Consider the following 57,671-nt stretch of genomic DNA (forward strand, 5'->3'; position numbering starts at 1 on the left):
AGGTTTGAATGCAATGATGAACCAAGGCAAGGTAAGACTTGTATGGGAGCCGGTACTAGAAGGAGTCTCAACCTACGCTATTTATCGCAGCGATGCCTCCGGTGTGGGATATGCCAAAATGGGAGAATCTACAACAACGGAATACCTAGATACGGCAATCATGCACGGCTCGACATACTACTATGTGGTGAAGGCGATCGACGGCAAGGGGGCGGAGTCGGAACCGTCGAATGAGGCAATGGTAACTGTTGAGGTAGCGGAAGTTGGGTGGTACGAGGAAAATCACTCGGAATTCGTTTACGAGGGGCGATGGCTGAACCACAGCAATGCAGGACATTCGGGAGGGAATGTGCGCTATACCGAATCTGAAAATGCTAGCATGACGTTCACCTTCCGAGGGACTGCCGTGAAAATAGGTTCTGTACTGCATCCGAATCACGGGATAATGGATGTGTACATTGACGGAACGAAAGCAGGGAGCGTCGATCTTTACAGTAGTGTAAGCAGAAATAATCAGGTAGTTTTTGAAAAAACGGATCTTTCCGACGGCGTGCATACAATTAAAATAGTGAGGACAGGTATAAAGAACCCTGCGGCTATGAAGGCGACTATTGCGATTGATTATGTTGAAGTAGGAGGAGTTGTTAACTCATTATCATCTGACTTGACAGCTGAGGTTAAAAAGGAAGGCATTCTTTTGAACTGGTCGCCCCTGGACCCGTCGTTAACGTACACGCTGTACCGTAGTACTGTATCGGACAGTGTTTACGGAGGTTCGTACGCGATTACTGTGACGGAAGCAACCTACATGGACAACTTCGTCGTTGAGGGAGAAACATATTCTTATGTGATTGTTGGAACTGATTCTGAAGGCCGGACAGTATACCAATCGAACGAGGTAACTGTTGTCGCAGGGGGTAACAATGGCCCAAGGTCGGCAATGGTAAATCGACCAGTTATAAAAAAGCTTTACTAATATTCACGAATTTCGTTAATGATAGACCGTTGTATTCTGAATCTTGGAGGGCTCCCTACTTTTTTCACCAAACTTACGCACGTTATTTAGTCAGGCCTCCTGAAGTAATTTTATGGGTTGGGCGGAAAAAGAGGCGCTTCGTTGTTTTTTTAAAGGGTTGGACTAACTGGTGAGTTCTCCTCGGAAGATCTTCGTAGCTATTTTCCAAGGTCGTTGAAGGTTAATCTTATTAGCATAGAGCGTCGTCGACGAGCATGACATGGTCTCCAGAGCGAATGATATATTCATTCCATCTTCTTAGTAATGTCATTCGTCGATGACGTTTTTATGCTTTTTTGAAAATTGGTGGTTGTTGGTACGTGCAACGTGTTGGGGGGCGCAACAAATTTGCAGTTTTTCCAAGGTCTTTTGTGAAACTCATAAAATTGTTATCAAGACATGATTGAAGAAGGAATGGACGGAGGTTTCACAATTTCGAATGCCAGGCAAGTAATAATAGGTTGCTCCTTTGCGGGTGGCTTTCGGTACCTTCGGCAGCGACGGAGTTGGTGTTTCTTAACGCCAAATTAGATTTGGTGCGTTATCCACAGAATGCTCGGAAACTGCCAAAGTCGGAAGAATGTAAATCACCTTCGCACCTCATGTCCCGTGGTCGTGCTTTATCTTGATCAAAATTATGTTGTTATCGAATTCTCAGTTCCGTTTTCAGTGTAAAGTCTTGCAGTACTCCTTTCGAAGATGAGGACTAGTTAAAAGACAATCGAATCCGATGTTTTGTTACAATTCGTATCAATAACTTTTGAAATATGGTATGCTTGTTTCAAAATTGTTAGGAGGGGAACTGTGATTGAACTCATTGTTCTATTCTTTGGGAGTTAGAGTAAAAGAGGCCACAACTAATAAATTATTATTTGTGGCATCAATAGCTATTCTGTTATCAACCGCTATAGGGGCATTGGCACCAATCAATATCCTTTACATTGCCGCTCTGGTTGCGCTGCCATTTATTCCTTATATATTAAATCCGAATGCGTACTTTTTAGTATCGTTCTTTTTATCTTCAATATATGTTAAGTATTTATTGTTTTTTGTGGACGGAATAGCTTACGGTTGGTTAGATAACGTTGTCAAATGTCTATTTTTATTCGTGATGGGGTTATTTATGATTTGGATAGGGCTGAGGGAAAAGAAAGAAATAAAATACCCAATTTATTCAGTGTTTTTTCTCTTTTCGCTCATATTTATGATTATTCCTGTTGTGCAAGCTGCTTCTTTTCAAGATGCTTTTTATTTCACAAAAATTACTACCCCGTTTCTGCTGTTTGTTTCTGTGCTAATGTTTTACGACAAAATTGATTGGAACAAGATGTACGGGTGGTTCAGACTGTTACTGTTTCTAACATTAATTTTTTCAATCTACCAGGTTACCTTAGGGGAAGCAGCGCCAAGTGATGTACCAAGAGCATCGGGGTTGACTCCAAGTAGGAACACGTTTTCAATGTTTATGGTGATGTTGTTTGATTTTATTTTCATAATAAATGCAATACGTAAAAATAATAAGCTGTCTTTTTTTGATGGAATCTTGCTTGTTCTTATTGTGTTATTGGATTTTATCGGATTCTCCCGTGGAGCGTGGGCTGTCATGGGGGGGACGATCCTGTTCCTACTAATCCGCGAGAGGAAATTTCTCCTAATTGCATTTCTGTCATCGGTATGTGTCGGAATTGCTTACGTTTTTAGGGAGCAGATTCAGTTGAGATTAATTTCTGGGTATGGTACTGGGAAAAACAGAAGTCTTGTTACAGATATGCTTATGGAAAAAGGGATGGAAAGTCCTCTTATTGGACATGGTTTCGGGTGGTCACAAATGTTTATGTTCGATGGACATGGTAGTACGGCGCAACCGCATAACGATTTTGTAAGGTTATTTGTAGACATGGGAATGCTAGGGCTATTACTGTTTTTAATACCTTACATATTAATTATGTTTAGGATGTTAAGGATAATGTTCGTAGCTAGAGTAAAATACGTTAAAACAATAGCTTTTGTTACAATCCTCTCGGTTATTCAAATACTATCATTTATGTCTGTATACAATGTTATTGATATGTTTTATGCAACAACATCGTATGTTTGGTTATTCGCAGCGGTAACCGAGATGGAATTTAGTAAAAATAGAGAGGGTGTTAGGAGGCAATTTCCAAATTACTAAGATAAGTTATTGGAACTGATAGACAGCAAAATGTTTTAGCAATGGGCAGTCCATCCACGCACGAAACTACAATTACGAAAAACGGCTACGTTACTTAGGTAAGAGTCTAGGAAACATTTTTCGTTGAAGTGAAAGAATCCCTCGGCAGTGATTTCAACATAACCCTGGAAATGTAAAAAGAACCATTGGCGACATCTGAAGGGTGTCAACGCTGGAGTTAATTTCAACACACTAGCCCCAGGATCAATTTGACACACTGCTAGGGTGTCGAAATTAAATCGGTTTTAGTTTTTTCATGAGTCGGCAGCTGTTTCCGTGGACGTTAACGACATAGGAATGCTAAACGGCCGAGAACAGCTGTTGCTAGAATGGGATCACCTAACTTGTTCCAAACCGAGTTCCTTCTAACTGGCGGGCTTGTTCGAGCTCTATCATGCGCCCACCTCGAAAAGTGTCAACACCGGAATTAATTTGACCCACTAGCGCCGGGCTTTGACCCACCTGTGCGCCTGGTGTTGAATAGATTCCGGTTTTTAGTTTTTCCTTGAGCCGGTAGCTGTTCCCGCAGATGTTTACGACGTGGGATTATTGAAGTAAGCGGTGCAGTTCGTGTAATCTAATCACTGTCCCACTCCTTAGCATATGCCTCCCCTCTGAAGCTACTTTGGTCGGTATTTTCAGAGAGATGTATTCTACAGGGGGGGCATTTTCTTTCGGCGATGGTGGGTCAATTATATCCCGACGGTGACATAAGTCGCTGGATCTGAATGCCTTGAGGCTTTGGATAGGCGTATCCTTGAGCTGTGCTGAGATAAGTATATTGCTTCTCGCACACACCAATGTCTGTGATCGGTATTGCTTCCGTGCCGGGCAATGAGTTTCTTTTCGTAGTAGAACTTTACGAACGTTCACTGCCCGTACCTTTACTTCCGCCCGCAAAACCGCCACAGAACACTGAAACGTACACCGTCATGGCTTACAAACTCAAGCGATCAATGGGTCGTTCGCCGGTCATGCCGTGGATGCGGCAAATTTGCTCGTCGCACCACCGCCGAAAATGGCAGTTTAAGTCCCCGAGATCCGTGAAACGACTTACGGCCATCCGTTCGACATCCCCCTCGTCTGGGGGCGTCGTACACGACAAACCTTGGGAATCATGGCGATGGCCGCCGCAAAGTCCCCCACACAGTAGGCGACTCTGCTAAAGAAATTCAAATTCTTGCTGTTCAATCAGATCAGCCGAGGGCTAGGGAATTGTTAAGGATGGTATTAGTCGGACAAGATATGATACTCGAAATCGCTACTCTCACAGATACGGCACGTTCCACTGTTCTCTGAGTTTATCCAATATTTCTTCGCCTGGAATTAACAGAACGGAAATCTCATCTCTGTGCGCGATGTAACCGCGCGACGTACTTAATGCGATGTATTTGCCGATCGGTGCACCCGCGGAAAGATTGGACAGTACCGATCCGCTCCACTGCTTCACGTTGTCCGTGCAGTTCGTCAGGATCAGCTTCCCATCGAAATGCGTCCAATTCGAATCCGTATTCGCGTAAGTGCTGGTAGTCGCGGTCCTTCTCGTTCCTCCTTTGTAGCGACGTTCCACCACGTGAACGAGAAGTGCGTTCCTGAAGGGATCGAGCAACCGCGTTACAGCGCCACCGCCGGCTCCGTGCGTCGGAACGACCCTTCCTTACCTTGGCTGCAGGGTATTCATCAAAATAAAACCCCAGTTTCTCCGACGAATCGCCACCGGCAACGCAAAAAGGAAGACGCCATTGTTGACGCTCCCCTCTAAGGTCTGCTCGCCACGCAGCTTCTGTTTTTTACTTTCCCAATAATATGCTCCCATGGTATCCAATACGGCTAAGTTGAACAGGGTGCAATATTCCTGATCTTTTGGTAAAACGCTTGATCCGCAAGCGATTCTTACTTTCAATGACACGGTCCTTACAATTAGATTGGTCAGTCGAACTCTTCGAACTCTTCGAGCTCGTGAGTATAAGGAACTTTAAAAATCGTTGTCTCCAGAAAAATATAAATAAATCCGCTGAGTTTTGTAGAAATCAGGATCTCTGTTTTTTATAAGGAAACGATCAACTCTATATTTATGCTTTTGCTACACTATCCCCCGGTAATACTTTTGTCTTCCTTTGATATTTGTGCCCGATTTTCCTACTCCAGTCAATGCTGGGCTGTTCAACGTAACGATATGTAACCATTGATATGGCTACAGTAATCGCAATGGTTAATGTATATAAAAGGATGAATCTCAAATGCACTTCCATTTGATTTCCGACCCCTAAAGCGACGATTTGTTCGATGACCAAAAAATGAACTAAATACATACTGTAGCTAATCTTCCCGATACTTGACCAAAATTTGTTCACGAAAAGGATGAGTTTTCGTTTTGATAAAACATATGAAAAAACTAAGAACGTTACAGCAACAATTGTCGTCTTATTCCCAAGATATGCCAGGACGAGACTGACGAAAGCAACCAACGAAAAAATAAGTATCCGTTGAGTCTTCGTTGGTGTCTTATTCTCGTTATCCCTTTTCCATAAGAAGAATAATAAGATTCCCAAAGCGAAAACAGGGAGTTGGTTCGGTAGCCATAAATACAAGTAGTTTTTCCAAAGTTGTTCACTTCCAATCGGGCTGAACTTAGAAAGTATCGTCCCTAGTCCATAGCAAACAATCATTGAGAGGATTACAAAAATTATCGACTGCCTTACATTTTTTATTTTTGCATACAACAACGGTACGAAAGCGTAAAAGGTCATTTCAATTGCTATCGACCATTCTACTCCTATTATGCTGTTGATCCAGTACGGATTAAACCCATTTATAAATGTAATATGGGAAAGAATATTGAGTAGGGTAACATTTTCCTGGTCACCTAACCAGTAACGCGGTCCAAGACCATTTACTAACAGATAAACAATTAGCGCGAGGTAGTATAACGGCGCAATCCTAAAAAATCGCCTTAAATAAAAACTACTTAATGATTCACCTTTACCCTCCCTCCTGTAAAGGGAAAGAAACAATGTAAAGGCGCTAACCAAATAAAAAAGCGTTACACCTCTAAGTGGGAAATAGGGAAAATCCGGAACATTTTGGGCTACATGGATCATTATTACTATTAGTATTGCAAAACCTCGTAAAGAATCAATAAACTCAAGCTTATTCTGCATTCTCCCACTCCTTAGTTTACGCCTCTTCCAATTAATACGAAATGTATCATTTTATTAGACCCTAGTAAACCCCAAATTACATCCTTTTCAAGTGGTCGTCACTAAATGATGATACATCGAAACACGACTTGCAATTTGTTGAGTGATCTCGACTTGCTAGTAGTCCCGGGTGCCTTTGCATGTGGCGAATATACAGTCTCTTCGACAACGAAAATCGCCTGCATTCCGGCATTTTCGACAAAAACCGCTTGACAGTATACGATTCGTATCATATTATTATCGCTATAACTGATAAAGCGCTTTAATCTTGTGAGTTGGGAGGGATATGATCGTGATCTACTGTATGTGCTGCAAAAAGTTGGTTCCTGTGACGGATGCATTCCGGGTCATGAAAACGGGATTTTACCAAAAAGACATTCCGCTTGGATTGTGCACGGTCTGTAATACTTACGGGGATCGGGCAGTCTATATAGAAGTATCGGCATCCTGTCCCCTTGTGTATAAAACCGCAGAAGCTTCGTAAGGCCCTTTAGTAACGCAGATGAGGTATAATAATATAACTAAAGGCAAGGACCTATCGATAGGAAACGATGGTATTATCCCCTCATGGTAGACAGTGAAAAAAGAGTCCGTGGTATCATGGATAATACACTGTTGACCGGAGGGGATTTTTTCTATGCCGCCAAAGAAGGGGCAAAAGTTTACCCAATATGTTTACCCAATATAGCGAGGAAATTAAGAAAGAAGCAGTACGTCTTCGATTACGGCCCTATTTCGGCTACTACCGCATGCGTACCGCCTTGCGCAAAGAGGGTCTCATCGTTAATCACAAAAAGATCCGCAGGTTAATGCGTGAACTGGGGATACGTTCTGTCATACGGAAGAAGCGTCCTTTCGCCGGTCGCAAACCGTCCGTCGTATTCGATAACGACTTAAATCGAAATTTTGAAGCCAGCGCGGCCATGGAGAAATACATGACGAACATCACTTATGTACGTACCGGATACGACTTTACGTATCTGTCCGTTGTCATGGACCTGCATAACAACGAGATTGTTCGAAATGACCTCCAACTCGTCCTGGATACTATCAAGGAATTAAAGGCTCCTGGAGCTATTCTGCATTCCGATCAGGGGTTTCAATACACAACTAAGAGCTACGCCAATCTATCGGGTGAACTAAAGCTAGTAGGCAGCCACTCGAGGCGCGGAAATTGCTTTGACAACGCATGTATCGAATCGCTTTTCTCACACCTTAAAACGGAAAAGCTGCACTTAGAAAGGCCGAAGACCTTCTCCGAGACCCAGCAGCATATTGCTGAGTATATCGTCTAATATAACTACGAACGTTTTCAGAAAAAACTCGGCGACCGCTCCCCAGTGGAATACCGGGAAACGATCGCCGCTTAATGTACTCTTTTCTTACTGTCTACTTGACGGGGTTACGACCACCGAAGGGTCCTTTTTTCTTGCGTTCGCCCCGAATTCTTCTTACATCGATGTTTTAGTTTGCTTGAACCTACCGATAATGATGATAAATACATTATCGGAGGCTGTGGAATGGAAAAAGGGCGTATTGTGTTATAAAAAAGGTTGCTTGTGGGGAGTGGCGTTAGTGTCCCTTGTGGGCGTTGCTGGTTTGGGTGCTGACTATATATCGCCAGCCATTTGATGATTGGATGAAGGGGTACTGTGTGGAACGACGGGTATTGCACTCTTGGTTAGGAGATTATAAGATTTACGAGCTTCGGGAGCCCCGACACAAATTCATGGCTGAAGGTTGCGCCGGAGCGCGGAGGTACCGTCGTTAGTTTGGGGCTGCAGGGCGAGGAACTTTCTATTAAACGAGGATCATTTTTGGATTTGAAGGCGAATATGCACGGCGCATCCCGATTTTGTTTCGATTTGCGGACAGTTAGCAGGGGGCCGATACGAGTGGGACGGGCAACGTACGAGATGAGAAATCACGGCGTTGCCCGAAGTATGTCTAGGGACAAGAGGGGGGCGTCTCGATTACTTTGGCATTGCGCAGCGATGCAGAATCCGGTCGTTTCCGTTCGATTTCGCGCTTCGTTTCACCTACGTCTTGAATGGTCAAGGTTTGGCGATTTATCAAGAGTACGCTAATTTGTCCGACGGGGTTCCATCCGTATTTCCGTGCCTCGAACAAGGTGCTCACGCTAAAGACAGACGCTTCTGCATGCCTAGATTACAATGATCGGGGGACGAAGCCAACCCAAGGTCCTTTAATCTGTCATGCAAAGAGTCTTTGGTTACCCTTGGAGGCAAGCAGAACTACGTACTGTTCACGATTGAAGGCATCGGAAGGGACGTGACAATCTTAAATAATATTGTGCTCTGGTCAGAAGCGGAGAAGCCATTTATTTGTGTTGAGCCTTGGATGGAGTTGACAAATGCGTTCAATGAATCCAGGAAGAACTGCTGCATGTTGCACCAAGAGAAACGTTAGAAACGTGGGTGCGCATTTCCTCGAAAGTCAGTAATAAAAGCTGATTTTTCTTCGGTTTATTCAGTAAAGGTCAGCGCAAAACCATCACCGGTTTGCGAGCGTAATAATGATCTGAATCCAGCCTACGAAGGAAATCCAAAGAAGGGCACTGAATACGGACCCGAACAGAAATCCGACTGCAAAGTTTCCGGAGTGCTGTTGCATAGTCATCGCCTCCTTAAGCATATATAGCAATTGTATGTAAGCGCTTACCAAATTACAATAAAGAATTATAATATTCTGAAAAAATAGTACTTAAGGGTTGTTTATGCAAAAACCGCGAAGTAATGTTACGAGTAGTATCAAAGAACGATGGGGAGGATAGTTCGTCATCCAATGAGGTGGTCTTAATGGCGGTAATTTTTTCTGAGTATGCTAGGAAACGGTGCAAAGAAGAGAAGATTAATCAGGCCGTTGTCGTGAGGGCGATTCTGGACATACCTCCGATGCGCGGGAAGTGGATGGTGGGATTCGGCGCTGTCGTTCTGGATTTTAGTGAGTCAGGCAATGTTGTCGTTGTTACCGTTATTTCCATCCGTAAATATAGAAAGACACGATACTCTAAAGTGCGTAAGCAAGCGTATCTGGCCGCCTCCAATCAATAATGGGGCGGCTTTTCGTGTTAAGAGGTGGGACGCATACGTGCCAATCGGTGCACAAATAGTCGACAGTAAACTACCATTCGGGATGCGTGCCTGCTCGCAGACTCGATAATTTGCGCTCCACAGCTTACGGTGCGATCAGCCCACCATAGTGCATTATGGATATCGTGTATACGATGTATACTCTGGAGCGCTGCCCAAAGCTTCTGGAGGAGAGTAGCGAGGTCGTATATGGGATCCTGTTTCCGCTTAGATGTTCATGATGGTATAAATATGATCGCAATAAGTTTTATTTTATTTAATTATTACGCATAAAATTTTAAACGTAATAAATAAAAATGGTAAGGTTGGATCATTCATCAGTTGCGGTCTCAGTCTCAATGGTAGGGTGACGTCCAAGTGAACAATGATGCTCGGTTTAAAATTTTTATGAAGGCTGATAACGGGGGGAATTGCTTTTGAACATGCTCTCATGCAGCATGAATGTTTCGCTTGAAGATATGCTTTAAAGGTTTTCGATCAAAGCCCCAAACTTTCACCCAAAGTCGGCCTTCATTGTCTTTGTACAGCTTAATGCCGATCAGGGACAACGGCGTCCAAACGGAAGAAAAATAATAATACGGCATACCGAAACCTCCCCAAACAACAGTTACCTACACTATAGAAGATACGTAATGTATCAGTCAATTCATGTAAGCGCTTGTCGAAAAATTTTATAAGAGGAATCGTACTAAACATGCATGTATGGAGGAAAGTCCGGCATATTTACTGTGATGGAAATAGGAATAGGGTAGGGTAAATGAAAAAGCTGCCTCAACAAAGGCAGCCTGGTGAACCTTATCTGATCGATCGTTCCGCTCTCACGAAGGCGATGAAGCGTTTGGCTTCCTCGGGCGTCAACTCCCTCCCGTCTACCGTCAAAGTAAACCGTTCCAGGATCGTTTCATCCGATAACTCTAAGCTTTCTTCGAAGATTTTAACGTTTTCGTTAACGGTAGGCTCCGAGTCCTCCGTCCGACCGATCAAATAATCGACAGAGACGCGAAAAAAATCCGCGATTTTCTTGATTGTCTCATAATCGGGCACTCTTCTTCCTGTTTCATAATGGGATAGAGAGGCCCTTGTGATTCCTAGACGGCTGGATAATTCACCTTGGGTTAACTTCTGGCTCTCCCGAAGTTCCGAAATTCGTTGTCCACAGGTTTTCATAGGACCCTCCTAAGTAGCAGGAAAAAGGAATGTATGCGTCATCGCGAAAAAACGACAAAAACAAAAAAATAATTTGCTTGACATGATACCATCCGTATCATAAATTAAGGTCATAGAGCAATAGGATACAAAAGGTATCAAATTGTGACACGAAAACTACAACCGCGAGGTGAAGCATGAACAAGTCCGATCCTAGGCGTCGTCTCCGCGTCACCATTGCGGTACATATCAACGGTGTGTCATCCGACAACTCCCATCATTACCCGATGAAGGATCGGATATACCACTTAACCCCATTACGAGCAATCTCCAAACAGAACGATCAAGAGAAGGTAGTACAAACCATCCGCCGGAAAGCCTTGGACAGCTATCGATCTCACACAGAATGGTACGAGAATTATAAACTCCGAAGGGAGGCAGTGCATAAGGTTGACCTCTAACATGTTTATTATAGAGCAACTGGACAAGATTTGCACTTCCTAAATCCCTGTTTCGACAAGGAGAAATGGCTCATGATCGACATCCACTGCCACATTCTCCCGTGTTTGGACGACGGGGCCCAGACCTTAGAGGATGCGACCGCGATGGCAAGGCAGGCAGTCCGTCATGGGATTGCTACCGTTGTTGCGACTCCCCATTACATGGATGGCATTCATTGGAACGAGGGGCCGATTGTGCATCGTTCCGTTAAGCAATTGAAGGATATCCTGGCCGCGGAAGAGATTCCGCTACAGGTACTGCCTGGCCAAGAGATCCGGGTATTCGGCTCGCTAATGGAGGAGCTGCAGGAAGGCAAAGCGATTCCTATAACTCAAAGCCCCTATCTTTTGCTTGAGTTGCCTTCGGAACAAATACCCGACAAACTGGATGATCTGATTTACGAGCTGCAGCTCCGAGGCATGACCGCGGTGATTGCGCATCCCGAACGAAATCGCGCGTTCCTTAGACAGCCCGACCGTTTGTTAGAGCTTGTAGAGCGAGGGGCATTATGCCAACTTACTGCGAGGAGCATCCTAGGATCCGCCGGTAAGGGCATAGAAACTTTCAGTTGGCAGTTATGTGAACGTAATTTAATTCACTTCATAGCATCAGACGCGCATGATTGCGGAAGGAGAGGCTTCCGGCTCCTAGAGGCCTACGACGCGATTCGGAAACGACTTGGGAATGAGTACTGCGAATATTACATAACGAATGCCGAGCATTTGGTCGAGGGAAGGGTAATTGACAGCTTGGAACCGATACGCCCTGCAAGGCGGTTCTTTAGCAGTTTGTTATTTGGAAGAAAATAATAGAAATGGAGTGGATTATGTGACGAGGAAAAGGACGAAATTGCTTGCAGCAACAGTAGCCGCGGGGTTGTTGTCGGGGACAGTCGTACAGATTCCATATAACGCGCTGGCCGTTTTTCCTGTGTTGCCGGTTGAAGTGAAGGGGGGCGTCGCTAGTGCGGCGTTGCCGCCGGAAGCACAAGCTGTGTTGGATGTATTCGATGCAATTAAAAGCAAAATGACGTCTGACGAAAGAACGGCCGTTGGGAATACGCGTGCGGCATTGACGAACTTGAATGACGTAACGCTGCTGAACCCGATCTGGGATGGGATCGAAGCCAAGCTGGCCACAGTCGATGCGAAAGACTATCCCCTGGTCAAAAAGGAAAATCTGTTAGCGCTGATCAAGGACTTTCACTTCTTCTATGTATCCAATGACCTTACTCTAGAACAAATGTGGTTGAAGCATCGCCCCTTAATCGATCAACTCGCTAAGTTGGGTGGCGTGACAGGCGGTCTGCAGGAAATTGACTTTGGGGATTTCACCGAATTTTACGTGGCTGTTGTGAACGAGGCGAAAAACCAATTCTCCTCGCCGGCGAGAATCGCGGAGCTTTTGGTTTCGAGGGGCGGCGTCTCCGGAGTCATCGATGCGTGTTTGGAAGCTGCTCTGAACAACAACAGTTTGATGTTCAGCAAAGTGTTTACAAACCTCGGAATCACAGGGGCGGAGCTCATTCAAGTCAAAAACGCAATGGGCGCGATCGTAGACCCGGACCAGAAGGCGAGAGATGCCTTGGCTATGGGTTATCTCCGCTCGCAAACCGTATTCTCTAAGCAGGTGAGTACGGACGGGCGAGTTGTTACGCCAAAGCTGACGGTGCTGGACAAAGAAATTCCGAACGACGTGCTGACGTGGACGGTGAAGAGCGGGTCGAATGTAACCTACGACGCCAATCGGAAAGCATTCGTGCTTGCAAGTACGGTAACGACCGCGAAAGTCACGATTGAAGCGAAGACGCTCTTTATTGTAAAGATGCTGTACGAAGGCGAATTGGAGCTTACGGCGGTAACCAGCAATCCTCCACCGAGCGGAAGTCCCGGCAGCTTCTTGCCGCTGCCGCCACTGCATTCGAATTTTGATGCGGGAATCACCAACATCAGAACGAGGATTTCCAACATTATCGGAGCGATCCCGGCAGGCGCGACGCCGGAGCAAATCAGAGAGGCTCAAATCGATGCGAAACGTCTTGTCGAGAGAGAGCTTAAGAAATTAGCGGTTGTGGATGTTAAGGCGTTCGTGCGGGAACAGAATGGAACGAAAACCTTAAACCTGACGAATGCAGACATTACGGAAATCAAGAAGCACATGGCCAAGGTAAAAGCGCAGGCGGACGAACTGAACGCTTTGCTGCTTTCCGCCGATCCGAGCGCACAGCCTGCCGAGATCGAATTCTCCTTGGATTTCGGGACAGGTGACAACTTCGAGATGGTCATCCCAATAGGGTTGATTCAGGAAGCAAGAACGGTAGGAATCGACAGAATCGGCGGCATCTTCAACGGGATGAATGTCACCATTCATGCTGACGAGCCGGTAACCGATGACGTCACGGTTCAACTACGCCGTCTCGCGCCTAACGCCGTGACCAGTGCGACGTCGTTCCCAATCGGTTCCGACGTTTACGAGCTTGAATTGTTCGAGAACGGGGAGCAATTGGAGAGCTTTGAACACCCGGTTACGCTGCGTTTGCCGGCGACGAACATTAACGGTCTCGATGTAGAGCGATTGGTCGTAGCTAAAGTCGTGAATAACGGGCTCCAGGTGTTTACGAGTTATTACGATGAAGACGGCAATCTTGTTGAAGTCGAGAGGGATACGCTCTCCACGTATGTCGTGATCGAGAATAAGGTTGAATTCGACGATGTCGCATCCGTGAGCGCCTGGGCAGGTCGGGCGATCGACGTAACGGCGGCGCAAGGGATCTTCGAAGGTCGCCCCGGAAGTAAGTTCGACCCGAACGCGAACATTACGCGGGCCGAATTCGCGAAGGTGCTCGTCGATCTGTTCCAACTGGGCGACGCGGAGGCGACGGAGTCGTTCAGCGATGTGAGCACGTCGGATTGGTTCCATTCCTACGTAGCAGCAGCCGCGAAAGCAGGCGTGATCCAAGGCCGATCGGCCAGCATCTTCGATCCGAATGCTCCGGTCTCGCGCGCCGAAATGGCGGCGATGGCGGCACGCGCCTTGGTTGCGGCGGGCGAAGCACCGTCTGTAAGCGATGCTGCAGCTTACGTATCTAAATTTACGGATGCAGATCAGGTGCTCCCGGGCCTTGAAGAGGGCATCGCAGTCATGGTTCGCGAAGGGTTCATGCAGGGCGTTCCTGGTGGAGCGTTCCAGCCGAATGACTACGCAACGAGAGCACAAGCAGCCGTCATGATGTACCGCATTTGGCAGAGCAGGTAAAGAACATAGTTATATCCTCCTCCTTCGGGAGGAGGACACCCATTAGGGAGGCTTGGAGGGAACTTATGGATTCATCTATGGAGCTAAAAGAGTATGGAAGAATATTAAAAAAGTGGCTATGGCTGATTGCTACGTGCATTATTTTCGCTTGCACGACTACGGCTATCGTGAGCTACTACTTTTTAGAACCGGTGTACCAGGCTTCCACGAAGTTGATCGTCAATCACTCGAGGGAAAATGACGGGATTCTGAAGCAAATCGATCTGAATGAAGTAAATGTAAATATTAAACTCATCGACACTTATAAGGAAATTATTAAGACCGATGCCGTAATGGATAAAGTAGTGGAGCAATACCCGGAGCTGAATCTTACAGCCGGGCAATTAATCAACAAGGTTCAAGTAAGCTCCGTTAACAATACGCAGGTAATGACGTTATCGGTAAAGGATGGCTCATACGAGCAAGCTGTGAAAATTGTCAATGCAATTGCCACAGTGTTCCAACAGGCTGTTCCGCAGATTTACAACGTTGACAATGTACAGATTCTTAGTACGGCCAAAATGGTAGAGGATCCTTCTCCTGTAGAACCAAATCCTGTCTTAAATATTATGGTCAGTTTTATTTTAGCGCTGATGTTGTCGGTGGGTATCGCTTTTCTGCTCGAATATTTGGACGACACGATCAAGACGGAGGCCGATATCTCGAACGTCCTAGGCGTACCAACTTACGCCGTCATTTCGGTCATTCAGGACAAGGATTTCGCTCCGCGGAATGAAAAAAGCGTGAAACAAAAGGTAGGGGAGGTCCCTTATGCGACGACAACGGCGAAATAACGACCGTCCGATCATTATGGATGCGAACCCGAGGTCACCGATTTCGGAGGCATACAGAACATTACGAACCAATATTGAATTTTCTTCCTTAGGGGAGCCGTTGCGAACCATCATGATTACTTCGGCCCAGCCGGAAGAGGGTAAAACCACTACGGCGGTCAACCTAGCAGTGGCGTTCGCGCAAGCAAATAAGAAGGTTGTTCTCGTCGATGCGGATCTTCGGAAGCCGACACTTCACTACATCTTTCAAAAACATAACCGCGGCGGGTTAACCAGCATCATTGCGCAACAGAAGGGCATTGACACGATGGCGCAGGAGACCCATATCGAGAACCTATATGTCATCCCATCAGGGCCGATCCCACCGAACCCATCAGAAATGTTGGCATCAACCCGGTTTACCGAGTTGTTAGGGGAGCTCAAATCACAATATGACATTGTCATTATAGATACTCCACCTTCTTTGGCAGTTACTGATTCTCAAATCGTCGCATCGAAGTGCGATGGAGTGTTATTGGTAATTAACTCCGGTAAGGTAAAGCGACAGTCCGCACTGCGGGTTAAAGAAGGCTTAGAACATGTCAATGCAAGATTGCTCGGTGTAGTGCTTAATAATATGAAGCGATCGAAAGCCGACGCTCAGTACTACTACTATTACGGCAGTCGTGAACAGGAAGCAGGAACGTAACTCGAGCTAAAGCTAGTATAGGTGTTGATATTATATAGGAAAAAACTATGTAAACGGTTTATCCTATAGGTAATGCCTACTGTACCTTTATCACTGTAGGCACTCGGTCATGCTGTGGGTTCTGCGGAACCTTAGACGTTTATCGTCGAGGGTGTGATGTGAGGGCGGGTTAGATGCCCATATTAATAATTTTAATTTATCCAGTTGTTAGCGAGATATCTTTCTCACGGGCAGAAGAGATTGAAGTACAAGATAAAGCAAGTGAAGAGAGTGGGAGGAAGGTTTTATGAAGAGAGTAAGGAAAGCGATCATTCCAGCCGCTGGCTTGGGCACCCGTTTTCTGCCTGCGACGAAAGCAATGCCGAAGGAAATGCTGCCAATCGTTAATAAACCAACCATTCAATATATTGTCGAAGAAGCAATCGCATCTGGCATTGAAGACATCATTATCGTAACGGGGAAAGGGAAGCGGGCGATCGAAGACCACTTTGACCACGCTCTCGAATTGGAAACAAACCTCGTCGAGAAAGGGAAGTTGAAGCTCCTTGAGGAGGTGCGCAGGCCGTCCAGCGTCGACATTCACTACATACGGCAAAAGGAACCGAAAGGTCTCGGCCACGCAGTATGGTGCGCGAGAAGATTCATCGGAGACGAGCCTTTCGCGGTGCTGCTCGGCGACGACATTGTCGTTGGGGATCCGCCTTGTTTGAAACAATTAATGGAGCAATACGAGGAGACGCAGGCATCGGTCATCGGCGTGCAACCTGTATCTGACGAAGAGACGACCCGTTATGGCATCATCGATCCGAAAGAACGGCACGGCAAACTATATCAAGTACATAACTTTGTGGAAAAGCCGACGCTCGGCACCGCACCGTCTAACCTGGCGATCATGGGCCGGTACGTACTTACACCGGAAATTTTCAAATATTTGTCTATGCAGGAGCAAGGCGCGGGCGGGGAAATCCAGCTGACAGACGCGATCCAAAAATTGAATCAGGAGCAATCGGTGTATGCGTATCATTTTGACGGTATTCGGTACGACGTTGGCGAGAAGCTTGGATTTATTTTAACGACGATCGACTTCGCATTGCGGGACACCGAATTGCGTACGCCGCTGTTGAAGGTGATGGAGGAAATCACCGGCAAGGAATCGGTTCGGCAAGTGATTGGGTGATCTTTGAGGAGGGTATATGATGGGGGCACCGAATGAAGCAAAAGCTTTGGAACGGCGGCAATTCGGGGCTGCATTTCCTGCTTTGCAGGAGAATGACCGCAAACTGTATTTAACCGCGAAACGAATGCAGGACATTGTTGCTTCCTTGGTTGGGTTACTTTTCCTCTTACCCTTGTTTATCGTGCTGGCCATCTTAATTAAGTTGGAAGATCCGAAAGGACCCGTGTTGTTTCGGCAAACGCGCGTCGGTAAAGGCGGGCGCGAATTCCAAATGTACAAATTTCGTTCCATGGTTTCGAATGCCGAGCAAATGCTGGAGCAGCTGCTCGACAAAAATGAAGTAAGCGGATTAATGTTCAAAATGAAAGACGATCCGCGCGTGACGAAAATCGGAAAATTGATTCGGAAAACAAGCCTCGACGAACTTCCGCAGTTGATTAACGTCCTCAAAGGCGAGATGAGTTTGGTCGGTCCTCGTCCCCCGTTGCCGCGGGAGGTGGCGGTTTACAATGCATATCATTTGCAGCGGTTAACGGTAACGCCGGGTTGCACCGGTTTGTGGCAAGTGAGCGGGCGCAACAGCGTCGGCTTCGATGAGATGGTGGAGCTTGATCTTCAATATATCCGCGAACGCAACTTATTTTATGACATCAAAATTATCTTGAAAACTGTACTGTTATTAATCCGACCTAACAGTGCTTATTGAGGAGGGGAAGTATGGAGAAATCCGAAAAAATATTCGTAGCGGGCCACCGGGGGTTGGCGGGCTCCGCTATTTACCGGAAACTGCAGTCCGAAGGATACCACAATATCATCGTTCGGACGTCGCAAGAGTTGGATTTGCGCGACGCTCAGAGCGTCCATAACTTCTTTCAGGAAGAGCGGTTCGATTACGTGTTTCTCGCGGCGGCGAAAGTAGGCGGGATCGTGGCAAATAACGATTATCCAGCCGATTTTATTCGGGATAACTTGTTAATTCAGACGAACGTTATTGACTCAGCATACCGAACGGGCGTCAAGAAACTATTATTTTTAGGCAGTACTTGTATTTATCCGAAGTACGCTCAGCAACCGCTGAAAGAGGAGTATTTGCTTACCGGAGAATTAGAGCCTACGAATGAACCGTATGCAATTGCGAAAATTGCCGGCATTAAGATGTGCCAGTCATATAACCGACAATACGGAACGTGTTACATATCGGTCATGCCGACGAATTTATATGGTCCGAATGATAACTTCGATCTGCAAACTTCGCACGTTCTGCCGGCGTTGATCCGCAAATTCCACGAAGCAAAAGAAACGAACGCGCCCGATGTGCAAGTGTGGGGAACCGGGAATCCTCGGAGGGAATTTCTTTATTCCGACGACTTGGCAGATGCATGCGTATTTTTAATGAAGCATTATGACGGTAACGACATCGTCAACGTCGGTGTCGGCGAAGACGTAACGATTCGAGAGTTGGCAGAATTGATCAGAGAGACGATTGGGTATACGGGTAGTATCGTATTCGATACGAGCAAACCGGATGGCACACCGCGAAAATTGGTTGACGTAACAAAAATTAACGAACTCGGTTGGAAGGCGTCCACATCCTTGAAAGATGGTTTGGCAGCGGCATACCAATGGTACTTAGAAAACGAAAATCAACTGCGCAAAGTGGCAGTTCACTAGGAGGAAAACAAATGAAAAAGGCATTAATTACAGGTATTACGGGGCAAGACGGGTCGTATTTAGCAGAATTTTTGCTTGAAAAAGGGTATAAAGTGTACGGTTTGCGCCGTAGAACGAGCACACCCAATTTTGAAAATATCGAACACATTAAAGATGAGATTGAATGGCTTTCGGGCGATTTGACGGATTTGTCATCTTTAATTTTTGCCGTAAGTATTTCGCAGCCGGATGAGGTTTACAACTTGGCGGCGCAGTCGTTCGTAGAGACCTCCTGGCCGCAACCCTTGTTTACAGGACATGCGACAGCACTTGGCGTTACGAATATGTTGGAGGCGGTCAGGATCGTCAAGCCAGATGCAAGATTTTATCAAGCTTCCAGCAGTGAAATGTTCGGAAAGGTTGTTGAAATTCCACAGAAAGAATCGACTCCTTTCTACCCTAGAAGCCCATACGGGGTCGCGAAAGTGTACGGCCACTGGATTACAGTCAACTACCGTGAAAGCTTTAATATGTATGCTTGCTCAGGTATTCTCTTTAACCATGAATCACCGCGACGCGGTTTGGAATTCGTGACCCGGAAAGTGACGAATGCAGTCGCGCGCATCAAGCTTGGTCTCCAGAACGAACTCCGGATGGGCAACCTTGACGCCAAGCGTGACTGGGGCTTCGCCGGCGATTATGTCAAAGCGATGTGGCTCATGCTGCAACAAGACCAACCGGACGATTTCGTCATCTCGACAGGCGAAACACATACGGTCCGCGAGCTGCTGGAAGTTGCCTTCTCCTACGTTGGGTTGAATTACGAAGATTACGTCGTTATTGATCCGAAGTTTTTCCGTCCGGCCGAAGTTGACTTGTTGCTGGGGGATTGCACGAAGGCGAAGGATAAGCTGGGCTGGCAACTGGATGTTGGATTTGAGGATCTGATCCATATGATGGTGGATGCGGATCTGGACCGAATTGGGAAGATGAAAAAGCAGGAGGTTACTACCATTTAATTAGCTTAATTAAGGATGAGGGGCTATCCCAAATAGCCCCAATTAAGCCTTTTTCTAAACCCTACAGAAGGTCGGAGATTTATGATAAAAATAAAGCCATTTATTGAACACGTATCCTATTGTGAGCAATGTCATAAGAAATTAAAAAACAATCAAATATTGTGGCAGGGAATTCATGTTTGTGTAGAAATGAATTGCGAAGATTGTGGAGCGCATTACATTGAGGATTTGCCAGTAGGACATGCAACCTACTTTCCTTATAAAGTTAACTTATCTGAAGACAAAATATTTGGTGAGAAGAAAGGACTTAAATGGCTCGGTCAGCCATTTCTAAATTCACTTAAAAATCCGGAGAAAGACACAAAGATTAATTTGATGGTAAATAAGAAGGTAAGTCAACTTGGCAAGGCGGTTGTAGTAATTAACACCATTGACTACCTTTACGGACATTCTTTATTAAAGCTCTTGAATGTACAACGCGAGGCGGAAGAAAACCAAGATAAATACATAGTGGTAATTGTCCAAAAAGCGTTAGAGTGGATGGTTCCTGAAGATGTCTCAGAGATTTGGACTGTAAATATTTCATTTAAACAAGCAAGGAGCTATTTCCCTTCATTAAATGATGCAATTAATGCCGAGCTACTGAGATTTAATGAAATATTCATAAGTCATGCTTATTCACACCCAAATAAATTTAATATTGAAAAATTTACTCGTACACTTAGATATGAGGAATCAAAATTTATATCACCAAGGATCTCTTTTATATGGAGGGAGGATCGGCTGTGGCTTAAAAATGTGTATGTCTCCAAAGCGATCCAAAAACTTGGACTTACGGGAATTTTCCTGTCCCCTTTTTTGTACATACAAAAAAGGAAGGTGATTAGTTTATTTAAAAAATTGAAAAGGGAATTGCCTTCATTCCAGTATACAGTTGTCGGATTAGGCCAATCATGCAGGTTTCCTAATTGGATTAATGACGAAAGAGTTTCCGCATTTAACAAAGAAACCGAGCTGAGAATTTGTGGTATTTATAGCGAAAGTAAGGTTGTAATTGGTGTCCACGGGTCAAATATGTTGCTTCCTTCAGCACATGCAGAAATGGTAGTAGATATTATGCCAATTGACAGGTGGGGTAATTTTGCGCAAGATATTCTTTTCCAAGAAAGTGAAGATAGCAGATTAACTAGTTATAAATACAGATTTATACCAATCGAGATTAATTTAAAAATATTGTCTAAGATTATTAGCCGGCAAATCAATAATTACCAACATTATAAAATGCAAATGTCTGAGGATACAGTAAATAACATCAACTGGGAATCAAAGAGATTACTTTCCGGAGATGCTATTTCCTTTGCAGAGCAGCTATAACTTTATAGAGAAGTTTGAGATGTGGGTGTGATCCACCCCCTTTTTTTGTGATGTTTTCAGCGTTCTTCCCAACTAATGTTGTTTTGAATACTCACTTGAATTGTGGAGGAAGTATATTTAATGATAAATAACTTTAAAAGGTGCACGGTGTGAATAGATACCTTAAAATAGGAGTAATTCTTCTATTTGTAACAACAGTAACAAGACTTCTTGGCTTTATTCGTGAAACCATAATAGCTGCTAATTTTGGTGCATCAGGTGTTACTGATGCTTTTTTTATAGCTGTTTCTATCCCCAATATTATTTTTACAACGATTAGTACCACCTTAGGTGTAATTATTGTTCCAACTCTTACAAAGATTTCAGTTAGAAATCCAATATTATTTAATCAGTACTCGAGTTTTTTCTTTTTTCTACTCTTAGGCATTGTATTTTTGATCTCAAGCATCGGCATTTTTTTATCGCCGATTATTGTCAATTCACTATTTAATAATTTAAAGTACCCAGAACTTGCAATAATGTTGACAGCTTTATATTTTCCATGCCTAATTCCTATGACACTCAATCATTATTTTTCATCCTTTCTACAAGTAAAGAAGATATTAATAATTCCAACTTTAACACAATTACTTTCAAATCTTGTTGTAGTTGCAACAGCCATTTATTTTTCTAAAACCGTGGGGATTAAGGCTGTTATTGTTGGGACACTAATCGGACTGTTACTCCAAACCCTCATATTATTTGGATTCAGTAGGAACTCAGACTTTAAGCTAAGTGTTAAGGGGAAACTAGGTAACATTAGGGATTTCTTAAATGAGGATATAAAGAAAATAGCTCCGATTTTAATAACTACATTTGTAATCCAGCTAAATTTATTAATGGATAGGTTTCTCGGATCCTTTCTAACCGAGGGTAGCATCTCCTCTTTAAGTTATGCTTTCAAGATCAATGACTTCATTACGGGTGTGATTATAACAGCATTTGGGGCTATCCTTTATCCTGACTTTGCGGAACTTCACCAAAAAAATAAAATAGAAGATCTTAAAAAATTAGTTTTCGGAAGTGTTAGGGTTATATTCTTAGTTACAATCCCTCTTGTTTTGGGTACCATAGTTTATTCGGAAGAAATTGTGAGAATTCTATTTGGGTATGGGAATTTTGATGTTGACGATATAACTTCAACAGCATTGTGTTTGCTTTGCTACACATTAGCAATCCCCTTTCTAATCCTTACTTCTGTTTTAAGTCGGTATTATTACGCAATTGAGGATATTAAAACTGTTTTATTCAATTCATTGTACTACACAGTTCTTAATATTGTATTAAGTATTAGTCTTGTAAATTACCTTGGAGCACGAGGAATTGCCTTGGCATTTTCAATTTCCTCCTTTGTTGGGGCAGTGATGCTTCTTATAAAATCACATAGAAGGTTGGCATTGTTTAATTTACCCGAACTGGCAAAATTTCTGATTAAAGTTATGTCAGCCGCGATAATAATGGTCGGGTTACTTTATTGTTTTAAGACTTTTGTTAATATTAATGAAATTGTTGAAATGGGTATAGGCGTATTTATTGGATTGGGACTTTATATCCTATTTACACTGCTGCTGAAAGTTTCAGACGCCCAATTACTAGTTAAAACACTGGTTAATAGGGGGAAGAAGAAGCAGGAGAATGTTTTGGAAAAAATGACGAGTTAACTTTATTTGACACATGTAATAGGATACGTTCTGTTGAAAGGGTGTTTATACGTGAGTTTAAACAAGAAAATTAAGGGTGTAGTTTCAGTTGGTTCTAAGTTTCATGCACCATACACAGCAGAAGCGTTGTACCGGTTCGATATGTTACAGAAATTTATAGCTGGTAAAAAATTTCAGAACAATACCTTAATACCGCAACAAAAAATAATGAATATCTCATTGCCACACTACATAGCTATCTTTTTAAGAAAATTACCGATATTCGGCCATAAGTTGCCTTATAACATTATTTCGGATGCCTTGTTCGATGTTATGGCTAATAACAAACTTTCAAATGTTGACTTCTTTATCGGATTTAATAATTTTTGCTTAAGTCAGATGAAAACAATGAAAAAAAAGGGAGCAGTGGTTTTTCTCGAGCAGAGAATCGCACACGTCCAGACAGAGATTGATATTTATACTAATGAATTTGGTTCAGTACCCTCGAACTTATCTAAACGAATGGTTAAGAGAAAATTGGAGGAATATGAAATCGCCGACTATATTCTGGTTCCAAGTACATTTGTTTATGATTCAATGGTAAAAAACGGTGTTAATAAGGGAAAGTTAATATTAATCCCTTATGGATATGATCCGAAACTTTTTTATATAAAAGGCAATACTTTTAGCGCACAGGACGAGAGCAATAAACCTCTAAGAGTAATATTTGTAGGGCAAATCGGCTTTAGGAAGGGTATTAGATATTTACTAGAGGCCATAAGCAAATTACATGAGAAAGGGTTAAATATTGAGCTGACTTTGGTAGGTAACATTGATAAAAACTTCATTCCTGTACTGGAAAGGTATGCAGGATCGTTCGTCCATAGAAAATTTGTGCCACAGAGTGAGCTCGTAGAAATTTACAATAACTCGGATCTATTTATTATACCCAGTCTGTGCGAAGGAAGCGCACTCGTTACATACGAAGCGGCAGCTTGTGGCTTGCCATTGGTAGTTACAGAGAATACAGGAAGCGTCGTAACGAATGGACATGATGGTGTGATTGTTAAGGTGGGAGACACAAAGTCAATAGAAGATACTCTGGAGATGCTATATTACGATAAGGATTTTTTAAATAATCTTAAGGCTAATGTATCCCAATCTATAAAAAATTACACTTGGGAAAAATATTCTGAAAGACTTGTTAATGCGATAAATAACGCACTAGATAAATCTCGTAATTAATAAAATTCACTCGAGGTTCAAAATATGGAGAAAAACCTATTAATCATAAGAAATTTCGCGAGTAAAGTTAATGCGGATACGTATAACCTTCAAGAAATAGGCTTGGGGAAAGCCTTAGTAAGGAAGGGTTTTAATTGTGACGTGGTTTATTTCAATGGAGACGCCCCCACGGAAATTGAACAAATTTACCAGGTAGACGGAAATGTACTTAGAGTAATAAAAATGAAGGCCAAAAAAATATTTAGTAATGGTATTTATAGCGAAGTATTTAAACGTGGTTTTTTAAAAAGATACAAATACGTGATGTCTACAGAATATCATCAACTTATGACGTATCTACTCTCAATTGTATGCCCAGAAAAGCTCCTGATTTACCACGGTCCATACAAGTACGATGATAAGAAACTAATACAACAGGTCTATGATTTAATGTGCCTTCCAAGGATACGTAAGGTGACTAACTGTTTCGTAAAATCTGATCTTGCTAAAAAATATTTAATAGAAAAAAAGCTAAATTGTATTACTGTGGGTGTAGGTTTGGACACCGACAATTTAATTAAAAGTAAGGAAATAAACAAAGAGGTTGAAAGCAAATTAAGCAAAGCACATGGAACGAAGAATCTTCTATATATTGGGGTACTAGAGGAACGTCGGAATATATCTTTCTTGCTGAGGATTTTCAAATTAGTAGAGGAGCAACATGACGATGCCCGTTTAATTATCGTAGGAAATGGAACGGAAGAGGATAAGAGAGTATACATGAGGTATATCGAGGAACATGGATTAGAAGATAAGATTATTTATTTTGAAAGAGTGGAACAAAAGAATTTGTGGCAAATTTACAAGGTAAGTGATCTTATGTTGTTCCCCACCACTTACGACATATTTGGGATGGTTTTACTTGAGAGTTTCTATTTCCAAGTGCCCATAATTTCCTCGTTGAACGGTGGTTCATCAACGCTAATAAATAACTACGTGAATGGGATAATTATTGAAACTTTTGATGAGGAACTTTGGCTTAAAGAAATTAATAAAGTTCTCTTAGATGAAGCATTTCGGGAAAGATTAAAAACAAACCAGATTGTTACATCCAAGGAATTTACATGGGATAATGTTGCAGCTAAGTTACTCGATAACTTAGCTTTTTAATTTTCTTAGTTGTTGGGATAGGGGGAATACTTATGAAGGTCCTCTTGGTTCATAATTATTATCAACAACCAGGCGGGGAAGACAAAGTTGTAGCGCAGGAACTTGAGATGCTACGAACAAACGGTGTCGTGGCGAACCTATACTCGGTTCATAATAATAAAATCAAAAATGAAAGTAGTTTCAAAAAAGTCTTAACTGGAATCGAGACGATTTGGTCCCCAAGCGAGTATTCGAATATTAAGAAAGTAATCATGGACTTGAAACCCGATGTGGTTCATGTCCATAATTTTTTTCCGTTGATTTCTCCATCAATTTATTATTTATGCAAGCAGATGGGAATACCAGTCGTACAGACACTACATAATTATAGGTTGTTATGCCCTGGCGCAACATTCTTGAGGGAAGGAAAAGTTTGTGAAGAGTGTCTTCAGGGATCTGTTTTTAACTCAATAAAATATGGTTGTTATCGTAAATCACGGACACAAACAATAAGCGTAGCAAGCATGATACAATTCAATAAAATGTTAGGCACGTGGAGCCAAAAAGTAAACAAATATATTGCCCTGACAGAATTCGCAAAAAACAAATTTGTTGAGGGGGGCTTGCCCGGTCATTTAATAAGTGTGAAGCCAAACTTTATCAAGCCCGTAAATAGTGATCTCTTAAATCCTTATCCAGGAACGACGTACCTACTGTATGTCGGAAGAATTTCGGCGGAAAAAGGGGTCGAAAACCTATTAAAAGCGTGGAAATTATTTGACTTGAGAGGGTCTTTGCAGTTAGTGATTGTAGGGGAAGGACCGGACAAAGAGTATCTCGAAAAGAAGTACGCAAGTGATAATGTCATATTTGCTGGTAGTCAAGGAAGGGATTCTGTGTTACAGCATATGGCACACGCAAAATACCTGATAGTTCCCTCTGTATGGTATGAAGGTTTTCCTATGACGATAGTGGAGTCATATTCCGTGGGAACACCTGTAATTTGCAGTAAGATTGGATCATTAGCTGAAATTGTAAAAGAGGAAAAGACGGGATTTCAATTCATCCATGATGATTTACAATCATTAATTGGCACTCTTAAAAAAGCACTGTCTTACGAAAAATATGAAGAGCTTAGGGTTAATGTTTCAAAGGTCTTCAATACTAGGTACACTGAAAAAGTAAATTTTGAGGCCATTATGAACATCTACCATGAAGCGTTGCAGGAGAATCGCTATGCGAAAGCACGCTAAGGTAGGAAGAATCATTAAGTCGGATGTTACAGCCCTTTCCTTCAGAGAAACGGTTAATGAGATTGTTAGTTGGATTCAAAATAAAGAAAGCAATTACGTTTGTGTTTGCAATACCCATTCACTTGTGACCGCTAGTAACGATGAGTACTTTGAGATGATCTTAAATAACGCAGGAATCTGTACACCAGATGGAATGCCGTTAGTATGGGCACTTAGGCTTTACGGTTACAAAGAACAAGACCGGGTTGACGGACCCAACTTAATGCTTAAACTGTGCGAAGTTGCAGCACAGAAGAAATTCAAAGTCTACCTATATGGTGGTACTACGGAAACGTTAGATAGGTTGACAAGAAAATTAATTCACCAATTTGGTGGTATTCAAATTGTAGGATCTTATTCCCCTCCATTTCGGCAATTAACGGAAGAGGAAGAAGAACAGATAACAGAACAAATTAACTCAGCCAAACCTGATTTGATTTTTGTGAGTTTGGGGTGCCCCAAGCAAGAGAAATGGATGTACAGTAAGAGTCTAAAAGTAAAGGGTATAATGATTGGGGTTGGAGCAGCATTCGATTTTATAATAGGGAACATTAAGCGACCACCGCAAATATTTCAACGTTTGGGGCTCGAATGGTTTTTTCGCTTAGTAAGCGAACCTAAGCGTCTTTGGAAAAGATATTTGTATAATAATCCGGTGTTTATAATTCGATTTCTTTTGACATATAGACAAAACAAACGGGTTACAAAATTGCTTATGGAAAATTCAGGGATCAATTATTGTAAAGACCGAGGAGTAGGTTATTAGTATACGAAGTTAGATTCCCACATCTCCGGACATAGTTACTGACAAATGCTCAAATGGGGAGTTAATGCATCCGAATCAAAAAAATGTCGATTTCCATTATTCCTCTTCGGATTGTATATAGTTGCTGGGAGAACATGAAAGTACCAATTGAAGATTGAGATTCGCAATAATGCAGGCATAAGGACTTCTAATTAAAGAAGGAGTGGGAAGATGAAACTTACAGTCATCGGCACAGGTTATGTCGGACTTGTATCTGGAGTTTGTTTCTCTGATTTGGGCAACGACGTCATTTGTGTCGATAAAGATGCTAAAAAAATCGAGATGCTATTAAACGGGGAAGTTCCGATTTATGAACTCGGCTTGAAAGAATTGATTGAAAAGAACAGAATCGAAGGGCGATTGTCCTTTACTACTGATATCTCCGTTGCTGTGCAAGAAGCGGAGATTGTTATTATCGCGGTCGGCACGCCACAGTCGCCTAGCGGAGAGGCAAACTTGCAGTTTATTGAACAAGCAGCGAGGGAAATCGCAGTCGCTTTGAACGGATACAAAATTATCGCTACGAAGAGCACCGTGCCAGTTGGCACGAACGAGCGAATCAAAACAATCGTTGGTGAATTGACAGATCATCCATTCGATATCGTCTCCGTGCCTGAATTTCTGCGTGAAGGCTCCGCCATTAAAGACACGTTTCATCCGGACCGCATCGTCATCGGCGCGGAAAACAAACGGGCAGCAGAGATGATGATCGAACTCCACCAACCGTTGACGAATAAAATTATCGTTACGGACGTACGGAGTGCAGAAATGATCAAATACGCTTCGAACGCTTTTCTTGCAACGAAGATTTCATTTATTAATGAGATCGCCAATATATGCGAAAAGGTCGGTGCGGACATCACGCTCGTTGCGAGAGGAATGGGGCTTGACCGTCGGATCGGCGAATCGTTCTTGAATGCCGGTATAGGGTACGGCGGATCCTGTTTCCCGAAAGATACGAATGCACTCATTCAGATTGCCGGGAACGTTGAATATGATTTTAAATTACTTCGCTCAGTCGTGGAAGTTAACCAAATGCAACGGTTTAACGTGATTCAAAAGTTGGTCGATTCGCTGGGTTCGTTAGAAGGGAAGACGGTAGGCATCTGGGGATTATCGTTTAAACCGAATACGGACGACGTACGGGAAGCGCCGTCGCTTGAAATTATACCTGCTCTGATCGGAATGGGGGCAAAGGTGAAAGTATACGACCCGGTGGCAATGGATAAATTCCGTGCATTCTTTAACCATGAGTCGATCGTGTGGTGTTCCGGAGCAATAGAAGTGGCGGAAAGTGCCGATGCGCTTTGCTTGCTAACCGAATGGGAAGAATTTCGTAATGTGAATTTGCAACAAATTGAAAAACAAATGAACCAACCCATTCTCGTCGACGGCCGGAATGTATTCTCTCACAAGGAGATCGCGGATACCGGCTTTTATTACTACTCCGTAGGTCGACCGATGATGAACAGTTTACAGCCGTACGATCGAGAATTCTTAAGTGTATAACGATTCAAATATAAAAGGAGAGGATAACATGAAACTAGTCCTGCTATCTGGCGGTTCCGGGAAACGTCTTTGGCCGCTTTCGAACGATTCGCGTTCGAAACAGTTTTTAAAAGTGTTGGCTTCCCCGGACAATGAAGCGGAATCAATGGTCCAGCGTGTATGGCGCCAGCTTGGGGAAACGGGGTTGCAAGAGGACGCATTAATTGCTACGGGGAAAGCCCAGCTTGACGTAATGCAAAGTCAACTCGGCTATGACGTTCCGCTCATCCTAGAGCCCGAACGCAGAGATACGTACCCTGCCATTGCGTTAGCGGCAACTTATCTGTATTCCATCCAAGGCATGAGCCTTCAAGATGTCGTTGCGATTCTGCCGGTAGATCCATATGTAGAGAATCATTTCTTTGGAAAAATTAAGGATTTGGAAGAGGTTCTTCGAACCTCAGGTGCAGATCTAGCACTCGTTGGCGTGAAGCCGACATACCCATCGGAAAAATACGGTTATATTGTCCCTAGGACTGAAGAAGATACCAACCGGAAGTACATTACCGTAAGCCATTTTACAGAAAAACCCCGCGAAGACCAAGCGAAGCAGCTCATTGAGCAGCAGGCGCTATGGAATTGCGGGGTTTTCGCATTCAAGCTGGATTACATCATTAAGCACTTGATCGATAACGGGCTTCCGATCCAATACGAGGAGATGCTGAAACAATACGGTCGTTTGCCCAAGATCAGCTTCGATTATGAGATCGTGGAGAAGGCAAAGAAGCTTGTGGCAGTTCCGTACTCGGGGTACTGGAAGGACCTGGGTACCTGGAATACGTTGACTGAGGAAATGAGCGCACAGCAGATCGGAAAAGCGGTCGTGACTGATGATTGCGTAAATACTCATGTCGTCAACGAATTGGATATTCCGATCACGGTGATCGGCGTCAAGGATGCGGTCGTGGCGGCGAGCCCAGACGGGATCTTGGTATCTGCGAAGGAGGCAAGTCCAAGAATCAAGGATGTTATGAAAAACATTGAGCAGCGCCCGATGTTCGAGGAACGCCGGTGGGGATGGTACAAAGTTCTGGATTACGGCAAGCTGCCGGATGGAAGCGAAGTTTTGACCAAGCGGATTTGCGTGCTGGCGGGAAGACACCTAAGCTACCAGCTCCATTTGAAGCGCAAAGAAGTCTGGACCATTATTTCGGGAACCGGTGAGTTTATTCTAGACGACCATCGGGTGGCGGTAAAGCCGGGAGACGTGCTTCGTATTCCTGTAGGAGCGAGACATAGCATCCGGGCTAATGAGGATCTCGAGTTTATAGAGGTGCAGACCGGGAGCGAACTAATCGAGGAGGATAACATCAGGCTTTCGACATCGTGGGAGGAAATTATCACCTTGTGCTCGTGATGGCTGAGTGGCGTAGAGTGAGGTGGGGGAATGTACTGTACCATCCAGCAAATCACATTTGAACGCCGGGAGGCGGGGGGCGCAGTTGCTGCGACACCCGCCTCACCTATTTTGCGCGGAGCGATAGAGCTCGCGACGTGGAACTGGCGACATGAGCAAAAGAAAAGGCAGGAGAGAGCGGCCGCCTTAGCGCCGCTGGCATCTGAACTATGAAGAATAAGCTGGTATCTATGATCCCTGTGCTTCTATTGGTCGGCATCATTTTGCTTTTCTCTTCTCAACCCTACCAAGAGCAAACGATCATCCCGAGCCTGCGGGGAAGCTTTTCGGAGGATCGACTGAGCGAGAGAATGCCGGATCTGACGATCCATTACCATCAATCGAATGTGAACGCGAAGCAGCAGCCCTTCCAGTTCATTGAATTTGTGTTTAGAAAATCCGCGCACCTGTTCGTGTATGGCGTATTGGGCGCGCTCCTCTTTCTAGGACTTCGGCCCTTTCGTCTGCGCGGGTGGGGGAAGGCGCTCCTTGTACTCGAAATCGGCGCGCTAGTGGCGATCGTCGATGAGATCAATCAAGCGCGATCGTTATCGAGAACGGGGATCCCCCAAGACGTGGCGGTCGATCTGGCCGGAGTAATCCTCGGGATGCTGTTCGCGGCGCTGCTGACGGCAGTGCTCCGCAGGCTGGAGGGAGAAAGCTGAAGCGAGTGATCGCAGCGGGCGGATGGCTTGAAGCTATGCCGGTTGTCGGAGGAAGGATGCGCCCGATCTGCTTCATTGAACATAGGAAAGGAATTGAGAAACAGTACGGGAGCGAGCGAAGCGGCGGGGGACAGCTTGCGTACTGCTCGTGACCGGGGGTGATCTGACGTCTTGAATGAGAAAAAACGATACAGTTCCAAATGGATAATCAGTTACAAAGGGAAAAGCTTCGCCGAAATTTACGGGAAGAAGAAGGCCTACGATTTATTCGTGAATCTAAGCCAGTGCTTGCTGAACTTGGAGGTCAAAAAGGCTGCGAATACGAAGCGAGAGAACGTGACTGCCGACCGGAAAGCGTACAGCCGAAGATGGCGAGAGAAAAATAGGGATAAAATTCGTGTGTACAACCAGCGATCGAGGCAAAAGAGGTTATGGAAAGAAGGTCCGAGGCGCAAGGAGGGACAACGCAGGGTGAAGGAACAATTCGAAACGAATGAGAACAAGTTTAGCCCTTACGAAGTGTACCGGCGCTGGAGCAAGGCGGAGATGCCGGAGTGGATGCGTGCGGAATTGGATGCAATGAGTGAAAAGCAACTGCATGAGCATTTCGGCGCGCATTTGGAGTTCGGGACGGGCGGACTTCGGGCCGAGATCGGCGTTGGCACGAATCGGATGAACGTCTTCACGGTTCGGCGCGTTACGCAGGGATTGGCGAAGTACATGTTGTCTCGGGGAACGGAATTTTCATCGCGAGGCGTCGCGATCGCGTTCGATTCCCGACGCTTCTCGCGGGAATTCGCCGAAGAAGCGGCGCTCGTATTGGCGAACAACGGGATCAAAGCATATTTGTTCGAAGAGCTCCGGCCGACTCCGATGCTGTCTTATGCGGTAAGGCACCTGAGGACGGCCGCAGGCATCGTGATCACCGCAAGCCATAATCCCCCGGAGTACAACGGATATAAGGTATACGGGGAAGAAGGCGCCCAAATTCCTCCGCAGGTTGCGGACGCGATCACGGCGAACATCGAAGCGGTCGAGGACGAGCTGGCGGTTCAGGTGTTAGACAGGCAGGAGGCTATGAATCGCGGGCTCCTGATCCAGATTGAGCAGCAGGTCGAGACCAATTATTATTTGAACCTTCAAACCTTGCTGCTTCAGCCGGGCATTGCGCGGGAGCAAGGCAAGGAGATGAAAATCGTATACACGCCGCTGCACGGATCGGGAAACCGGCCTGTTCGCGAGGCGCTCGCCATGGCGGGCTTCGAGCACGTGTTCGTCGTGGAATCGCAAGAGCATCCGGACTCCGAATTCCGTACGGTCGCTTCTCCGAATCCGGAGGAGAAGGAAGCGCTGCGCCTTGCGATCGAGCTGGCGGAGGACGTTGGCGCGGAGCTCGTTCTAGGCACCGACCCGGACGCGGATCGAGTCGGGATCGCCGTTCGAGGCAGGGGCGGACAATTCGTTTGTTTGACGGGCAATCAGACAGGAGCGTTGATGCTCGAGTATACCCTCTCGCAGCTGGCGGAACGGAAGCAGCTCCCGAAGAACGGCGTCGTCATTAAAACCATTGTAACCTCGGAGCTTGGGAGGGAGATTGCGAAGCATTACGGGGTCGAAACGATCGACACGCTGACGGGCTTCAAGTACATCGGCGAAAAGATCGGCGAATTCGAGCGTACGGGCGAGAAGCGGTTTCTTTTCGGCTACGAAGAAAGTTACGGGTATTTAGCGGGTTCGTTCGTGCGCGATAAGGATGCCGTGCAATCTTGTTTGATCATCGCGGAAATGGCGGCCTATTACCGGACGAAAGGTCTTTCGCTATATGAGGCCTTGCTCATGCTGTATGAAAAATACGGCTACTACCAAGAGGGACTTCATTCGGTGACGCTCAAGGGCTTGGAAGGAATCGTTCGGCTTAATCGAATGACGGAATATATGCGCGAACATCTCGTTACGAAGCTTGGGGAGCAGTGGAAAGTCGTGCTGATCCGGGACTACGATCGCCAGCTGCAGTTCCACCTCCGCAGCAATACGAGACAAACAATCGAGCTTCCGCGATCGAATGTGCTCCACTATACCCTGAACGACGGCTGCTGGTTCGCGGTACGCCCTTCGGGGACGGAGCCGAAGCTGAAAGTCTATTTCGGAGCCGTCGGGAACGGCGAGGCGGATGTGGCACGAAAGCTGGAGGCTTTGCGGGACGAAGTGCTGCATCTTCTCGATAATATCCAAATCTATCTCGGGTTGCAGGTTTCCATCAAGTAACCGAAACAGGATCCAGATCATCAGGAGGGAATCCATGTTCGAGCCCAAGTCGAATGCAAGCCGATTTCCAAGCCAAGTGAAGAAGCGCGTCGTCCCGTTGAAGGGGCATATGTATATCAACCCTGCAGATCCTCAGTATTATGAAAAAGTGCTGCAGTACGTGGACCGCCACGACCCCGAAGCGTTGTTTCACGTCGGGATGAAGCAGCTGCGTCTGGGGAACCCCGTGAAGGGCAAAGAGCTGCTGATGCAATGCTCGGGTACGCGAAGCGGGTTCGCCGCCAAGGCGAGAAGCGAACTGCGGAGGCTGGAGCAGCCGACCGCCGGAAAACTGCCCCCGGTTGCGGAAGCGAATCCCGCGCGCCGGGGGGCGCCGTGGGGATGGATCGCGTTGGCGGTGACGCTCACGTTCATGCTCGCGGCGTTGCTGCTGCTAGGCAGCAGTCCGGCAAGAAGCGTGATCGCCCGCTTGACCATGGCGCCGGCGGGTATGGATGTCATCTACGAAACGGCGGAGCAAACCTTCCTGATCTATGTCGATCCCGACAAAACGCCGCGTGAAGTAGAACAGCAAATGTACGAAGCTGTCACCAAACTGGGGCGCCAATACCCGGACCAGGTTGTAAAGGTCTACGGGGTATATGCCGGAAAGGGCCAAAAAGCGGGGACGGTGGCGCCGCTGCGCGATCCCGGGTTGAAGTCTGGGGCATTCGTTATGGCGAAGTATCATGCGGCGACGGGCGAAAATGTAACCGTTCGCTTTTTCTCTGCAGGGGCTTCGGATGATCGAGCTCCTTATGTTCGAGCCGGAGCGAATCTGGTCAGAACCGCGCTCGAACAATACCGAGAAGACCATGGGAAGCTCCCGGACACGATCCGGGAGCTTCTTGGCGATTATCCCGATAACTACTTAAGCTGGATCCCCATAGAATCTGCGAGCGGAAGTGCGAACATCGCGGACCGTTTTGACGGTAGCGGGGGTTGGGTGTATACGCCAGAAGCCGAAATCCTGGAGCAGGCGTTCCGGCCGAATACGGTTGGAATCGCAACCCCCTATGCTCCCGTCGAGATCATCGTCTCGAAGTCGGATTATCGGCTCTATGTGGCAAGCGGCGAGGATGTGCTGGAAGCCAAACAGGTCGGGCTCGGCAGGGAGGACAGCACCGCGGCCGGAAGCTATGAGATCGATAGCAGGGTGCTCGAGCCGGAGGGCGCGAAGCCTGGCATGTATGGGGATGCAGGCTTGGGCTTCGGCAGCATGGCGCTGCACGGTACGTTGGACAGAGCTTCGATTGGCGAGAATCGCTCCTTGGGATGCGTACGTTTATGGAACGAAGATATAATGGATATCTTCCCAATCGTGCCGAAAGGGGCTGCTGTCCGCATCGTGGAGGGGGAAGCTTTCCCGAGCCTAGAGGAGCCCGACGTGCTGTCGAATTGGGAGCCTCTATTGGCAGGCACCCATCCGGGGTATAATGAAACGGCGGAGGGGCTGCGGTTCGAGTGGTTAGACTAATATGCTTTTTTGGGAGGAAAAGATGGACTGGATCGAGGAAGAACAATGGAATAAGATTCAACAGCAAATCCCGATTGTTTGCGTTGATATTTTGGCAGTGAAGGAAGGTACCTCAGAGAGCGGCAGATTGATGCTCGGGCTGATCCTGCGCGAAACCCCGCACGAAGGGCCGAAGTACTGCACTGTCGGAGGGAGGCTGTTATACAGAGAGTCGTTGCAAGACGGAATCCGACGGCAGCTGGAGGACGCCTTGGGCAGCAATATACAATATAAGTTGAGTTCCGACCTCCAGCCTGCATATGTGGCCCAGTATTATCCCGGCACCGCGGTGAGAGAAGGGTTCGATGCGGTGGACCCTAGAAAGCATGCGATCGGGCTAACTTACACGATTGAAATTAGCGGCGAACCGATGCCGCGGCGGGAAGCGTTGGATTTTAAATGGTTTACGGTAGACGAATTGCTGGCAAACGAAGATATCGGCTTTCACCAGAAGTCCGTCATCCTGGCGTGTATGGATCGACTTCTGCAGATTTCCCCTCTAGAGTCTCGGTAAGGGATCTCCCCCGAATAGCCCCTTCGCATAGAGCCTTTCGCAGCACCTTCCACCTTATAAAGCCGGGTTGCCGGCCATTCGCAAGAATATCTGTTCATATGAAAATTAACAGGGCGAGTTATGGCTTGGTTGAAACAGGGAGAGGCGGTACGACGGAATGACGACGATCCTACTAACCGACGGATTCATGCGCAAAACGTTATCGGCGGCGCGTTCGCTGGGGGAGCAAGGGGCGAAAGTGATCGTCTCGGATACGACCTCTTGCACGCCGGCCGCTTATTCCAAGTATTGCAGCCTCTCGCTGACGTATCCGGATCCTGTTCGGGAGCCGCAGAAATTTTTCGGTTGGTTGAAGGCTGCCGTCCGCCGGCATGCCGTGGACGTGCTGATGCCGATGGACGACGCCGTGCTTTCGCTCGTCATCGCGCATGAAGAGGAGCTTCCGGCGACGTGCGCGTGCGTGCTCCCGCCCGCAGATGCATACCACATTGCGTCGGACAAGCATTTGAGCTTGCGGTTGGCCGCATCCGCGGGCTTGCCTACGCCTCGGACCGTCCTGCCTCGGAGCGCGAGCGAAGTGGACAAGCTGGCAGGGATGCTGCAGTATCCTGTAATCATTAAGCCCCGGTCCAACTCGGGCTCCAGAGGGATTCGGCTGGCGTCGGATGCGGACGAGCTGAAGCGGGAGTACGCGCTCGTACACAGGGAATATCCGTTCCCGATGATTCAAGAGCGGATTCCGACGGGGGAGCGGATCGACGTTTGTCTCTTGTTCAATTTGGAGAGCGAGCTTCGGGCTTCGTTCGTGCAGCGGGAGCTGCGGCATTTCCCGTTGGAGCGGGGGCCCAGCACGGCGCAGGAAAGCATATGGCTGCCGGAATTGGCGGCTCGATGCGAAGCGATGCTGAAGAAGCTTGGCTGGCAAGGCATCGCCGAAGTGGAGTTTATGGTGGATCCGAGAGACGGCTTGCCGAAATTCATGGAAATCAATCCGCGCTTCTGGGACTCCTTGCACCTCTCCAAGCTCGCCGGAATCAATTTTCCTTGGATGTTGAGCCGAATCGCGCTCGGCGATGACGTGCCGACCGTACGCGATTATGCCGTCGGCGTCCGCTGCCGCAACGGGCTGCCCGGCGACCTGCTGCATTTCCTCTGGAACGAGAATCGTTTCCGAATGCTACCATCGTACTTAGGGGTGGGGGAGAACGGGGGAGACGATATTCTTTCGCTGCAAGATCCCGGGCCGGCCTTCGGCTTTCTCCTAGCGTGCGCAAGGCGTGCCTTCGATCGGAACAGGCGGAAATCGGTATTCGACAGATAGAGGGGCGGGGGAAAATACTCGGCGGCTGCTGGTGGCCCCGTAGCCTTCGAGCACCCTGATCTCGCAGCGAAGATCGACCGGCGGGGGCAGACGCCCGTCCTTCCCGGAGCATGCGGAAAAACGAGACGGCTGGGTGAGCGAAAAGCTCGGCAAAAGCTGGTTAGGTGGTGTTACATCCGTCATCGTTTGTAAGCGTTTTCCGACTTCTTTTGACGAAAGTTTCTATTTCGATCTTGGAATCCACATGTTTCGACAAGATATTACAAAAATACCTATTTACTCAAAAATGTAGAGAATGTAAGATTAGTTTATATAAAAAAATGGAAGTGATGATTTCGAACTCGGATAGGGTCGATTGAATTCGAGAAGCAAGAAGTGGGGCCGATCTTCCGACTATGAACAAGGAAAAACAATGACGAGATGCATCGTGGAAGCGGGAGCGGTTGGATCGGCTAAGCATTCCGGGAGAGAAGTTTCGAAGGGTTGAAGAAGCGGCATCGCCCGAAGGTGCTGCGGATCGAAGCGACGTCCTCGAGTAATGAAACCCCTGATAGAAGTAGCCCTTAAGACCCAGTTGTAAAGACTCCCCATTTTGCTGAAAAACCATCCAGAATTATGACTGAAGTCGCACTTTTATTAAAGCGGGCATTCGCTTGACTCGAACTCGAGAGGTAACGAAATTTTAAAAATTTTGGCAGACAGTGAAACAATTTGTTGCTTTTGTCGATGAATTGAGTGATAATTGATACATAACGTATCTAACATTGCGGCATAAATCAACGCATCAGTGCAACGCATTAGGCGAAAACGGAACATCTCATGGCACATGCCTCATATATAAATGGATCGAATCGACAGCATGTCTAACGAAGACGAGACATAGGTGAAAACCAAGACAAAGAGCAGTGGTGGAGGAGAGGAAGCTTATGTTGAAGAAGACGACGGTTGACGTGGTTGACGTGCTGGATAGTCTGGGGATAGCCATTGAGAAATGGTATGAATATAATAAAGGGGACCTCGGGTTTGCAAAGCCGATACCGCTGATTCGTCCGGCCGACGCGGAAAGACCGCCAGTTCCCTGCAAGGACGCCGTCTAGGTTGTCGTCGTAGCGGAAACGAGCATAAACCCGACGGAAACGCTACTGCCGGCTCGGAAAGGGTGATTATGCTGTTCCACTATTTATCTATTGCCTTACTGCTTCTTTTTGCGACGTACCTCCTCTTCGTATTTCCTACGCAATGGGTCAAAATCGAACGAGTGCGACACCCTCTTGGCCTTAATAAGCGTATTTTTCAAATCAGCGATCTTCACGTCGAAAGGTTGAGAGTCTCCCCGCAAAGACTCCGCCGAATCATTGAGCAAGAACGCCCCGATTACATATTCCTCACGGGTGATTACACCCAGCGCGTATGGCATGTGCCGAAGGTGGACGCCTACCTGCAAGAAATTGCGAGCGTAGGCGTCCCTGTGTTTGCCGTGCTGGGCAACCATGATTATCGCCTCCAATACTTTGTTTCGATTCTGCTCCAAGCTTTCCGGCGGCGGGGCATTCCGGTGCTGCATAACGAATCGGTGCGGCTTGACGGGTTTACGCTCGTCGGCATCGACGATTTCGTATCGGGAAAGACCCGTGTCGAGAAGGCGTTCGAAGGCGTCGGGACGGAGGAGACCTGCGTCGTCATCGCGCATGACCCGAACGTGACGCTGCGCATCCGCCGGCCGTTCGACTACTTGATGTGCGGCCATCTGCACGGCAAGCAGTTCCGCCTACCGTTCCTTTATTATTTGAAACGCAAGGGCCCCCTCGCGAAGAAAGGGATTTACAAAGGACTCCACAAAAACCAGTGGGGGACGTTTTACATTTCCAAAGGGGTCGGCCAAGCGCAGCTTAACGCGAGATTTCTGGTTCGCAGCGAGCTAACCGTGCATGAATTGTAAAGGTTGTCCGCCCGCTCCCATGGTATAGTTAGGTAAAAGAGGACCACACTAAGGAGGGAGCGGCTGTTGAAAGGGCTTCGAGCGCTGCGCATGAAAGAGCCGGCCAATACGATTACGCACTTGATCCCGCTGCTGGCCGGCTTCGTCGGACTCGGCTTTTTGATCGCTCAACATATGCATGAGCCCGCGAAGCTGACGACGGGAGTTATTTTCGGCGTGAGCGTTATTTTGCTGTACGGCGCGTCCACGGCATACCATTGGATTCGCGCGACGCCGGGGAAGGTGAAGGTGCTGCGCAAGCTGGATCACATCGCGATTTATTTGCTGATCGCGGGGACGTACACGCCGGTGCTGTATTTCGGCCTAGACGGCTGGTGGCGCTGGGGGATGCTGGCGGCGGTGTACGCGCTGTCGCTCGTCGGCATCGCGATGAAAATTTGGTTTTTGCATTTGCCGCGCTCCGTGTCGACCGTGTTTTACATCGCGCTCGGCTGGATCGCCGTCATTCCGCTCGCCAAGCTGTGGAGCGCCCTGCCGGCGGAGGCGATGGCGCTCATGCTGCTCGGCGGCGCCGCCTATACGATCGGTGGCGTCGTCTACGCAACGAAAGTGTTCGATTTTTTCCCGAACCGATTCGGGTTTCACGAGGTGTTCCATATTTTCGTGTCGATCGGCACCGTGCTGCATTTCGTCATGATCGCGGGATACATATTGCCGATGTGACCTAACTTCTCGCGTTACACGGAGGTGCGGATTGATGGCATGGCTCGTCGCCGCGGCGCTGCTTGCGGCCGCGGCGTTCGCAATCGCTTATTATTTCTCGGAGCGCGTGCTGAACATTCGGACGTATCCGAGCGACGCGATTCTCGCTCGGGAGACGGAGCTTGGACGGATCGAGAAGGAGCGCGTCGACGCGCTGCCGGTCGAAGAAGTCGAGATTCGTTCGCCGTACGGGTATTCTTTGTACGGTTGGTTTTTGCCCGCAGAGGGCGGAACGTCGCGGAGCACGGTCGTGTTCTCGCACGGCGTCACGTCCTCGCTCGTCGGTATGCTGAAATACGCCGACATGTTCCGGCGGCGCGGGTTCAACGCGCTGCTGTACGATCACCGCCGGCACGGTCGGAGCGGCGGCAAGCATACGACGTACGGCTATTACGAGAAGCGCGATTTGGGGGCGGCCGTCGATTGGGTGTACGATCGGTTCGGCGCTGACGCCGTCGTCGGGCTGTTCGGCGAGTCGATGGGGGCGGCCACGGTGCTGCAGTTCGCCGCGATCGACGATCGGCTCGATTTCGTCGTCGCGGACTGCCCGTACTCGGACCTCGGGGAGCAGCTCGCGCATCGGTTGAAGGCGGATTACCGGCTGCCGCCGTTCCCGCTGCTCCCGCTCACGAGCCTCTGGTGCAAACTGCGGGCGGGCTTCTTCATCCGCGACGTCTCGCCGATCCGCGATCTCGCGGGCATCCGCGCGCCGGTGCTGCTCATCCACGGGGACGCCGACGATTTCGTGCCGATGCGAATGAGCGCGGCGATGTACGAGCGGTGCCCCGGCAGCAAATCGCTGTATCTCGCCCCCGGCGCCGCTCACGCGGAATCGTGGCAGCGGCACCGCGAGGAATATGAACGGATGGTGGAACAGTTTCTTCGCGCGCACCGCCTGCTGCCGGAAGCGGCCGTCGTCGGCTGATCGCCGGGCGGGCGGCGGTGCCGCGACGGATATAGGCGCCTGTCGGCTTCAGAGGAAGCCGGCGGGCGCTTTTTTGTCGTTGGGGGCTGGAGCGTTCTGTTCGCCGCTTGCCTGACGCTCGTCTGGTGCTCGCCCGCCATCCGCTACTTGTCGCTCGCCCGCCCGCTTGATGCTGCCCGCCACCTGCCGCTCGCCGCCACCTAACCCGTGCGGCACCCACCACCGCCGCGACGCTGCCCGCCTGACGCGAACACCTGTTTTGTGGTACAATCGTTGGTAAATTCGTGCAAAGGCGGGAGAAGGCATGGCAGATACGGTGCAATGGATCGTGGCGGCAGTCTCCGTACTCAACGCGGGACTGCTGCTGCTCCTGCTGCAGCGGGCGAACGGGCGCGGCCGGAACGCGGAGGCGGAGCGGCGATTGGACGCGCTGGCGCGCGCGGTGGAACAGACGGAGCGCGGGCTGCGCGACGAAATCGCTCGCAGCCGCGGGGATATGCTGGCCGCGGGCGGGCAGCAGCGCCAGGAGCTGGCGGACGCCTTCGAGCGTCAGCAGCATGCGCTGATGGCGCGGCTGACCGAGCTGACGCGGCTGAACGAGAGCAAGCTGGAAGCGATGCGCGAGACGGTGGAGCGGAAGCTGACGGCGCTGCAGGCGGACAATCACACGCAGCTAGAGCAGATGCGCGCCACGGTCGACGAGAAGCTGCACGCGACGCTGGAGCGCCGGCTCGGCGAATCGTTCCAGCTCGTCGGCGAGCGGCTCGAGCTCGTGCACAAAGGGCTCGGCGAGATGCAGTCGCTGGCGTCGGGCGTCGGCGACTTGAAACGGGTGCTGACGAACGTGAAGACGCGCGGGACGATGGGCGAAATTCAGCTCGACGCGCTGCTGGAGCAGACGCTCGCGCCCGATCAATACGAGCGGAACGCGGCGATCAAGAAAGGGACCGCGGAGCGCGTCGATTTCGTCGTCAAGCTGCCGGACAAGTCCGACGGGCGCCGCGCGGTGCTGCTGCCGATCGACGCGAAATTTCCGCTGGAGGATTATCAGCGGCTCCTCGACGCGCAGGAGAGCGGCGACGCGGCCGCCGCGGCGGATGCGTGGAAGCTGCTGGAGGCGAGGGTGAAGGCCGAGGCGAAATCGATCCGAGACAAATATATCGACCCTCCGGCGACGACGGAATTCGCGGTGCTGTTCCTGCCGCTCGAAGGCTTGTACGCTGAGGTGCTGCGCCGTCCCGGGCTGTGGGACACGCTGCAGCGGGAATACCGCGTCGTCGTGACGGGGCCGACGACGCTGTCGGCGCTGCTTAACAGCCTGCAGATGGGCTTTCGCACGCTGGCGATCCAAAAACGGACGAGCGAAGTATGGCAGGTGCTCGGCCAGGTCAAGGGCGAATTCGGCAAATTCGGCGATTTGCTGGAGAAGACCCAGAAGAAGCTCCAGGAAGCGTCGAACACGCTGGACGGGGCGGCGGTGCGCACGCGGGCGATCGAACGGCGGCTGCGCGGCGTCGAGGAGCTGTCCGCGCCCGAGCCGGAAGAGGCGCTGCCGCCGGGCTACGGATTCGCGGCTTCGGGAGATTCGTAAGGTTCGCGCGGAGCTCCGTCCCGCCGCATATTCCCGCGCGTTCCGGCGAACGATATAGCGGAATGACGGGAGGAAAGGAGCTTCGAAGCATGCCGAAAACCGAGGAATACGACGAAACGCTGACGGAGCTGCAACGGGAAGTCCAAGAAGCGCTGAGGGGATTGCCCGGCATCGGCTCCCCCGGCGAGGACGCCGAAGCGAGCGATCATCTGGACACGTTGGTATAGAGGGTTAACAAAGTCGAACCGGGCCCCGAGGGCTCGGTTCGACTTTTTGCTAATGCGCCGCGAGCCGTATGGATCGTCGGCGTGCAGCCCCGTTATGGGAAGCATGTATGCAAAAGAAGGGAGGCCCCTGCCCATAATTAGCATACGTCCTTCCCATAATGCGCCGCGCGCCGTCTGGAGCGTCATGTGTGCAGCCGCGTTATGGGAAGCATGTATGCAAAAGAAGGGAGCCCCCTGCCCATAATTAGCATACGTCCTTCCCATAATGCGTCTCGCGCCGCCTGGATCGTCGGTGTGCAGCTCCGTTATGGGAAGCATGTATGCAAAAGAAGGGAGCCCCCTGCCCATCTTTAGCATACGACCTTCCCATAATCGCCTCGCGCTGCCTGGCTCATTGGCGTGCAGCTTCGTTAAGGGAAGTGTGTGTATGCATAAGAAGCAACCTGCCGAGTCCTCGGGGCACATTTTGAACAATGGTCATGTAAATATATATAACATAAAGTTATCGAGGTTAAAAATAATTTGCATAAAAGGTATTGACGGATGCAAATCCATCAGTAAAATAAGCTTATAACCACACCTCACGACAAAAACCACACACCAACACGGTATAAAACTTCACGCATACAGCAGGATCCAGACACTATTTTCTAAAAAGGTTAGAACACGAAATATCGAACGAGTTTGATGACAATGACGTCGATCGAACCGTTAGGGCAAAGGAGCCCTGTAGAAGCAGATCGCGAAGGCGCCTATAGGTTATTAGGTGCGTCGATCCGTGCTTTTGCAGGGCTTTTCGTTTTGCCGCAGACACGAAGACGTGTCCCCTCGGGCAATGCCGCCTACCTGATGCCGCGTTACGATTTTGTCGTGAACAAAACTGTTTACGATTAGAAATGGTTTGCGTACGTGTCGGGTAGGCGTTTTCATTTAGACCTTATAGGGCGTGGAGGGAGAATATGAGAGAGACGGTACGGTCGGCAGAGGCAAGGCGAGATGAGAGAAAACGGGCGGGGGGTGCTTCGCGATGAACGACAGACGCCTTGAGGCGATCATCCAAGAAGCGCTGAAGAAGGATGCGTTGACCCGCCGGGAGTTTTTGAAAAAGGCAGGAGCGGTCGGGGCAGCGGCGTTCCTGCTGCCGAGCGCGCTGCTCGCCGCTTGCGGCGGCGGCACGACTCCGGCGCCGTCGTCGTCGAGCGGGTCCGGGGCAAAGACGTCGGGCAACAAAATCACGATCGGCTTCATTCCGCTGACGGACTGCGCGTCCGTCGTCATGGCCAAAGAGCTAGGGCTGTACGAGAAGTACGGCGTCGACGTCGACGTCACGAAGGAAGCGTCGTGGGCGGCGGTGCGGGATAAGCTGATCTCCGGCGACTTGAACGCGGCGCATTGCCTGTTCGGCATGCCGTTCTCGGTGTACACCGGCATCGGCGGGCAGGCCGGCACCGAAATGCCGATCGCGATGATCATCAATGCGAACGGCCAGGCGATTACGCTGTCGAAACAGTTCGCTTCCGTCGGCTTCCGCAATTTGCCGGCGGCGAAGGACGCAATTGAGAAGGCGATGGCGGAGCGGGAAGTGACGTTCGCGATGACGTTCCCGGGCGGCACGCACGATTTGTGGCTGCGGTACTGGCTTGGCGCGGTCGGCGTCGATCAGTCGAAGCTGAAAATCATCACCGTCCCGCCGCCGCAAATGGTCGCGAACATGAAAGTAGGCAACATGGACGGCTTCTGCGTCGGCGAGCCTTGGAACCAAGTCGCCGTGCGCGACGATCTCGGGTTCACGCACATCTCGACGCAGGACATTTGGAAAGACCATACGGAGAAGGCGCTCGTCCTGAACAAAGCGTGGAGCGCCAACAAGGACGAAGTGAAAGCGGTCATGAAGGCCGTCTTGGAAGCTTCGATGTGGTTGGATAACCTGGACAACCGCAAGGAAGCCGCGAAGGTCATCGGGCATCAAGCGTACGTCAACGCGCCGGCGGCGGAAATCGAAAAACGGCTGCTCGGCGATTACGATCTCGGCGGCGGCCACGGCACGCACAAGTATACGGACGATTACATGTTGTTCCACAAAGGCGGGACGATCAACTTCCCGCGCAAGTCGCATGCGATGTTCTTCATGAGCCAATACGTCCGCTTCGGCTATTTGAACAGCCACCCGGACTACCAGCAAGTCGCCGATAAGCTGATCATGCAGGATTTGTACAAAGAGGTCGCCGGCGAGATGGGCATTGCCGTTCCGGACGACGACATGAAGCCGTTCGATATCAAGCTCGACAACAAAACGTTCGACCCGAACGATCCGGCGGGATCGCTCGCGCAATACGGATAAATTACTCACGGAGGTGCATCGCAGTGACGCAATTCACGGGACAAAGCGCGGCGGGCAGAGCGTTCCGGTCCGCGCGGCAGTTGACGCTGCCGTCGTACTGGCTGGGCGCCCTGCGCAAAGCCGCATATATGCTGGGAAGCATGCTGCTGCTCATTCTGATGTGGGAGGCGGCGCACCGCCTCTCCGGTCAATCGCTGCCGGGCCCGATCAGCACGCTGGGCGTGCTTTGGAGCCTTGTGTCCGATCCGTTCTACGATTACGGCCCCAACGACAAGGGCGTCGCCCTGCAGTTCATCGCTTCGCTGCAGCGCGTATTCGCGGGCTTCTTGCTCGGCGCGCTCGTCGCGATTCCGCTCGGCATCGCCATGGGCGCGGTGCCGTTCTGCCGGGCGCTGTTCGATCCGATCGTGCAGGTGCTCCGGCCGGTGTCGCCGCTCGCTTGGTTCCCGATCGGCCTCGCGGCGTTTCAATCGGTCGGGCCGGCGACGATTTTCATTATTTTCATCACGTCGCTGTGGCCGACGGTCGTCAATACGGCGTTCGGCGTGGCGTCCATCCCGAAGGATCACCGCAACGTCGCTGCCGTGTTTAAGTTTTCAAAGTGGAAGTATTTGACGAAGGTGCTGTTCCCGTACACGCTGCCGCACATTCTGACGGGGCTGCGCCTCAGCCTCGGCATCGCGTGGATGGTCATCGTCGCCGCGGAAATGCTGTCGGGCGGCACGGGCATCGGCTTCTTCGTCTGGGACAGCTGGAACGCGTTGAACGTCGAGCGAGTCATCGCGGCGATCGCGCTGATCGGCGTCGTCGGTTTGCTGCTCGACAGAGGCTTCTATTATCTCGAACAGCGGTTCAAATACGGGGGGTGACGGGATGGCTTACCTCAGCATCGAGAACGTCAATAAGATTTACAACACGAAGCAAGGCCGCTTCAACGTGCTGCAGAACGTCAGCATGGGAATCGAACGCGGCGAGTTCGTTTCCTTGATCGGGCATTCCGGCTGCGGCAAATCGACGATTCTGAACATCGTCGCGGGGCTGGAGAAAGCGACCGACGGCCGCGTCGTCCTGGACGGGAAGCCGATTGCGGGTCCGGGTCCGGATCGCGGCGTCGTGTTCCAAAACTACTCGCTGCTGCCGTGGTTGTCCGTCTATGGCAACGTGTACGAGGTGGTCGACGCCGTTTTCTCGAACAAATCGAAGGCGGAGAAGCAGGAGATCGTCGAGCGATTCCTGACGATCGTCGGGCTGTGGAAGCATCGCGACAAGCGGCCGGACGAAATTTCCGGCGGGATGAAGCAGCGCGCGGCGATCGCCCGCGCCTTCGCCGTCGGGCCGCAGGTGCTGCTGCTCGACGAGCCGTTCGGCGCGCTCGACGCGCTCACGCGGTCGACGCTGCAGGACGAATTGGTCGGCTTGATGAAATCGGCGAGCTCGAGCGGCGGCGGCAGCGCCGGAGGCGCCAACGGGGGCACCGACACCGTCATTATGGTCACGCACGATATCGACGAGGCGATTTTCTTGTCGGACCGGATCGTCGTCATGACGAACGGGCCGGCCGCGACGATTCGGAAAATCATTACTGTGCCGCTGGCGCGCCCGCGCGAGCGCAAGGAAGTAATCAACCATCCGGTGTACAACGAATTGAAGCGGGAGCTGCTTGAATATTTGCACGGCAGTCCGGCCGCGGCGCACTGATGTCGGACCTCAGCCGCGAAAGTCGCGAAAGCCGCGAAACAACCGAGGAGGTGGCAGGATGATCGGAAGCATCGGAGTGCCGGGGTTGATCCTGATCCTTATTATCGCGCTGGTCGTCTTCGGACCGCGCAAGCTTCCCGAGATCGGGAGCGCGTTCGGGCGAACGTTATCGGAGTTCAAGCGGGGCGCCCGCGATTTCACGAACGGTCTAGACGACAAAGAGGCGGAGCGGCCGGCGTTGGAGCAGAAGCCGCTTTCGTAAGGCGACATAGATAGGTACGACGCAAGGCCGTCCGGCAGCATCGCCGGGCGGCCTTGCTTTGCGCCGCGAACGCCCCCGCCGCGCCGGAACCGCGCCTAGTGACGCAGGGGCGGCGCATCGCTGGCCGGCTCGTTCCGCCGCGACGCATGGAGCGCCCCGTCCGAGCCGAGGGCGGCGTAGAACACATCGCCGACCGAATCGATGCCCTGCTCCTTCAGCCGCTCCTCCAGCCACTCCCGGCTCAACCCCTGCCGCGCGAGCGTATCCTCGTTGACGACCCCTTCCACGACGACCGTGTATGAGTACGGCTGTCCCTGCTCCAGCACCGTCAGCTTGCCGTTGCCTTCCACGATCGCCATCTCGACGCGGCTGACGTCGAACACTTGCTTGTCCCGCAGCATTTGGAGAACGATATCGACGGTATAGCGGATGGAGGCGATATTGCGGTCCAGCAGCTTGCCCCGGTACACGACGACCGTCGGCTCGAACGACGTCACCTGCCGGAACCGGCGAAACCGGACGGCCGCTTTCGAGAACAACCGCTCCATCACCACGACCATGACGATGGCCGCGGCGGTGTGCGCATGGCCGATCTGAGGGTCGGCGATGTCGGAGGCGACGACCGAGCCGAGCGTCAAGACGACGAGCAGGTCGAAGACCGGCAGCTCCCCGACCGACCGTTTGCCCATGAATAACGCAGCCAACAGCATGAGGGGGAAGATGGTGGCGGTCCGGGATACGACCAGCCATAAATCCGCGAACGGCGACATCGCGTGCGACCTCCCACCGGCGAAAGGATATGAGCTTTGAGTCATGGAGGTATTATGAAGCGGCGGCGGCGGAAATATGAGCGGCGAGGAACGACATTTTGCCGCTTGACGGGAAGGCTTGACCCGAGATATAGTTCTACTATCAAACCATTTGATAATAAAACTATTTCAAAATCGAACTACAAGACGACAACGCATCGGGGAGGGAAACATCGTGGACAAATCGCAGTTGGCATCGCTTATCGAGCGGTACGAAGAAGCGCAGTTCATCGTCACGCGGCGGGTGAACGCCGCCATTCGGGAGCGCATGCCCGAGGATTTGACGCTGGACCAATACGCGGTCATCCGCTACATGCGCAAGCGCGACCGCAGCACGTCGACCGAGATCGCGGATGTGTTCTGCGTCGGCAAAAGCTCCGTGACGGCGATCATCAACCGGCTGCATGACAAAGGGCTGATCGAACGATTCCCGGACGAGAAAGACCGCCGCGTGACGTCGCTGCGGCTGACGGACGAAGGCCGGCGGCTCGGGGACGCGATGGAGGATCGCATTCAGGAGCTCCTCAGCGGGTATTTGCAGCATTTCGACGTCAAAGAAGCTTTCGCATTCATCGAATTGTTCGAGAAGCTGGCCCATCTGCTCATGGAGCGAATGGGACCGGAGCGCGAAGAGGGAGGGAACGAATGATGCGCGCGATATTGAAATGGCGCTGGCTCGTCTTCGCGGCGTGGATCGCGGCGACGGCCGCGCTCGTCGTTGCCGCTCCGAACATGGAGGAGCTCGTCCGCACGAAAGGGCAAATCGAGGTGCCGGACGGCTATTCGTCTTCGGTCGCGGCGGAGCTGATCGACGAGCTGAACGCCGGGAAAGCGGAAGGCGGCGAAGGCGCTTCTGCGGTGCTCGTCCTGCACGACGGGGAGGGGCTCGGCGAGGAGGGGCTCGCAGCCGCGCGCGAGGCGATCGAGCGGCTCAAGGCCGGCGAGGCCGAGTACGGCATCACCGGCGTGACGACCCACTTCGATACGCCGGAGCTGGAAAGCCAGCTCGTGTCCGAAGACGGGACGACGGCGCTCGCGCTCGTGACGATCGATATGGGCGGACGGACGCCGGCCGAGGCGAAAGACGCGCTGTACGAAGCGATCGGAGACACCTCGCTCGAGCATTATTACACGGGCGGCTGGCTCATTTCGGAGGACGTCATTCAGAGTTCTCAGGCGGGGCTGAAAAAGACGGAATGGATTACGCTCGTGTTCATTCTGGCCATTTTGTTCGTCGTATTCCGCTCGGCGGTCGCGCCGTTCATTCCGCTCGTCGCGGTCGGCTTCAGCTACGTCGCGGCGCAGTCGATCGTCGCGTTCCTCGTGGACGGCTTCGATTTTCCGCTGTCGAATTTTACGCAGATTTTTCTCGTCGCCGTCCTGTTCGGCATCGGCACGGACTACTGCATTTTGCTGATCAGCCGGTTTAAGGAAGAGCTGGCGCATGCGGACAACGTGCAGGATGCGGTGCTGGCGACGTATCGGGCATCGGGCAAAACGGTGTTGTTTTCCGGCCTCGCGGTGCTCGTCGGCTTTACGTCGATCGGCTTCTCCAAGTTCGTGCTGTACCAATCGGCCGCCGCGGTCGCCGTCGGGGTCGCGGTGATGCTGCTCGCGCTCGTTACGCTCGTGCCGTTCTTTATGGCGACGCTCGGCCCGAAGCTGTTCTGGCCGGCGCGCGGCTCGCTCGAGCATAAGCCGAGCCGGCTGTGGGGCGCGGTCGGCTCCTTCGCCTTGAAGCGGCCGGTCTGGGCGCTGCTCGTGCTGGCGGCGGTGACGGTGCCGGCGCTGTCCGTATATCAAGGTTCGACGTCGTTCAACTCGCTCGATGAGATCGGCGACAAATACGAGTCGGTCAAGGCGTTCAACCTGATCGCGGAGGGCTTCGGCCCCGGGGACTCGCTGCCGACGACCGTCGTCTTGAAGGCGGACCGGCCGTTCGATACGCCGGAGGGGCTCGCGGCCGTCGAGCAGGTGTCGCGGGAGCTGGCGCAGGTGGACGGCGTGAAGCTCGTCCGCAGCGCGACGCGCCCGACGGGCGACGCGATCGAGGATTTACGAATCGCGAAGCAGGCGGAGACGCTGGGGAGCGGCATCGGAGAGGCCGGCGACGGCCTCGGACAAATCGGCTCGGGGCTGCAGGAGGCCGGCGAAGCGCTGAAGGCGAACGCGCCGAAGCTGCAGGACGCTGCCGCGGGAGCGGGGCAGCTCGTCGACGGGACGATCGAGTTGAAGACCGGCGTCATCCAGCTAGGCGACGGGCTGCAGCGCATCGAGCAGGGGCTGCGCGAGGGCTCGGTCGGCGCGGCGGAGCTGGCGCAGGGGCTGCGCGAGGCGCATGCGAGCGCCGAGCAGCTAAGCGCGGCGGCCGCGCAGCTGTCGCAGAGCTACCGGACGATCGGCGTCGGGCTCGATGCATTGGCAGGCGCGTATGAGCAGACGACGGCGAAGCAGGCGGAGCTGACGGCCGGCCTCGCGTCGGTCGGGCAAGGGCTCGACGCGCTCGCGGCGAACTATCCGGAGCTGCAGGACGATGCGGGCTTCCAGCAGGTGCGGGGCGCCGTCGCGCAGCTCGCGGACGGCTCGGCGCAGCTGAACGAAGGGCTCGCGCAGCTGAACGAGCAGCTCGAAGCCGTCGCCGGCGGCGTGAAGCAGGCGAACGCCGGCTTGGAGCAGGCGGCCGCGGGTCAGCAGGCGCTGACGCAGGGGCTCGCGCAGCTGGCGGAGGGCATCGAGCAGCTGCAAGCGGGCATCGAGCAGGCCGCGGCGGGCCAAGGCCAAATCGTCGCCAAGCTGCCGGAATTGAACGGCGGCTTCGACCGGCTGACCGAAGGACAGCGCGAGCTGCAGAGCGGATTCGCGCAGCTGTCCGCGCAGCTCGGGGAGCTGACGAACGGCTTGGATCAGAGCGTGGACGGCTTGACGCAGGTGACGGAAGGGCTCGCGTCCGCGCAGGAGTATCTCGCAGGGCTGTCGTCGGCGCCGAACGAGCAGCTGACCGGCTGGTATTTGCCGCCGGAGGCGGCGGATCGCGGCGACTTCCGCACGGCGCTCGATGCGTACATGTCGGCGGACCGGACGCTCGTCAAGTTCGACGTCGTGTTCGAGGGCAATCCGTACGCCGAGGAGACGTTGTCCAAGACGGCGCTGCTGGAGGACGCCGTCGACCGCGGGCTGCAGGGCACGGGGTTCGAAGATGCCCGATCCGCGCTGGGCGGCGTGACGAGCATGAACAGCGATTTGCGCGAGATTTCCGCCGGCGACTACAAGCGGACCGTCGCGCTCATGCTGATCGGCATCACGCTCATCTTGATCGTGCTGTTCCGCTCGCTCGTCATGCCGATGTATCTCGTCTTGTCGCTGCTGCTGACGTATTACACGTCCATGGCGTTCGCCGAGCTGCTGTTCGTGCGCATTATCGGCCTCGACGGCATCAGCTGGGCGGTGCCGTTCTTCGCCTTCGTCATGCTGATGGCGCTCGGCATCGACTACAGCATTTTCCTGATGGATCGCTTCCAAGAGTACCGGCACCTAGACCCGAAGGAAGGCATCCTGCTCGCGATGAAGCGGATGGGCGCCGTCATCATGTCGGCGGCCGTCATTCTCGGCGGCACGTTCGCCGCGATGCTGCCGTCCGGCGTCATGTCGCTCATGCAGATCGCCGTCATCGTGCTGTGCGGCCTGTTCCTGTACGCGATGGTCATGCTGCCGCTGTTCATTCCGGTCATGATACGCGTGTTCGGGCAGGCGAATTGGTGGCCGTTCATGGAGCCGCCGGGCGCCGAGGCGATCCGCGCGGCGGACGCGCACGGGAAAACCTTGCACCATTAACGACGACGTATAGAAGTACAAAAAAAGCTCTCGCCCCTACAGCCGTCAAGGCCGCTGCGGGCGAGAGCTTTTCGCTCAGGATCCGGTCGAGCGCGCCGTTATTGCAAAAACGAAGACGACGAGGTTCCCGGTTTGAAAGTGGTTTGAAGCTGGGCGATAACGTTGTCGATGTTTTGCTGCATTTGCTGCACCTGGCGCTGCTGCGCCTGGATTTGCGCTTCCAGCTGCTTTTGGGCGCCGACGAGGTCGCGGCTGATGCTGCGCAGCGCGTTGATCGTATCCATGACCTTCTGCGAGAACGAATCCGCGCCCGCGCTCAGGATCGCCTGCTGCGCTTGCTGCGCTTGCTGCTCCTGCCGCATGAAGCGCTGCTGTTGATATTGCTGATACGAAGAAGGGGTCACTTGGCCCATACCGTCTTGCATACGACGAGGCCTCCTTTCGACAAGTAGAATGCTTGGCAGAATCTGCTTCGCTTCTAGTTTGCGGCAGGAGGCCTTCGTTTATGCGGAAATTATTCCTCTTCTTTCCGCGGCGGAACGTCCACCGCCCCGGTCGGCGGCAGCGGAGGCGTGTCGTACACGTTCGGCGGCGCCGGCGGCAGCGTCGAACGATCGCCGAACGCCGGCGGCTCCGCGACGTAGCGGAACGTGCCGCGGCCGTCGAGGCTCGGCCCTTGCGCCCAGCGGCCGGTGGAGCTTTCCTCGCCCGCGGAGAAGTTGAAGAGCGTGTAGGACACTTGCTGCTTCTCGAGCTCCCGCGGGAACGTCGTCGGCGCCACGATGTCGCCGAGCTGCGCTTCGAGCTCGGCGATCGCCGCCGCCCACATGTTTTGGTGGTAAGCGTCCCGCGCGATCAGCCACGACAGCATATCCTTCACGCCGCGGTCGTCCGTCATTTCGTAGAGGCGGCACACTTGGAGCCGTCCTTGCGATTCGGCGGCCAGATTATGGCGGAAGTCCGCCAGCAAATTGCCGCTGGCGATAATATACTTCGCGTTCCACGGGTAGCCTTCGCTGTCGGACGGCTTCGAGCCGAGGCCCGACACGATCACGTGCTGCGGATTCATGCCGCCCATGACGGCGCCGAGCACCGGGTTCGCTTTCGCCGCTTGCTCTTGGACGTCCGCCGGCGTGCCGTCGAGCAGCCGGGCGATCATCGTGGCGAGCATTTCGACGTGGGCGATCTCCTCCGTGCCGACATCGAGCAGCAAATCCTTGTACTTGCCCTCGACCCGGCAGTTCCAGCCTTGGAATAAATATTGCATCATGACGGTGATTTCGCCGAATTGACCGCCGAGCACCTCTTGCAGTTTTTTGGCGTATACGGGATCCGGCCGCTCGGGCTTGGCGTGATACTGCATTTCTTTAATATGGTAAAACATCCTCGCGCACCACTCCGTTCTCTATTTTTCCCTCATTTCAGTTTAATGTACTCAGGCTGGTCGTCCGTTATGCGGCGGGACATAGCGCGGTTCGGCGATGGAAAAGCTACGGAAAACGGAAAGAGGAGGGAACCGAAGGCATGGACACGGAGTGGAGGCCGGCCGTCTGGCCGGAAATCGCGCCGCCGGCGGACGCCGCCGCGTGCGAGCGATGCGAGCTGTCGCGGCAGCGCGCCCGCGTCATCTGGGCGGAAGGCGGCGAGGAGGCGCCGATCGCCGCCGTGCTGGACAATCCCGGCGCGAGGGAGGACCGCGAAGGCACGCCGTTCGTGTGCGCGACGAGGTCGGCGCTGCAGCGGGCCGTCGCGGAGGCCGGCTTGACCGCGGAGGAGCTGTTCGTGACGTATTTGCTGAAATGCCGGCCGATCCGCGCCTACGACAAAGAAGCGGCGCGGAAGGCGTGCTTCGCCTATCTTGAAGGGCAGCTCGAAGGGCGGCGCGCGATCATGCTGCTCGGCCTCGTCGCGGCCCGGTTCGCGCTCGATAGGCCCGATGCGGAGATGGCGGAGCTGCGCGGCCGATGGCACGAGTTCCGGGGCATTCCGGCTCGGGTGACGTACCATCCGCTCGCGGTCCATCGGCGGCCGAATCTCGCGAAGGGATTTTTCGCGGATTGGCGCGAGCTAGCCGTAATGGCGCTTCCAGCCGTAGGCGGCGGTCGCCGCGAGCAGCGCGACCGCGGCGGGGAATAGCGCCTCGGGGGCGCGGGCCGCGCCGAGCAGCGGTTCGACGCGGAGCTGGAGCACCGCGGAGAACGACATGACCGCGGCGATGGCGATCTGCGTCCAAGGCGCGGACGTGATCCAACCGTACAGGCGCGGGCCGAGCAGGACGAGCGCGGTCGTCGCGGCGAGATTCCCGGCGAACGTGACGAACAGGCTCGGGGAGGCGGCGGAGACGAGCACCGACGTATCGACCGACGTGAGCGCGTCGAGCCACAGCGTCGTGCCGACGATCGCGCCGATCGTTCGCTTGGGCAGCACGCTCTCGGCGCGGAACGACATCTGCGACTCGCCGGCGAGCCGGAGCGCGAAGAAAACGATGCCGACGGCGGAGACGAGCCTGAGGCCGGGCAGGCGAAACATCGTGTCGGCGGCGAGGCAGTAGATCGGATGCGCCGACGCGAGCGTCGCGAAGACGAGAAGGCGCGCCGCACGGGGGTGCGGGTGCCGTTTGATTTGGATGGCGCTGAAGATGAGCAAGATGCTGTCGATGGACGTAATGAAAAACAAGAAAGCGACAATGAGCGTTTCCCGCATGGCGTCCTCCTCATGGTCCGGTGCCGGGTGTCTCTACTTTATGTATTCGGACAAGGAGGACGATATGATGGTTGTTTCCGCGCAAGCAAAAACCTCCCGCATGCCGCGGGAGGTTCGTCGCGTGAATATATCGCAATCGATTATTGGTAGTAGCCTTGGTTGAAATGAGAAGGCTGTTGGATCGCTTGGTTCGCGATCGAGCCCATCGTTTGGCGAACCGTCGATTCCAGCTGGCGGCACGCCTGCACCGCTTGCTGCAGCGCGTTGATCGCATGATAGTGCTCTTGCAGCATGTGCTGGATTTGCTGCGCGTTTTGCTGCTCGAGCTGCGCCATTTGCGTTTGCTCCTGCAGCATCTGTTGGATGCGCTGCGCGTTTTGCTGCTCCATTTGCGCCATGTGCGCCTGCTCATGCATCAGCTGCTGAATGCGCTGCGCGTTTTGCTGCTCGAGCTGCGCCATTTGCGTATACAGCTGGTTGTGCTGCTGCGTCTGCTGGATGACTTGCTGGCAGAGCGCCTCGATTTGCTGGAACTGCTGCGAGATTTGGTTCGTTTGCGCTTGGTGCATGGTTACCCTCCTAGAATTGTGCATGTCGGTGCTTCGCCGTCTGATGGCGGCCCGACTGGTAGTATGCTCCAGGCTGGAAAAACTATGCACGCGTTCCGGCACGAAATGTTCCCGTCAGCTGGTGAAACGGTCCGCGACCGCGCTCGCGCCGAACGATTCCGGCTTGATGCGGGCGACGTACCCGACGGAGGTGACCCATCCTTTGATTTCGGTGATGAGCGCCTTCGTCTCGCCCTGCTGCCCGATGTCGATATGAATTTCGAGCGGCCACGCCGACAGAAGGGAGTTCATGCCTTGGGCGTTGAGCAGCTCGACGAGCGACAGGCTCAGCTCGGTTTCTCGGTAGATGCGGTGACGCAAATCGTACATCGGTTTCATCCGCTGCTTGCGGAAAAAGAAACGGGCGCCTTTGCCGACCCGATGAATGACGACCGCGGTGACGAACGTAGTGGCTTGGTGCGTCGTCTGGGAGTCTGTGCCGATGACGATTTTGTGCGCCGCCTTCGGGTCCTCCTCCAAGTAAGCTGCGATGTGACGAATCATCTGGTCGACGGAAAGCAAGCCGGAGGTCGGGCTGCGGAATTGCATGCGGCATGTCTCCTTTCCGATACTTGATTCTGTTTTTTTACTCAGTATACCCGATTGTCAGAAAATTCGCTCCATTTTTGCGGCAAAAGCGTCTCCATACGTTTCAATGCGTCTCTTTGGAAGGCTTATGCGCGCAGGCGCCTGGCGATGAACGAAATTCGCGGCGGACGAAAAGCGGCAAACCCGCGTCGAAGCTTGTCAAACCGGGGCTGCTGCACTATACTCAAGTTGTCCGACAAAACGAATACCGGAAACCGGGAGCTGAATGAAGTTCGGCTGAGAGTGGAGCCTTGTGTTCCTGACCGTGCATCTGATCTGGGTAATGCCAGCGTAGAGAACCGCGACATGCGACGCGTCGACCGTCCTTGGCTTGCTTATCCACAGCAGGCGGAAGGACGGTTTTTTTGTATGGCTTCGGGACCGGATAGGGCGGAGTTAGGTTCGGATGAAAACACATAGAAAACGGGGGAGAAACGAAATGAACAAGCGTTGGACGAAATGGATCGGCATCGTGCCCGCGGCGGCGCTCGCCGTTGCGGCGCTCGCCGGCTGCGCGGCCGGAAACGAAACGAATCAAGCGGAGGGCGGGGAACAGCTCCGCAAAGTGACGGTCGTGCTCGATTGGACGCCGAATACGAACCATACGGGGCTGTACGTCGCCGATGCGAAGGGGTATTACGAAGAAGAAGGGCTCGACGTCGACATCGTGCAGCCGGGCGATGCCGGCGCGGACGCGGTCGTCGCTTCGGGCGAAGCGGAATTCGGCGTCAGCTATCAAGAAGGCGTGACGCTCGCGCGGACGCAGAACTTCCCGCTCGTATCGATCGCGGCCGTCATTCAGCACAATACGTCGGGCTTCGCGGCGCCGGCTTCGCTCGGCATCAAGTCACCGAAGGATTTCGAGGGGAAAACGTACGGCGGCTGGGGCTCGCCGGTCGAAGCGGCGATGATCGAGTCGCTGATGAACGAAGCCGGCGCCGATTTCTCCAAAGTCGAGATCGTCAGCATCGGCAACAACGATTTCTTCACCGCGCAGCACAACGGCATCGATTTCCAATGGATTTATTACGGCTGGACCGGGGTCGAATCGGAGCTTCGCGGCGAACCGATCGACGTCGTCTGGTTGACGGACTATTCCGATAAGCTGGATTACTACACGCCTGTGCTCGTAACGAACGAAACGCTGCTGAAAGACGACCCGGAGCTCGCGAAGAAGTTCCTGCGGGCGACGTCGAAAGGATATACGTTCGCCGCCGAGCAGCCGGAGGAAGCCGCGAACGTCTTGGTCGAAGCGGTGCCGGAGCTGAACAAGGACCTTGTCGTCGCGAGTCAGAAATGGCTGAGCCCGAAATATATCGACGACGCGTCCCGCTGGGGCGAGCAGAAGCAAGAGGTTTGGGAAAATTACGCGGCGTGGATGTCGGAGCACGGCTTGCTCGAAGGCGAGTTCGATGCGGCGAAGGCGTTCGCGAACGAGTATTTGCCGGAATAAAAAGGGGGCGAAGCGAATGGCCGACGCGCTCGTCAGCATTCAAATTTTGCCGCGGACGCCGAACGGGGAAAGCGTCATCCCGTACGTCGATCGCGCGATCGAGATCATTCAGGCGTCCGGCGTCCGTTACGTCGTCGGTCCGCTCGAGACGACGATGGAGGGCGATTTCTCGGAGCTGCTCGAGATCGTGAAAGCGATGAACGACGAAATGATCCGCCTCGGGGCGCCGAGCGTCCTGTCGCAGGTGAAAATCTCGTACAACCCGACGGACGGGGCGTCGATCGACCGTCTGATCGCGAAGTACCGAACATGAACGCGCTTCGCGCCGTTTGGCCGCCCGCCGCGGCGGTCGCCGCGTTCCTGCTCGCCTGGGAGGGCGCGGCTCGCGCGGAATGGTTCCCGCCTTTCTTGTTTCCGGGGCCCGGCGCGGTCGCTCGGGCGTTCGCCGAGGACGCCGCGCTCGTCGCTTCCCATGCCGCTTCGTCGTTCGGCATCGCCGTCGCGGGCCTCGCCTGCGGCTTCGCGTTCGGCTTAGGCGTCGCCTGCGCGCTGCACTTGGCGCGGCCGCTGCGCTCCGCGTTCGCGCCGCTGCTCATCCTGTCGCAGAACGTGCCGACGATCGTGCTCGCGCCGCTGCTCGTCGTCTGGTTCGGCTTCGGGTGGATGCCGAAGCTCGTGCTGCTGACGCTGGTCTGCTTCTTCCCGATTGCGGTGTCTACGTTGGACGGGCTTGCCCGGGCCGATCGGAACATGGTAGGGTATATGCGGATGGCCGGGGCGACGCGCTGGCAGACGTTCGCGAAGCTGGAGCTTCCGGGGGCGCTGCCTCCGTTGTTTTCGGGCCTTAAGGTGTCGGCCGCTTACAGCGTGCTCGGCGCGGTCATCGCCGAATGGGCGGGCGCGAGCCGCGGGCTCGGCGTCTATTTGAACTTGATGAAATCGGGATACCGAGTGGACCGCATGTTCGTGGCGATCGCCGTCATCGCGGCGTTGAGCTTGTTGTTGTACTCGCTTGTCGCCGGATGCGAGCGGCGCTGGATTCGTTGGCATCGCGACCGCGAGTAAGAGGAGGATATCATGAATTACCATACCGAGGCCGATTCGGCGCCCGTCAAGCTAGAGCTGCGCTCGATCGGGAAAACGTACGACATCGGCGGGCAAACGGCCGAGGTGCTTTCCGGGATCGACCTGACGGTGCGCGATAAACAGTTCGTCTCCGTCGTCGGTCCTTCGGGAAGCGGGAAAAGCACGCTGTTTTACATCATCGGCGGGTTGACGCCCCCGACGACGGGCACGGTCTGGCTCGACGGCCGGGACGTAACCGGCCGGCGGGGCCTT

The 57,671-nt window shown here is 51.6% G+C and carries 50 protein-coding genes and 2 pseudogenes (1 of these 52 running past the window's edge); 43 read left to right on the forward strand and 9 right to left on the reverse strand.

Features of this window, described 5'->3' with window-relative positions:
* Positions 1-976, forward strand: a pseudogene (locus VE009_RS08375) (hypothetical protein); the annotation flags it as partial.
* Positions 977-1,823: 847 nt separating this feature from the next.
* Positions 1,824-3,188, forward strand: a complete 1,365-nt coding sequence (locus VE009_RS08380) for an O-antigen ligase family protein (RefSeq protein ID WP_325006937.1) — start codon at positions 1,824-1,826, stop codon at positions 3,186-3,188.
* A 1,696-nt stretch (positions 3,189-4,884) separates the two neighbouring features.
* On the opposite strand, the gene VE009_RS08385 is transcribed toward VE009_RS08380, so the two are convergent.
* Both VE009_RS08385 and VE009_RS08390 read right to left on the reverse strand, forming a co-directional pair.
* Positions 4,885-5,130 (reverse strand): hypothetical protein, encoded by a 246-nt coding sequence (locus VE009_RS08385; RefSeq protein ID WP_325006938.1) that lies wholly within the window; start codon positions 5,128-5,130, stop codon positions 4,885-4,887.
* A gap of 169 nt (positions 5,131-5,299) precedes the next feature.
* The gene (locus tag VE009_RS08390; RefSeq protein WP_325006939.1) at positions 5,300-6,388 is read right to left on the reverse strand and encodes an acyltransferase; all 1,089 of its coding nucleotides are present in this window, start codon (positions 6,386-6,388) and stop codon (positions 5,300-5,302) included.
* Positions 6,389-7,041: 653 nt separating this feature from the next.
* Between VE009_RS08390 and VE009_RS08395 the strand changes: the two are divergent.
* Positions 7,042-7,797, forward strand: a pseudogene (locus VE009_RS08395) (IS3 family transposase); the annotation flags it as partial.
* 1,449 nt (positions 7,798-9,246) lie between these two features.
* Positions 9,247-9,501 (forward strand): hypothetical protein, encoded by a 255-nt coding sequence (locus VE009_RS08400; protein WP_325006940.1) that lies wholly within the window; start codon positions 9,247-9,249, stop codon positions 9,499-9,501.
* Positions 9,502-10,335: 834 nt separating this feature from the next.
* On the opposite strand, the gene VE009_RS08405 is transcribed toward VE009_RS08400, so the two are convergent.
* A complete protein-coding gene (locus VE009_RS08405) occupies positions 10,336-10,707 on the reverse strand; it encodes a helix-turn-helix transcriptional regulator (protein WP_325006941.1) in 372 nt (123 codons plus the stop codon).
* Positions 10,708-11,219: 512 nt separating this feature from the next.
* Here VE009_RS08405 and VE009_RS08410 point away from each other — a divergent pair.
* The 32 genes from VE009_RS08410 (at position 11,220) to tatA (ending at position 46,341) form a co-directional block, all read left to right on the forward strand.
* A complete protein-coding gene (locus tag VE009_RS08410) occupies positions 11,220-11,996 on the forward strand; it encodes a tyrosine-protein phosphatase (RefSeq protein WP_325006942.1) in 777 nt (258 codons plus the stop codon).
* The gene (locus tag VE009_RS08415) at positions 11,929-14,442 is read left to right on the forward strand and encodes an S-layer homology domain-containing protein (protein ID WP_325006943.1); all 2,514 of its coding nucleotides are present in this window, start codon (positions 11,929-11,931) and stop codon (positions 14,440-14,442) included. Before VE009_RS08410 ends, VE009_RS08415 begins: the two co-directional genes overlap by 68 nt.
* 65 nt (positions 14,443-14,507) lie before the next feature.
* Entirely contained in the window at positions 14,508-15,275 is a 768-nt protein-coding gene (locus tag VE009_RS08420; protein WP_325006944.1) for a YveK family protein, read from the forward strand.
* Complete coding sequence (locus VE009_RS08425) at positions 15,253-15,963, forward strand: CpsD/CapB family tyrosine-protein kinase (protein ID WP_325006945.1); 711 nt, start codon at positions 15,253-15,255, stop codon at positions 15,961-15,963. Before VE009_RS08420 ends, VE009_RS08425 begins: the two co-directional genes overlap by 23 nt.
* Before the next feature lie 286 nt (positions 15,964-16,249).
* On the forward strand, positions 16,250-17,140 hold the full coding sequence (galU, locus tag VE009_RS08430; protein WP_325006946.1) for a UTP--glucose-1-phosphate uridylyltransferase GalU: 891 nt from the start codon (positions 16,250-16,252) through the stop codon (positions 17,138-17,140).
* A gap of 19 nt (positions 17,141-17,159) precedes the next feature.
* Positions 17,160-17,846 carry a sugar transferase gene (locus VE009_RS08435; RefSeq protein WP_325006947.1) on the forward strand — a complete coding sequence of 229 codons (687 nt, stop codon included), beginning with the start codon at positions 17,160-17,162 and terminating at the stop codon, positions 17,844-17,846.
* 11 nt (positions 17,847-17,857) lie between these two features.
* Complete coding sequence (gene fcl / locus VE009_RS08440) at positions 17,858-18,811, forward strand: GDP-L-fucose synthase (RefSeq protein WP_325006948.1); 954 nt, start codon at positions 17,858-17,860, stop codon at positions 18,809-18,811.
* 11 nt (positions 18,812-18,822) lie between these two features.
* Complete coding sequence (gene gmd / locus VE009_RS08445; RefSeq protein WP_325006949.1) at positions 18,823-19,809, forward strand: GDP-mannose 4,6-dehydratase; 987 nt, start codon at positions 18,823-18,825, stop codon at positions 19,807-19,809.
* Between the two features lie 81 nt (positions 19,810-19,890).
* Positions 19,891-21,183, forward strand: a complete 1,293-nt coding sequence (locus VE009_RS08450) for a hypothetical protein (protein ID WP_325006950.1) — start codon at positions 19,891-19,893, stop codon at positions 21,181-21,183.
* Between the two features lie 149 nt (positions 21,184-21,332).
* On the forward strand, positions 21,333-22,883 hold the full coding sequence (gene murJ, locus VE009_RS08455) for a murein biosynthesis integral membrane protein MurJ (RefSeq protein WP_325006951.1): 1,551 nt from the start codon (positions 21,333-21,335) through the stop codon (positions 22,881-22,883).
* A gap of 51 nt (positions 22,884-22,934) precedes the next feature.
* Positions 22,935-24,107 (forward strand): glycosyltransferase family 4 protein, encoded by a 1,173-nt coding sequence (locus VE009_RS08460; RefSeq protein ID WP_325006952.1) that lies wholly within the window; start codon positions 22,935-22,937, stop codon positions 24,105-24,107.
* Positions 24,108-24,131: 24 nt separating this feature from the next.
* Positions 24,132-25,256, forward strand: a complete 1,125-nt coding sequence (locus tag VE009_RS08465) for a glycosyltransferase (RefSeq protein WP_325006953.1) — start codon at positions 24,132-24,134, stop codon at positions 25,254-25,256.
* Positions 25,257-25,288: 32 nt separating this feature from the next.
* Positions 25,289-26,488 (forward strand): glycosyltransferase, encoded by a 1,200-nt coding sequence (locus VE009_RS08470; RefSeq protein WP_325006954.1) that lies wholly within the window; start codon positions 25,289-25,291, stop codon positions 26,486-26,488.
* A complete protein-coding gene (locus VE009_RS08475) occupies positions 26,472-27,293 on the forward strand; it encodes a WecB/TagA/CpsF family glycosyltransferase (protein ID WP_325006955.1) in 822 nt (273 codons plus the stop codon). Before VE009_RS08470 ends, VE009_RS08475 begins: the two co-directional genes overlap by 17 nt.
* A gap of 210 nt (positions 27,294-27,503) precedes the next feature.
* Positions 27,504-28,841, forward strand: coding sequence for a UDP-glucose/GDP-mannose dehydrogenase family protein (locus VE009_RS08480; RefSeq protein WP_325006956.1), 1,338 nt, complete (start codon positions 27,504-27,506; stop codon positions 28,839-28,841).
* A 28-nt stretch (positions 28,842-28,869) separates the two neighbouring features.
* Entirely contained in the window at positions 28,870-30,237 is a 1,368-nt protein-coding gene (locus VE009_RS08485; protein WP_325006957.1) for a sugar phosphate nucleotidyltransferase, read from the forward strand.
* 230 nt (positions 30,238-30,467) lie between these two features.
* Positions 30,468-30,941, forward strand: a complete 474-nt coding sequence (locus VE009_RS08490) for a VanZ family protein (protein ID WP_325006958.1) — start codon at positions 30,468-30,470, stop codon at positions 30,939-30,941.
* Positions 30,942-31,487: 546 nt separating this feature from the next.
* On the forward strand, positions 31,488-33,206 hold the full coding sequence (locus VE009_RS08495; protein WP_325007054.1) for a phospho-sugar mutase: 1,719 nt from the start codon (positions 31,488-31,490) through the stop codon (positions 33,204-33,206).
* Between the two features lie 34 nt (positions 33,207-33,240).
* A complete protein-coding gene (locus tag VE009_RS08500; RefSeq protein WP_325006959.1) occupies positions 33,241-34,722 on the forward strand; it encodes a L,D-transpeptidase in 1,482 nt (493 codons plus the stop codon).
* A 22-nt stretch (positions 34,723-34,744) separates the two neighbouring features.
* On the forward strand, positions 34,745-35,275 hold the full coding sequence (locus VE009_RS08505) for a DUF4916 domain-containing protein (protein WP_325006960.1): 531 nt from the start codon (positions 34,745-34,747) through the stop codon (positions 35,273-35,275).
* A gap of 157 nt (positions 35,276-35,432) precedes the next feature.
* Positions 35,433-36,596, forward strand: coding sequence for an ATP-grasp domain-containing protein (locus tag VE009_RS08510; protein ID WP_325006961.1), 1,164 nt, complete (start codon positions 35,433-35,435; stop codon positions 36,594-36,596).
* Positions 36,597-37,522: 926 nt separating this feature from the next.
* Positions 37,523-37,693 carry a hypothetical protein gene (locus VE009_RS08515; RefSeq protein WP_325006962.1) on the forward strand — a complete coding sequence of 57 codons (171 nt, stop codon included), beginning with the start codon at positions 37,523-37,525 and terminating at the stop codon, positions 37,691-37,693.
* Between the two features lie 68 nt (positions 37,694-37,761).
* On the forward strand, positions 37,762-38,535 hold the full coding sequence (locus VE009_RS08520; protein WP_325006964.1) for a metallophosphoesterase: 774 nt from the start codon (positions 37,762-37,764) through the stop codon (positions 38,533-38,535).
* A gap of 66 nt (positions 38,536-38,601) precedes the next feature.
* Positions 38,602-39,258, forward strand: a complete 657-nt coding sequence (gene trhA / locus VE009_RS08525; protein WP_325006965.1) for a PAQR family membrane homeostasis protein TrhA — start codon at positions 38,602-38,604, stop codon at positions 39,256-39,258.
* A 34-nt stretch (positions 39,259-39,292) separates the two neighbouring features.
* Positions 39,293-40,222, forward strand: coding sequence for an alpha/beta hydrolase (locus tag VE009_RS08530; RefSeq protein ID WP_325006966.1), 930 nt, complete (start codon positions 39,293-39,295; stop codon positions 40,220-40,222).
* Between the two features lie 304 nt (positions 40,223-40,526).
* Entirely contained in the window at positions 40,527-41,813 is a 1,287-nt protein-coding gene (locus tag VE009_RS08535) for a DNA recombination protein RmuC (protein ID WP_325006967.1), read from the forward strand.
* 89 nt (positions 41,814-41,902) lie between these two features.
* Complete coding sequence (locus tag VE009_RS08540; protein ID WP_325006968.1) at positions 41,903-42,040, forward strand: hypothetical protein; 138 nt, start codon at positions 41,903-41,905, stop codon at positions 42,038-42,040.
* Between the two features lie 693 nt (positions 42,041-42,733).
* On the forward strand, positions 42,734-42,934 hold the full coding sequence (locus VE009_RS08545) for a hypothetical protein (RefSeq protein ID WP_325006969.1): 201 nt from the start codon (positions 42,734-42,736) through the stop codon (positions 42,932-42,934).
* A 133-nt stretch (positions 42,935-43,067) separates the two neighbouring features.
* Positions 43,068-44,381 carry a CmpA/NrtA family ABC transporter substrate-binding protein gene (locus VE009_RS08550; RefSeq protein WP_325006970.1) on the forward strand — a complete coding sequence of 438 codons (1,314 nt, stop codon included), beginning with the start codon at positions 43,068-43,070 and terminating at the stop codon, positions 44,379-44,381.
* A gap of 23 nt (positions 44,382-44,404) precedes the next feature.
* Positions 44,405-45,250: a nitrate ABC transporter permease gene (gene ntrB, locus VE009_RS08555; RefSeq protein ID WP_325006971.1), complete on the forward strand. Its 846-nt coding sequence runs from the start codon at positions 44,405-44,407 to the stop codon at positions 45,248-45,250.
* Positions 45,251-45,254: 4 nt separating this feature from the next.
* On the forward strand, positions 45,255-46,079 hold the full coding sequence (locus VE009_RS08560) for an ABC transporter ATP-binding protein (RefSeq protein ID WP_325006972.1): 825 nt from the start codon (positions 45,255-45,257) through the stop codon (positions 46,077-46,079).
* Between the two features lie 58 nt (positions 46,080-46,137).
* A complete protein-coding gene (tatA, locus tag VE009_RS08565) occupies positions 46,138-46,341 on the forward strand; it encodes a twin-arginine translocase TatA/TatE family subunit (protein WP_325006973.1) in 204 nt (67 codons plus the stop codon).
* Between the two features lie 95 nt (positions 46,342-46,436).
* Here tatA and VE009_RS08570 read toward each other — a convergent pair whose 3' ends face one another.
* On the reverse strand, positions 46,437-47,111 hold the full coding sequence (locus VE009_RS08570) for a DUF421 domain-containing protein (protein ID WP_325006974.1): 675 nt from the start codon (positions 47,109-47,111) through the stop codon (positions 46,437-46,439).
* A gap of 214 nt (positions 47,112-47,325) precedes the next feature.
* Between VE009_RS08570 and VE009_RS08575 the strand changes: the two genes are divergently transcribed.
* Both VE009_RS08575 and VE009_RS08580 read left to right on the forward strand, forming a co-directional pair.
* Positions 47,326-47,799 (forward strand): MarR family transcriptional regulator, encoded by a 474-nt coding sequence (locus tag VE009_RS08575; RefSeq protein ID WP_325006975.1) that lies wholly within the window; start codon positions 47,326-47,328, stop codon positions 47,797-47,799.
* A complete protein-coding gene (locus VE009_RS08580; RefSeq protein WP_414694804.1) occupies positions 47,796-50,981 on the forward strand; it encodes an MMPL family transporter in 3,186 nt (1,061 codons plus the stop codon). The genes VE009_RS08575 and VE009_RS08580 overlap by 4 nt, the downstream gene beginning before the upstream one ends.
* 98 nt (positions 50,982-51,079) lie before the next feature.
* Here VE009_RS08580 and VE009_RS08585 read toward each other — a convergent pair whose 3' ends face one another.
* Both VE009_RS08585 and VE009_RS08590 read right to left on the reverse strand, forming a co-directional pair.
* A complete protein-coding gene (locus VE009_RS08585; RefSeq protein ID WP_325006976.1) occupies positions 51,080-51,406 on the reverse strand; it encodes a hypothetical protein in 327 nt (108 codons plus the stop codon).
* Positions 51,407-51,495: 89 nt separating this feature from the next.
* Entirely contained in the window at positions 51,496-52,365 is an 870-nt protein-coding gene (locus VE009_RS08590) for a manganese catalase family protein (protein ID WP_325006977.1), read from the reverse strand.
* Between the two features lie 140 nt (positions 52,366-52,505).
* Here VE009_RS08590 and VE009_RS08595 point away from each other — a divergent pair, with 140 nt between their 5' ends.
* Entirely contained in the window at positions 52,506-53,117 is a 612-nt protein-coding gene (locus VE009_RS08595) for a uracil-DNA glycosylase (RefSeq protein WP_325006978.1), read from the forward strand.
* On the opposite strand, the gene VE009_RS08600 is transcribed toward VE009_RS08595, so the two are convergent.
* The 3 genes from VE009_RS08600 to VE009_RS08610 form a co-directional block, all read right to left on the reverse strand.
* Positions 53,049-53,684, reverse strand: a complete 636-nt coding sequence (locus VE009_RS08600; protein ID WP_325006979.1) for a hypothetical protein — start codon at positions 53,682-53,684, stop codon at positions 53,049-53,051. The genes VE009_RS08595 and VE009_RS08600 overlap by 69 nt on opposite strands.
* A 140-nt stretch (positions 53,685-53,824) precedes the next feature.
* Positions 53,825-54,253, reverse strand: a complete 429-nt coding sequence (locus VE009_RS08605) for a hypothetical protein (RefSeq protein WP_325006980.1) — start codon at positions 54,251-54,253, stop codon at positions 53,825-53,827.
* A 114-nt stretch (positions 54,254-54,367) separates the two neighbouring features.
* Positions 54,368-54,841 (reverse strand): ribonuclease H-like YkuK family protein, encoded by a 474-nt coding sequence (locus VE009_RS08610; RefSeq protein ID WP_325006981.1) that lies wholly within the window; start codon positions 54,839-54,841, stop codon positions 54,368-54,370.
* Positions 54,842-55,319: 478 nt separating this feature from the next.
* On the opposite strand from VE009_RS08610, the gene VE009_RS08615 reads away from it, so the two are divergent.
* The 4 genes in view from VE009_RS08615 to VE009_RS08630 are tightly spaced (at most 16 nt apart) and all read left to right on the forward strand, a layout consistent with a single transcriptional unit that may run on beyond the window.
* Positions 55,320-56,333 carry an ABC transporter substrate-binding protein gene (locus tag VE009_RS08615; protein ID WP_325006982.1) on the forward strand — a complete coding sequence of 338 codons (1,014 nt, stop codon included), beginning with the start codon at positions 55,320-55,322 and terminating at the stop codon, positions 56,331-56,333.
* Positions 56,334-56,349: 16 nt separating this feature from the next.
* A complete protein-coding gene (locus VE009_RS08620) occupies positions 56,350-56,646 on the forward strand; it encodes an MTH1187 family thiamine-binding protein (RefSeq protein ID WP_325006983.1) in 297 nt (98 codons plus the stop codon).
* Positions 56,643-57,398: an ABC transporter permease gene (locus VE009_RS08625; RefSeq protein ID WP_325006984.1), complete on the forward strand. Its 756-nt coding sequence runs from the start codon at positions 56,643-56,645 to the stop codon at positions 57,396-57,398. The genes VE009_RS08620 and VE009_RS08625 overlap by 4 nt, the downstream gene beginning before the upstream one ends.
* Positions 57,399-57,410: 12 nt before the next feature.
* Positions 57,411-57,671 carry the 5' portion of an ABC transporter ATP-binding protein gene (locus VE009_RS08630; RefSeq protein ID WP_325006985.1) on the forward strand. 537 nt of this gene lie beyond the right edge of the window, so 261 of the gene's 798 nt are visible here — the first part of the coding sequence; the start codon lies at positions 57,411-57,413; the stop codon falls past the right edge of the window.

This window comes from Paenibacillus sp. (assembly GCF_035645195.1).
Taxonomy (GTDB): Bacteria; Bacillota; Bacilli; order Paenibacillales; family YIM-B00363; genus Paenibacillus_AE.

Excerpts from the sequence above, each read along its gene's own strand:
- VE009_RS08435 (WP_325006947.1), top strand. The coding sequence starts at position 17,160 with ATGGGGGCACCGAATGAAGCAAAAGCTTTGGAACGGCGGCAATTCGGG.
- VE009_RS08535 (WP_325006967.1), top strand. The coding sequence starts at position 40,527 with ATGGCAGATACGGTGCAATGGATCGTGGCGGCAGTCTCCGTACTCAAC.
- VE009_RS08390 (WP_325006939.1), bottom strand. The coding sequence starts at position 6,388 with ATGCAGAATAAGCTTGAGTTTATTGATTCTTTACGAGGTTTTGCAATA.
- VE009_RS08425 (WP_325006945.1), top strand. The coding sequence starts at position 15,253 with ATGCGACGACAACGGCGAAATAACGACCGTCCGATCATTATGGATGCG.
- VE009_RS08605 (WP_325006980.1), bottom strand. The coding sequence starts at position 54,253 with ATGCACCAAGCGCAAACGAACCAAATCTCGCAGCAGTTCCAGCAAATC.
- VE009_RS08480 (WP_325006956.1), top strand. The coding sequence starts at position 27,504 with ATGAAACTTACAGTCATCGGCACAGGTTATGTCGGACTTGTATCTGGA.
- VE009_RS08545 (WP_325006969.1), top strand. The coding sequence starts at position 42,734 with ATGACGTCGATCGAACCGTTAGGGCAAAGGAGCCCTGTAGAAGCAGAT.
- VE009_RS08450 (WP_325006950.1), top strand. The coding sequence starts at position 19,891 with ATGATAAAAATAAAGCCATTTATTGAACACGTATCCTATTGTGAGCAA.
- VE009_RS08620 (WP_325006983.1), top strand. The coding sequence starts at position 56,350 with ATGGCCGACGCGCTCGTCAGCATTCAAATTTTGCCGCGGACGCCGAAC.
- VE009_RS08400 (WP_325006940.1), top strand. The coding sequence starts at position 9,247 with ATGGCGGTAATTTTTTCTGAGTATGCTAGGAAACGGTGCAAAGAAGAG.
- VE009_RS08405 (WP_325006941.1), bottom strand. The coding sequence starts at position 10,707 with ATGAAAACCTGTGGACAACGAATTTCGGAACTTCGGGAGAGCCAGAAG.
- VE009_RS08590 (WP_325006977.1), bottom strand. The coding sequence starts at position 52,365 with ATGTTTTACCATATTAAAGAAATGCAGTATCACGCCAAGCCCGAGCGG.
- VE009_RS08610 (WP_325006981.1), bottom strand. The coding sequence starts at position 54,841 with ATGCAATTCCGCAGCCCGACCTCCGGCTTGCTTTCCGTCGACCAGATG.
- VE009_RS08490 (WP_325006958.1), top strand. The coding sequence starts at position 30,468 with ATGATCCCTGTGCTTCTATTGGTCGGCATCATTTTGCTTTTCTCTTCT.
- VE009_RS08510 (WP_325006961.1), top strand. The coding sequence starts at position 35,433 with ATGACGACGATCCTACTAACCGACGGATTCATGCGCAAAACGTTATCG.
- VE009_RS08495 (WP_325007054.1), top strand. The coding sequence starts at position 31,488 with ATGCCGGAGTGGATGCGTGCGGAATTGGATGCAATGAGTGAAAAGCAA.
- VE009_RS08595 (WP_325006978.1), top strand. The coding sequence starts at position 52,506 with ATGGACACGGAGTGGAGGCCGGCCGTCTGGCCGGAAATCGCGCCGCCG.
- tatA (WP_325006973.1), top strand. The coding sequence starts at position 46,138 with ATGATCGGAAGCATCGGAGTGCCGGGGTTGATCCTGATCCTTATTATC.
- VE009_RS08550 (WP_325006970.1), top strand. The coding sequence starts at position 43,068 with ATGAACGACAGACGCCTTGAGGCGATCATCCAAGAAGCGCTGAAGAAG.
- VE009_RS08615 (WP_325006982.1), top strand. The coding sequence starts at position 55,320 with ATGAACAAGCGTTGGACGAAATGGATCGGCATCGTGCCCGCGGCGGCG.
- VE009_RS08485 (WP_325006957.1), top strand. The coding sequence starts at position 28,870 with ATGAAACTAGTCCTGCTATCTGGCGGTTCCGGGAAACGTCTTTGGCCG.
- fcl (WP_325006948.1), top strand. The coding sequence starts at position 17,858 with ATGGAGAAATCCGAAAAAATATTCGTAGCGGGCCACCGGGGGTTGGCG.
- VE009_RS08560 (WP_325006972.1), top strand. The coding sequence starts at position 45,255 with ATGGCTTACCTCAGCATCGAGAACGTCAATAAGATTTACAACACGAAG.
- VE009_RS08500 (WP_325006959.1), top strand. The coding sequence starts at position 33,241 with ATGTTCGAGCCCAAGTCGAATGCAAGCCGATTTCCAAGCCAAGTGAAG.
- VE009_RS08570 (WP_325006974.1), bottom strand. The coding sequence starts at position 47,111 with ATGTCGCCGTTCGCGGATTTATGGCTGGTCGTATCCCGGACCGCCACC.
- gmd (WP_325006949.1), top strand. The coding sequence starts at position 18,823 with ATGAAAAAGGCATTAATTACAGGTATTACGGGGCAAGACGGGTCGTAT.
- VE009_RS08420 (WP_325006944.1), top strand. The coding sequence starts at position 14,508 with ATGGATTCATCTATGGAGCTAAAAGAGTATGGAAGAATATTAAAAAAG.
- VE009_RS08505 (WP_325006960.1), top strand. The coding sequence starts at position 34,745 with ATGGACTGGATCGAGGAAGAACAATGGAATAAGATTCAACAGCAAATC.
- VE009_RS08530 (WP_325006966.1), top strand. The coding sequence starts at position 39,293 with ATGGCATGGCTCGTCGCCGCGGCGCTGCTTGCGGCCGCGGCGTTCGCA.
- VE009_RS08465 (WP_325006953.1), top strand. The coding sequence starts at position 24,132 with ATGGAGAAAAACCTATTAATCATAAGAAATTTCGCGAGTAAAGTTAAT.
- VE009_RS08585 (WP_325006976.1), bottom strand. The coding sequence starts at position 51,406 with ATGCAAGACGGTATGGGCCAAGTGACCCCTTCTTCGTATCAGCAATAT.
- galU (WP_325006946.1), top strand. The coding sequence starts at position 16,250 with ATGAAGAGAGTAAGGAAAGCGATCATTCCAGCCGCTGGCTTGGGCACC.
- VE009_RS08475 (WP_325006955.1), top strand. The coding sequence starts at position 26,472 with ATGCGAAAGCACGCTAAGGTAGGAAGAATCATTAAGTCGGATGTTACA.
- VE009_RS08515 (WP_325006962.1), top strand. The coding sequence starts at position 37,523 with ATGTTGAAGAAGACGACGGTTGACGTGGTTGACGTGCTGGATAGTCTG.
- VE009_RS08540 (WP_325006968.1), top strand. The coding sequence starts at position 41,903 with ATGCCGAAAACCGAGGAATACGACGAAACGCTGACGGAGCTGCAACGG.
- VE009_RS08625 (WP_325006984.1), top strand. The coding sequence starts at position 56,643 with ATGAACGCGCTTCGCGCCGTTTGGCCGCCCGCCGCGGCGGTCGCCGCG.
- VE009_RS08410 (WP_325006942.1), top strand. The coding sequence starts at position 11,220 with ATGATCGACATCCACTGCCACATTCTCCCGTGTTTGGACGACGGGGCC.
- VE009_RS08470 (WP_325006954.1), top strand. The coding sequence starts at position 25,289 with ATGAAGGTCCTCTTGGTTCATAATTATTATCAACAACCAGGCGGGGAA.
- VE009_RS08600 (WP_325006979.1), bottom strand. The coding sequence starts at position 53,684 with ATGCGGGAAACGCTCATTGTCGCTTTCTTGTTTTTCATTACGTCCATC.
- VE009_RS08580 (WP_414694804.1), top strand. The coding sequence starts at position 47,796 with ATGATGCGCGCGATATTGAAATGGCGCTGGCTCGTCTTCGCGGCGTGG.
- VE009_RS08520 (WP_325006964.1), top strand. The coding sequence starts at position 37,762 with ATGCTGTTCCACTATTTATCTATTGCCTTACTGCTTCTTTTTGCGACG.